At 36.9% G+C, this 56365-nt stretch carries 72 protein-coding genes and 1 pseudogene (2 of these 73 only partly in view); 7 read left to right on the plus strand and 66 right to left on the minus strand.

Annotated elements, in window-relative coordinates; all coding sequences use genetic code 11:
* The 35 genes and pseudogenes from JUJ52_RS03770 to JUJ52_RS03940 form a co-directional block, all read right to left on the minus strand.
* A protein-coding gene (locus tag JUJ52_RS03770) for a head-tail connector protein (protein ID WP_228088802.1) crosses the window boundary here: on the minus strand, window positions 1–53 show its start. 244 nt of this gene lie to the left of the window's left edge; 53 of the gene's 297 nt are visible here — the first part of the coding sequence; its start codon is at window positions 51–53; its stop codon lies off the left edge, out of view.
* Window positions 53–745 (minus strand): Ig-like domain-containing protein, encoded by a 693-nt coding sequence (locus tag JUJ52_RS03775; RefSeq protein WP_228088803.1) that lies wholly within the window; start codon window positions 743–745, stop codon window positions 53–55. Before JUJ52_RS03775 ends, JUJ52_RS03770 begins: the two co-directional genes overlap by 1 nt.
* Window positions 746–846: 101 nt before the next feature.
* Window positions 847–2031, minus strand: a complete 1185-nt coding sequence (locus tag JUJ52_RS03780) for a phage major capsid protein (protein WP_228088804.1) — start codon at window positions 2029–2031, stop codon at window positions 847–849.
* Entirely contained in the window at window positions 2028–2807 is a 780-nt protein-coding gene (locus JUJ52_RS03785) for a head maturation protease, ClpP-related (RefSeq protein WP_228088837.1), read from the minus strand. The genes JUJ52_RS03780 and JUJ52_RS03785 overlap by 4 nt, the downstream gene beginning before the upstream one ends.
* Before the next feature lie 2 nt (window positions 2808–2809).
* The gene (locus JUJ52_RS03790) at window positions 2810–3163 is read right to left on the minus strand and encodes a hypothetical protein (RefSeq protein ID WP_228088805.1); all 354 of its coding nucleotides are present in this window, start codon (window positions 3161–3163) and stop codon (window positions 2810–2812) included.
* A complete protein-coding gene (locus tag JUJ52_RS03795) occupies window positions 3156–4367 on the minus strand; it encodes a phage portal protein (protein WP_228088806.1) in 1212 nt (403 codons plus the stop codon). The genes JUJ52_RS03790 and JUJ52_RS03795 overlap by 8 nt, the downstream gene beginning before the upstream one ends.
* 19 nt (window positions 4368–4386) lie before the next feature.
* Complete coding sequence (locus JUJ52_RS03800; RefSeq protein WP_255637454.1) at window positions 4387–6174, minus strand: terminase large subunit; 1788 nt, start codon at window positions 6172–6174, stop codon at window positions 4387–4389.
* Window positions 6161–6613 (minus strand): phage terminase small subunit P27 family, encoded by a 453-nt coding sequence (locus JUJ52_RS03805; RefSeq protein ID WP_228088808.1) that lies wholly within the window; start codon window positions 6611–6613, stop codon window positions 6161–6163. Before JUJ52_RS03805 ends, JUJ52_RS03800 begins: the two co-directional genes overlap by 14 nt.
* Window positions 6614–6751: 138 nt before the next feature.
* Window positions 6752–7075: an HNH endonuclease gene (locus JUJ52_RS03810; RefSeq protein ID WP_228088809.1), complete on the minus strand. Its 324-nt coding sequence runs from the start codon at window positions 7073–7075 to the stop codon at window positions 6752–6754.
* A 5-nt stretch (window positions 7076–7080) separates the two neighbouring features.
* Entirely contained in the window at window positions 7081–7470 is a 390-nt protein-coding gene (locus JUJ52_RS03815; protein ID WP_228088810.1) for a hypothetical protein, read from the minus strand.
* A gap of 42 nt (window positions 7471–7512) precedes the next feature.
* Complete coding sequence (locus JUJ52_RS03820; RefSeq protein ID WP_228088811.1) at window positions 7513–7827, minus strand: hypothetical protein; 315 nt, start codon at window positions 7825–7827, stop codon at window positions 7513–7515.
* A gap of 4 nt (window positions 7828–7831) precedes the next feature.
* Window positions 7832–8434: a hypothetical protein gene (locus tag JUJ52_RS03825; RefSeq protein WP_228088812.1), complete on the minus strand. Its 603-nt coding sequence runs from the start codon at window positions 8432–8434 to the stop codon at window positions 7832–7834.
* 242 nt (window positions 8435–8676) lie between these two features.
* Entirely contained in the window at window positions 8677–9201 is a 525-nt protein-coding gene (locus JUJ52_RS03830) for a hypothetical protein (protein ID WP_228088813.1), read from the minus strand.
* A complete protein-coding gene (locus JUJ52_RS03835) occupies window positions 9201–9476 on the minus strand; it encodes an IDEAL domain-containing protein (protein ID WP_228088814.1) in 276 nt (91 codons plus the stop codon). The genes JUJ52_RS03830 and JUJ52_RS03835 overlap by 1 nt, the downstream gene beginning before the upstream one ends.
* Complete coding sequence (locus tag JUJ52_RS03840; protein WP_228088815.1) at window positions 9476–9769, minus strand: hypothetical protein; 294 nt, start codon at window positions 9767–9769, stop codon at window positions 9476–9478. Before JUJ52_RS03840 ends, JUJ52_RS03835 begins: the two co-directional genes overlap by 1 nt.
* A gap of 2 nt (window positions 9770–9771) precedes the next feature.
* Window positions 9772–11138, minus strand: a pseudogene (locus tag JUJ52_RS03845) (SNF2-related protein).
* Window positions 11138–11422, minus strand: a complete 285-nt coding sequence (locus tag JUJ52_RS03850; protein ID WP_228088816.1) for a VRR-NUC domain-containing protein — start codon at window positions 11420–11422, stop codon at window positions 11138–11140. The pseudogene JUJ52_RS03845 and the gene JUJ52_RS03850 overlap by 1 nt, the downstream one beginning before the upstream one ends.
* A 536-nt stretch (window positions 11423–11958) precedes the next feature.
* Window positions 11959–14313 (minus strand): virulence-associated E family protein, encoded by a 2355-nt coding sequence (locus tag JUJ52_RS03855; protein ID WP_228088817.1) that lies wholly within the window; start codon window positions 14311–14313, stop codon window positions 11959–11961.
* Window positions 14314–14328: 15 nt separating this feature from the next.
* The gene (locus JUJ52_RS03860) at window positions 14329–15840 is read right to left on the minus strand and encodes a PcfJ domain-containing protein (RefSeq protein WP_228088818.1); all 1512 of its coding nucleotides are present in this window, start codon (window positions 15838–15840) and stop codon (window positions 14329–14331) included.
* 5 nt (window positions 15841–15845) lie between these two features.
* Complete coding sequence (locus JUJ52_RS03865) at window positions 15846–16196, minus strand: hypothetical protein (protein WP_228088819.1); 351 nt, start codon at window positions 16194–16196, stop codon at window positions 15846–15848.
* Window positions 16197–16336: 140 nt separating this feature from the next.
* Entirely contained in the window at window positions 16337–18289 is a 1953-nt protein-coding gene (locus JUJ52_RS03870) for a DNA polymerase (RefSeq protein WP_228088820.1), read from the minus strand.
* 28 nt (window positions 18290–18317) lie between these two features.
* Entirely contained in the window at window positions 18318–18524 is a 207-nt protein-coding gene (locus JUJ52_RS03875; RefSeq protein ID WP_228088821.1) for a helix-turn-helix domain-containing protein, read from the minus strand.
* 56 nt (window positions 18525–18580) lie between these two features.
* On the minus strand, window positions 18581–19147 hold the full coding sequence (locus tag JUJ52_RS03880) for a DUF2815 family protein (protein WP_228088838.1): 567 nt from the start codon (window positions 19145–19147) through the stop codon (window positions 18581–18583).
* Window positions 19148–19514: 367 nt separating this feature from the next.
* A complete protein-coding gene (locus JUJ52_RS03885; RefSeq protein WP_228088822.1) occupies window positions 19515–20693 on the minus strand; it encodes a DUF2800 domain-containing protein in 1179 nt (392 codons plus the stop codon).
* On the minus strand, window positions 20690–21070 hold the full coding sequence (locus JUJ52_RS03890) for a hypothetical protein (protein ID WP_228088823.1): 381 nt from the start codon (window positions 21068–21070) through the stop codon (window positions 20690–20692). The genes JUJ52_RS03885 and JUJ52_RS03890 overlap by 4 nt, the downstream gene beginning before the upstream one ends.
* 47 nt (window positions 21071–21117) lie before the next feature.
* Window positions 21118–21306: a hypothetical protein gene (locus JUJ52_RS03895; protein ID WP_228088824.1), complete on the minus strand. Its 189-nt coding sequence runs from the start codon at window positions 21304–21306 to the stop codon at window positions 21118–21120.
* A gap of 92 nt (window positions 21307–21398) precedes the next feature.
* Window positions 21399–21665 carry a hypothetical protein gene (locus tag JUJ52_RS03900; protein ID WP_228088825.1) on the minus strand — a complete coding sequence of 89 codons (267 nt, stop codon included), beginning with the start codon at window positions 21663–21665 and terminating at the stop codon, window positions 21399–21401.
* Between the two features lie 97 nt (window positions 21666–21762).
* On the minus strand, window positions 21763–22035 hold the full coding sequence (locus JUJ52_RS03905; protein WP_228088826.1) for a hypothetical protein: 273 nt from the start codon (window positions 22033–22035) through the stop codon (window positions 21763–21765).
* A gap of 15 nt (window positions 22036–22050) precedes the next feature.
* Window positions 22051–22248, minus strand: a complete 198-nt coding sequence (locus JUJ52_RS03910; protein WP_228088827.1) for a hypothetical protein — start codon at window positions 22246–22248, stop codon at window positions 22051–22053.
* Window positions 22249–22287: 39 nt separating this feature from the next.
* Window positions 22288–22470, minus strand: coding sequence for a hypothetical protein (locus JUJ52_RS03915; protein WP_228088828.1), 183 nt, complete (start codon window positions 22468–22470; stop codon window positions 22288–22290).
* 7 nt (window positions 22471–22477) lie between these two features.
* Window positions 22478–22702, minus strand: a complete 225-nt coding sequence (locus JUJ52_RS03920; protein WP_228088829.1) for a hypothetical protein — start codon at window positions 22700–22702, stop codon at window positions 22478–22480.
* Window positions 22695–22904 carry a hypothetical protein gene (locus JUJ52_RS03925; protein ID WP_228088830.1) on the minus strand — a complete coding sequence of 70 codons (210 nt, stop codon included), beginning with the start codon at window positions 22902–22904 and terminating at the stop codon, window positions 22695–22697. The genes JUJ52_RS03920 and JUJ52_RS03925 overlap by 8 nt, the downstream gene beginning before the upstream one ends.
* Before the next feature lie 53 nt (window positions 22905–22957).
* A complete protein-coding gene (locus JUJ52_RS03930) occupies window positions 22958–23587 on the minus strand; it encodes a Rha family transcriptional regulator (RefSeq protein ID WP_228088831.1) in 630 nt (209 codons plus the stop codon).
* Complete coding sequence (locus tag JUJ52_RS03935; protein WP_228088839.1) at window positions 23584–23763, minus strand: hypothetical protein; 180 nt, start codon at window positions 23761–23763, stop codon at window positions 23584–23586. The genes JUJ52_RS03930 and JUJ52_RS03935 overlap by 4 nt, the downstream gene beginning before the upstream one ends.
* Before the next feature lie 12 nt (window positions 23764–23775).
* Window positions 23776–24015 (minus strand): helix-turn-helix domain-containing protein, encoded by a 240-nt coding sequence (locus tag JUJ52_RS03940; RefSeq protein ID WP_228088832.1) that lies wholly within the window; start codon window positions 24013–24015, stop codon window positions 23776–23778.
* A 156-nt stretch (window positions 24016–24171) separates the two neighbouring features.
* Here JUJ52_RS03940 and JUJ52_RS03945 point away from each other — a divergent pair, with 156 nt between their 5' ends.
* The gene (locus JUJ52_RS03945) at window positions 24172–24819 is read left to right on the plus strand and encodes a LexA family protein (RefSeq protein WP_228088833.1); all 648 of its coding nucleotides are present in this window, start codon (window positions 24172–24174) and stop codon (window positions 24817–24819) included.
* A 79-nt stretch (window positions 24820–24898) separates the two neighbouring features.
* Window positions 24899–25936, plus strand: a complete 1038-nt coding sequence (locus tag JUJ52_RS03950; RefSeq protein ID WP_228088834.1) for a tyrosine-type recombinase/integrase — start codon at window positions 24899–24901, stop codon at window positions 25934–25936.
* Between the two features lie 148 nt (window positions 25937–26084).
* Here the strand turns inward: JUJ52_RS03950 and JUJ52_RS03955 are convergent, their stop codons facing one another.
* The 3 genes from JUJ52_RS03955 to JUJ52_RS03965 are packed head-to-tail and all read right to left on the minus strand — an operon-like array spanning window position 26085 to window position 28309.
* Entirely contained in the window at window positions 26085–26615 is a 531-nt protein-coding gene (locus JUJ52_RS03955) for a spore maturation protein (protein WP_026681054.1), read from the minus strand.
* Between the two features lie 3 nt (window positions 26616–26618).
* On the minus strand, window positions 26619–27203 hold the full coding sequence (locus JUJ52_RS03960; RefSeq protein ID WP_026681055.1) for a nucleoside recognition domain-containing protein: 585 nt from the start codon (window positions 27201–27203) through the stop codon (window positions 26619–26621).
* On the minus strand, window positions 27197–28309 hold the full coding sequence (locus JUJ52_RS03965; protein WP_026681056.1) for a D-alanyl-D-alanine carboxypeptidase family protein: 1113 nt from the start codon (window positions 28307–28309) through the stop codon (window positions 27197–27199). The genes JUJ52_RS03960 and JUJ52_RS03965 overlap by 7 nt, the downstream gene beginning before the upstream one ends.
* A 366-nt stretch (window positions 28310–28675) precedes the next feature.
* Between JUJ52_RS03965 and JUJ52_RS03970 the strand changes: the two genes are divergently transcribed.
* The gene (locus JUJ52_RS03970; RefSeq protein ID WP_205388517.1) at window positions 28676–28837 is read left to right on the plus strand and encodes a hypothetical protein; all 162 of its coding nucleotides are present in this window, start codon (window positions 28676–28678) and stop codon (window positions 28835–28837) included.
* A gap of 189 nt (window positions 28838–29026) precedes the next feature.
* On the opposite strand, the gene JUJ52_RS03975 is transcribed toward JUJ52_RS03970, so the two are convergent.
* The 4 genes from JUJ52_RS03975 to JUJ52_RS03990 form a co-directional block, all read right to left on the minus strand.
* Window positions 29027–29905 (minus strand): superoxide dismutase, encoded by an 879-nt coding sequence (locus tag JUJ52_RS03975; RefSeq protein ID WP_205388516.1) that lies wholly within the window; start codon window positions 29903–29905, stop codon window positions 29027–29029.
* Between the two features lie 185 nt (window positions 29906–30090).
* Window positions 30091–30306 carry a hypothetical protein gene (locus JUJ52_RS03980; protein WP_121603973.1) on the minus strand — a complete coding sequence of 72 codons (216 nt, stop codon included), beginning with the start codon at window positions 30304–30306 and terminating at the stop codon, window positions 30091–30093.
* Between the two features lie 613 nt (window positions 30307–30919).
* Entirely contained in the window at window positions 30920–31516 is a 597-nt protein-coding gene (gene scpB / locus JUJ52_RS03985) for an SMC-Scp complex subunit ScpB (RefSeq protein ID WP_166530832.1), read from the minus strand.
* A gap of 2 nt (window positions 31517–31518) precedes the next feature.
* The gene (locus tag JUJ52_RS03990) at window positions 31519–32256 is read right to left on the minus strand and encodes a segregation/condensation protein A (protein WP_026681059.1); all 738 of its coding nucleotides are present in this window, start codon (window positions 32254–32256) and stop codon (window positions 31519–31521) included.
* 142 nt (window positions 32257–32398) lie between these two features.
* Between JUJ52_RS03990 and JUJ52_RS03995 the strand changes: the two genes are divergently transcribed.
* The gene (locus JUJ52_RS03995) at window positions 32399–32488 is read left to right on the plus strand and encodes a YjcZ family sporulation protein (RefSeq protein ID WP_021291215.1); all 90 of its coding nucleotides are present in this window, start codon (window positions 32399–32401) and stop codon (window positions 32486–32488) included.
* A 65-nt stretch (window positions 32489–32553) separates the two neighbouring features.
* On the opposite strand, the gene JUJ52_RS04000 is transcribed toward JUJ52_RS03995, so the two are convergent.
* From JUJ52_RS04000 to JUJ52_RS04095, 20 genes are all read right to left on the minus strand, one after another.
* Window positions 32554–32925: a GNAT family N-acetyltransferase gene (locus JUJ52_RS04000; RefSeq protein ID WP_026681060.1), complete on the minus strand. Its 372-nt coding sequence runs from the start codon at window positions 32923–32925 to the stop codon at window positions 32554–32556.
* A gap of 180 nt (window positions 32926–33105) precedes the next feature.
* The gene (locus tag JUJ52_RS04005) at window positions 33106–33570 is read right to left on the minus strand and encodes a M50 family metallopeptidase (RefSeq protein WP_205388515.1); all 465 of its coding nucleotides are present in this window, start codon (window positions 33568–33570) and stop codon (window positions 33106–33108) included.
* A 27-nt stretch (window positions 33571–33597) separates the two neighbouring features.
* The gene (locus JUJ52_RS04010) at window positions 33598–34035 is read right to left on the minus strand and encodes a peptidylprolyl isomerase (protein ID WP_026681062.1); all 438 of its coding nucleotides are present in this window, start codon (window positions 34033–34035) and stop codon (window positions 33598–33600) included.
* An 85-nt stretch (window positions 34036–34120) separates the two neighbouring features.
* Window positions 34121–35428 carry a diaminopimelate decarboxylase gene (gene lysA, locus JUJ52_RS04015; RefSeq protein WP_121605080.1) on the minus strand — a complete coding sequence of 436 codons (1308 nt, stop codon included), beginning with the start codon at window positions 35426–35428 and terminating at the stop codon, window positions 34121–34123.
* Between the two features lie 210 nt (window positions 35429–35638).
* Entirely contained in the window at window positions 35639–37117 is a 1479-nt protein-coding gene (locus tag JUJ52_RS04020) for a spore germination protein (protein ID WP_121605079.1), read from the minus strand.
* A gap of 18 nt (window positions 37118–37135) precedes the next feature.
* On the minus strand, window positions 37136–37564 hold the full coding sequence (locus JUJ52_RS04025; protein WP_121605078.1) for a stage V sporulation protein AB: 429 nt from the start codon (window positions 37562–37564) through the stop codon (window positions 37136–37138).
* On the minus strand, window positions 37545–38162 hold the full coding sequence (locus JUJ52_RS04030; RefSeq protein WP_026681064.1) for a stage V sporulation protein AA: 618 nt from the start codon (window positions 38160–38162) through the stop codon (window positions 37545–37547). The genes JUJ52_RS04025 and JUJ52_RS04030 overlap by 20 nt, the downstream gene beginning before the upstream one ends.
* 365 nt (window positions 38163–38527) lie before the next feature.
* On the minus strand, window positions 38528–39283 hold the full coding sequence (gene sigF / locus JUJ52_RS04035; protein ID WP_026681065.1) for an RNA polymerase sporulation sigma factor SigF: 756 nt from the start codon (window positions 39281–39283) through the stop codon (window positions 38528–38530).
* Between the two features lie 15 nt (window positions 39284–39298).
* Window positions 39299–39739 carry an anti-sigma F factor gene (gene spoIIAB, locus JUJ52_RS04040; RefSeq protein ID WP_026681066.1) on the minus strand — a complete coding sequence of 147 codons (441 nt, stop codon included), beginning with the start codon at window positions 39737–39739 and terminating at the stop codon, window positions 39299–39301.
* On the minus strand, window positions 39736–40089 hold the full coding sequence (spoIIAA, locus tag JUJ52_RS04045) for an anti-sigma F factor antagonist (protein WP_026681067.1): 354 nt from the start codon (window positions 40087–40089) through the stop codon (window positions 39736–39738). The genes spoIIAB and spoIIAA overlap by 4 nt, the downstream gene beginning before the upstream one ends.
* A 110-nt stretch (window positions 40090–40199) precedes the next feature.
* Window positions 40200–41372, minus strand: a complete 1173-nt coding sequence (locus JUJ52_RS04050) for a D-alanyl-D-alanine carboxypeptidase family protein (RefSeq protein ID WP_205388514.1) — start codon at window positions 41370–41372, stop codon at window positions 40200–40202.
* A 611-nt stretch (window positions 41373–41983) separates the two neighbouring features.
* On the minus strand, window positions 41984–43288 hold the full coding sequence (locus JUJ52_RS04055) for a pyrimidine-nucleoside phosphorylase (protein WP_026681069.1): 1305 nt from the start codon (window positions 43286–43288) through the stop codon (window positions 41984–41986).
* A gap of 13 nt (window positions 43289–43301) precedes the next feature.
* On the minus strand, window positions 43302–44129 hold the full coding sequence (locus tag JUJ52_RS04060) for a purine-nucleoside phosphorylase (protein WP_026681070.1): 828 nt from the start codon (window positions 44127–44129) through the stop codon (window positions 43302–43304).
* 1 nt (window position 44130) lies between these two features.
* Window positions 44131–45324, minus strand: coding sequence for a phosphopentomutase (deoB, locus tag JUJ52_RS04065; RefSeq protein ID WP_228088835.1), 1194 nt, complete (start codon window positions 45322–45324; stop codon window positions 44131–44133).
* Between the two features lie 94 nt (window positions 45325–45418).
* Window positions 45419–46312, minus strand: a complete 894-nt coding sequence (xerD, locus tag JUJ52_RS04070; RefSeq protein ID WP_026681072.1) for a site-specific tyrosine recombinase XerD — start codon at window positions 46310–46312, stop codon at window positions 45419–45421.
* A 3-nt stretch (window positions 46313–46315) separates the two neighbouring features.
* Window positions 46316–46522 (minus strand): YqzK family protein, encoded by a 207-nt coding sequence (locus JUJ52_RS04075; RefSeq protein ID WP_026681073.1) that lies wholly within the window; start codon window positions 46520–46522, stop codon window positions 46316–46318.
* A gap of 210 nt (window positions 46523–46732) precedes the next feature.
* On the minus strand, window positions 46733–47191 hold the full coding sequence (gene fur, locus JUJ52_RS04080; protein WP_026681074.1) for a ferric iron uptake transcriptional regulator: 459 nt from the start codon (window positions 47189–47191) through the stop codon (window positions 46733–46735).
* Between the two features lie 111 nt (window positions 47192–47302).
* A complete protein-coding gene (spoIIM, locus tag JUJ52_RS04085; protein WP_026681075.1) occupies window positions 47303–47938 on the minus strand; it encodes a stage II sporulation protein M in 636 nt (211 codons plus the stop codon).
* Between the two features lie 91 nt (window positions 47939–48029).
* A complete protein-coding gene (locus JUJ52_RS04090) occupies window positions 48030–49199 on the minus strand; it encodes an endonuclease Q family protein (RefSeq protein ID WP_121605075.1) in 1170 nt (389 codons plus the stop codon).
* Window positions 49200–49745 (minus strand): NUDIX hydrolase, encoded by a 546-nt coding sequence (locus JUJ52_RS04095; RefSeq protein ID WP_205388513.1) that lies wholly within the window; start codon window positions 49743–49745, stop codon window positions 49200–49202.
* Window positions 49746–49881: 136 nt separating this feature from the next.
* On the opposite strand from JUJ52_RS04095, the gene JUJ52_RS04100 reads away from it, so the two are divergent.
* Window positions 49882–50793 carry an aldo/keto reductase gene (locus JUJ52_RS04100; protein WP_121605074.1) on the plus strand — a complete coding sequence of 304 codons (912 nt, stop codon included), beginning with the start codon at window positions 49882–49884 and terminating at the stop codon, window positions 50791–50793.
* A 736-nt stretch (window positions 50794–51529) separates the two neighbouring features.
* Here JUJ52_RS04100 and JUJ52_RS04105 read toward each other — a convergent pair.
* The 4 genes from JUJ52_RS04105 to JUJ52_RS04120 all read right to left on the minus strand — a co-directional run bounded on the left by JUJ52_RS04105 (window position 51530) and on the right by JUJ52_RS04120 (window position 55402).
* Window positions 51530–51865: an iron-sulfur cluster biosynthesis family protein gene (locus JUJ52_RS04105; RefSeq protein ID WP_226983510.1), complete on the minus strand. Its 336-nt coding sequence runs from the start codon at window positions 51863–51865 to the stop codon at window positions 51530–51532.
* Window positions 51866–51883: 18 nt separating this feature from the next.
* Complete coding sequence (locus JUJ52_RS04110; protein WP_121605890.1) at window positions 51884–52681, minus strand: SDR family NAD(P)-dependent oxidoreductase; 798 nt, start codon at window positions 52679–52681, stop codon at window positions 51884–51886.
* The gene (locus JUJ52_RS04115; protein WP_026681081.1) at window positions 52671–53639 is read right to left on the minus strand and encodes an MBL fold metallo-hydrolase; all 969 of its coding nucleotides are present in this window, start codon (window positions 53637–53639) and stop codon (window positions 52671–52673) included. The genes JUJ52_RS04110 and JUJ52_RS04115 overlap by 11 nt, the downstream gene beginning before the upstream one ends.
* A 140-nt stretch (window positions 53640–53779) precedes the next feature.
* Window positions 53780–55402, minus strand: a complete 1623-nt coding sequence (locus JUJ52_RS04120) for a M20/M25/M40 family metallo-hydrolase (protein ID WP_205388512.1) — start codon at window positions 55400–55402, stop codon at window positions 53780–53782.
* Between the two features lie 160 nt (window positions 55403–55562).
* Between JUJ52_RS04120 and JUJ52_RS04125 the strand changes: the two genes are divergently transcribed.
* A complete protein-coding gene (locus JUJ52_RS04125) occupies window positions 55563–56297 on the plus strand; it encodes a glycerophosphodiester phosphodiesterase (protein ID WP_026681083.1) in 735 nt (244 codons plus the stop codon).
* 19 nt (window positions 56298–56316) lie between these two features.
* Window positions 56317–56365 carry the beginning of an NADPH dehydrogenase NamA gene (namA, locus tag JUJ52_RS04130; RefSeq protein ID WP_205388511.1) on the plus strand. It continues 977 nt past the right edge of the window, so only the first 49 of its 1026 coding nucleotides appear in the window; the start codon lies at window positions 56317–56319; its stop codon lies off the right edge, out of view.

Raw genomic sequence — 56365 nt, forward strand, 5'->3', positions numbered from 1 at the left:
TCTCCATCGATTCGTAAATATTCTTTTGCTAACTCAAGTAAATCCGTGTTCATTATGCCCCGCTCGCTGCAATAACCGTAATTTCACTTGTCGCTGTTTTTCCACCGTCATCTGTTGTTACGGTAATCGTTGCACTGCCTTCCGCTACAGCAGTAACTAATCCAGTACTATCTACAGTGGCAATCGCCTCATCGCTAGACGACCATGTTACGCCTTTGTTTGTAGCATTAGAAGGTGAGACAGTCTCAGTTAGTTGTTGAGTTGCTCCTACCTCTAGTTCAGCTGTTGAAGGATCTACACTAACACCTGTAACTGGTTGTGTTACGTTAACAGTAGCTGTACCTTTAACGGTATTATCATCTGTTGAGGTTGCTGTAATTGTAGCAGTGCCAGTACTAACAGCTGTTACTTCCCCTGTAGAACTAACCGTTGCAATAGCTTCATCCGAACTAGACCAATTGACAGATGGATTAGCTGTATCTGGTGAAACCGTTGCTGTTAAACTTCGAGTACCACTTACTACTAGGTTATTAGTTTTTGGTGACACATCTACAGCCGTAGGATCGCTATAATCTGTTGTTACAGTGATAGGAGCAGACAATTCGCTTTCACCATTCGCATTTACAGCACTTACTTGGTACTCATAAGTTGTATTTGGTGTTAATTCAGAATCTGTAAAACTCTTTTCAGTTAATTCATTAGCAATTTCGTTACCATCACGGTAAACTTTGTAAGTTGTTGCCATCATATACCTCCTCTCAATAATAAAGCCCTATCTACGGCTAGCTCCAAGATAGGGTAATGCTTGTATCAGTTTTTGAACTAGCCGTTAGATTTACGGGCTGTTTAGGGAGTTTCTGTTACTTTTGCGATACGGAATGCAGAAGCTAGTTTGATACGGTGATCAAACCATGCAGTAACAACAAACTGTTCAATACCTGTTTTTACATCTTTATCACGTTCAAATTGAGTAGTTGCAATATCATAATTGTAGTGAGAGTAACTGTAGTCACCCACGATAGGATCGGTTGCTGCATCTACGAATACAACAGGCTTTCCAAGAATTTGTTCTGGCTGAGCTGAATAAAGTGTTGCATTACCGTTTGCAAGTGTTTCGATGATATCGGAATAATCCTGATAACGCATAACGATAGTAGCATTTTCCCGATAATCTTCATGCAAATCAGCAATGGCTGATTTAATAGCTTTATACAGGTTTGCACCATTGACTTTCTTAATTCCATTTTGAGTAGAATAGAAAGACATATGCTCTTCTCCAGATTTAGGTGAAGTTGCAAATGCCACTTTCTTCTCTTTTGCTGCTACACCAGATTGTAGAGATCGTTCAACGTGATTAACTACATTTGCATCCGTTCCTAGCAAAACAGTTTCAGATATACCGGAAAATACTTTAAATTTATTACGAGTAAACGCAACAACGTCACCAGTTGCTTCTAATTCTTTTGCAGTTTCTTTGTCTGCAATAAAATCATCATCATCGAGAGTAAAATTAATCTTAGGGATTTCTAAATTGGTGATCTGCGTAAATGTTGAAATATCTCTCAACTGATTTTTAGTATACGGTTCAGCGATAATATCGTTAGATACTGTTTTAGGTAAGAATTTATCCCCTTTTGTCGTAGTATCATCACCTAATACTTGATATACATCTTCTGAGAGAGGCTCGCTTCTCATTGTTGCACGAATGAGGCTTGCTTTTGCTTTTGTTTTTTGTTCAGCTGGATTGTTAATGTTTTTAATGCTGTCTTTAGCAGCGAACTTTGCCTTTTGTTCAGCTTCCAGTTGATCATGTTGCTCTTTAATCACATCAAAACGAGCTTTCAAATCTTCTTTTGACTTTTGCATTTTCTGAATATCTTCCATTGATGCAGATGGATCCACCGCTTTTTGCGCTAGTTCACTTTCAACCTTTTGTAATTGTTGGCCAATCGTAGCCATATTTTGTTTCATTTCATAAAGCGTCTTGTCACTAAAAGTTTGTAGGTTCATTTTCAAATATTTTTTGTTCATGAATAAATTCCTCCTAAAATTGATTTTGTTATTTCAGATTGCGCTTTAGCTTCATCAGCAATTTTCTGCCTTAATTTCATTTCCTTTTGAGAAATTTTATTTTTAGAGTCATCCACTACTAATTGCAACTGTTTTGGTACGTTTTTATACCTTTGCAGAAACTCTTTACTAATAGATGCGGCCATATCATTTGCTTCTTCTACTACATCACAAAGGCCATACTCAAAAGCTTTTTCAGCTGAAAGCCATGATTCAGCATCTAACAATTCCTGTAGCTTTTCTTCAGATAGCTTTTCTCCAGCTTTGTCTAAGTAAGACTGCATACTTGATTTTCCAATACGGTCAAGGTCGTCTGCCTGTTTTCTTAATTCCGCAGAGTTCCCAATTGCAAATGTCCACGGATTGTGGATCATTAACATACTGTTAGAAGGCATTCTAATTTCATCAGCTGCCATGATAATCACACTAGCAATAGATGCTGCTAAAGCATCCACATGGGCTATGACTTTGGCATCATGACGTTTAAGCATATTATGAATAGTTACACCTTCAAAAACAGAACCCCCGGGCGAATTTACATATAAGTTAATTGTTTCTACATCTCCTAGATCATCAAGTTCTTGTTTGAATGTAGTAGCAGAATGTTCTCCTAGTTCATCCCAAGCATACTTGGTGATTTCGCCATAAATAAAAATATCCGCTGATTTATTATTGTCAGCAGACATCTTCATTTCCCAAAATTTCTTATCTTGTTTATTTGCTTTCTTTCGGTCCATGTTCACTCTTTATCACCACCTTTCAAAAAAGCTAAAGGTGGTATATGCGTTATGGGAAATTCAAATTTTGGCAATCCGCTAAAATGCTGTATAAATGTTATAGCGTTTTTGTTTTGCCACCAGTAACCACACAAGAAAATAATTGAATCGATAAAATTCAGACCATCCATGGAGTACATATTATTAGATATAGACTTAATACTTCTATCTTTCGATACTTCCGCATGCTCTCGTATTCTTTCCTCGTAAAATTTTGCTGCTTTTAAATTTCCTGCAATGATGAATATGTTTGATTTAGGGTAATCTTCTATAACCCTTTTAACTCTATTCAAGTCAAAATACGCTGTTTCATTCATTACTATCACCACTTTTCGAAGTTGATTTCCTTTGTGTAGGATCCATATCAATCGGATAAAGGTCACCAGACACCCACAGTTTTGAAGCATTGCCTCCTTCAGGAGGAAGATCTTCAAATCTTCTAACCTCATCTTGTTTAAACCAACCACCACGGATACCAGCTTGATAGAATTGCGTCCTTGCAGCTGTGTCACCTCTAAGTAACCCACCAAGATTGAATTTAAAATAGTAACCTTTCTTTCTATCTTCTTTTGTAAGTAGTTTCAAATTAAACTCATGTTCGTATTGTCTCACGATAGGTGTTAGGGCCATCTGAACATATTGAATCATCATTTGTTCGTTAGATGAGTAACTCTGCCCTTCAGAGTCATTTAAAAAAGAGACTGGCACGTTAAATACGTTTGCCACCCTCGACCTGGTAATACGCTCTGATTTTAAAGTATCAGAAGCAAAATATTTCTTTTCAATCGGATCAATTTCTACACCTGGCTCTTGAAAGAGCACACCTCCATTTTCGCGATAAAAGTTTCTAAAGTTTTCAGTAACTTGTTTTCTTTTATCTTTATCAACATTCGCATCATATTTCAGAACAAAACTTTCATTTTTCTGCATCTCTGACAAGCTAAATTCTTGGACAGCTTTGTCATATAGTAACGTATTCTTTAATACATCTATAGGACTGACACCTTTCCATCTTGAGGAACCAGTAATATGCTTAACATGTAACATATTCATATTATGAAAATAATACGTTCCTCCTACTCCTATTACTTCATACCACAACGCTTCATCATCCGTATTAATAAATGGAGTAACATAGGATGGATCAATCGGAATTAATGCTTCTGGTTGCATTCTTATATCACGAATAATGACTGCATATGCATTACCATATTCGTTTCTGGACACTTCCATTTTGTTGATAAAATCAAAACTGTGCATATTATCATTAGGAGCATTTGTAAGAACATCGGATGCTTGATTGTGTACTACGTCATAGTTTTGGTACATTTTTAATGGTAGAGATGATAATGTATTAGACAACCTTGTTATCACACTGAATATCGTCTCATTAGTAACTAATTTACTATTGTCTATCCCCCAAAACTTACGCCCAACCCAGGAAGAAAAGTCATAAATTGCCCCTTTCCAACCTGCTGCTGCTCCTTTTACCGCTCCTTTAAATTTACCTACCCATTTCAAACTCTCACCACCTTTCAAATTAACTTAATAGATCATTTACAGAAACAAACTCTACATTCCCTTCTCCTTTAGGCTCTATTAGCATATCAATGACATGTGTATGTGCATTCAAAGCAGCTGCAAAACCATCTATCTTTCTGCTGGAACTCTGCTTGGATGGCATCCAGTTACTATTACGATCCTTAACCAGCTTCACATTGTTAAGATACCAACGGAAAATTTTACTATTGTTAAATATAACTTTTCCATCGAGCATCATTTCTTTAAAGTTCTGCATCGGACCTCCTAAAGTAAGATGTCCCTGCCTAACCTTCTCTGTGTTAAATCCATAGTTTTCCAATGATTTATTTAGATACAATGCTTTAGCTTTGTCATAAGTTATCAATTTGATCATGTATTTTTCAGATTGCTCAATGAACCATTCATAAACGTATTCAAACTTTACATAGTCACCTGGAATAACCGTTAACTCTCCATCTGCTTTCCACTCATCTAATCTACGTTGGTTGCTATCTCTGTCATAACGAGCCTGTGGTATCCACGAATGAGAGAGAACAAATATCGAACCATCATCTAAAGGAAATTCAAGTGCTGCAGCTGTAAAATCTTCTGTTTCAGACAAATCATAACCGCCAACACACTCTTTTCCTTCTAGTTCCTTGATATCAATAATTCGTTTGTTTTTCTTAATAGTAGGTAAATCAACAAACGATAATTGATCTACGTTACTGAACAGATTGAACTGTTTCGTCATCCAATCCGCGCGTTCTTGCGGATTTTTCTTTTCCTTTTTCCAGTCTGTAACAAGGTTTACGAAGTCCATCAAACCGATATTAGGATTGGCCTTTATCCAAAGCTCTGGTTTGTCAGCCTCTTCTGGTTTGTCCAACTTTGCAATGTAGTAAAATGTTCGCTCGTCCAGATTGTCATCCAGATTCTCAAGACAGTCAGTAGCGTTTTCGTAATACTGAACCAGTGGACCATCCAGAACATATCCAGCCGTTGTAATGTAAATGATTAAGGGCTGTTTACGAGCCTGGCGTGATTTCTTAATAACATTAATGAGTTTGAAATCTTTGAATTCGTGTATCTCATCAAAAATCCCAAGGTGTGTGTTCAAACCGTCTAACCGTTTACTGTCGGATGCTCTAGGTTGAATTTCTCCATACATCTTTTTATACTTGATTTTATTTCTTTGTGCCTTATATCGTTTTAGTAAGTACGGTGACTTCTCAACCATCGCCTTCGCCTCATCGAACAGTTCGTGCGCTTGCTGTTCCGCATTGGCTAAAACATAGATTCTGGCTCCATTTTCACCATCAAAACCTAACATATAGTTGGAAAGACCACTAATAAGCGTAGTTTTTCCATTCTTACGACCCACCATATCTAACGCTTCACGAAAACGGCGTATGCCAGTGTCTCGGTGTACCCAACCAAAAAGAGACCCGATCACAAAATGCTGCCATGGTTGCAACACTAATTGACCAAAGTCTCCTTTAGACGGTTTACATTTCTTCTCAATGAATCGAATTGGGCGATGACCTTTTTCCTCATCAAATATCCAAGGAAAGTCATCTGTTCCTTGTCTTTCCAAGTCTCTTATGTGCCGTTTTGCTGCTAAAATGTTTTCTTTACTTGCTGGAATAGACCCATCGATCAATCTTTCAGCATACCAAGTTGTTAAAAGTTCAGGATAGGGTTGTTCGAGTATTCCACCCCAACTTTTCTGCTCTTTTTGATAAGTCTCCCACCATCTTTCAAGCTCGGTGTAGCTCATCTCCAAAAGTGGTTTAGAAGTCTTCATCATCGTCGTTATCGCCTTCTAAATTTATCGCTAATCTCGCTCTTGCAGACGGAGAAAGACCTAAATCAGAAGCAAATGATCGCATTTGAGCAGCCGCATCCTTCATGCGTAAAATAAATGGGTTAGGTTTTCCATCAACCCACATTCCCTTTACTTTTACCTGCCTTTTAAATGAAAGGTACTGAGAGTATGCATCACAATATAAAGCTAAGTGACCAACATCGGCATCGTTAATTAATTCAACACTTAAAAGTAAGTCAGCTAATCGTTTAAATTCCTTTTTAGCTGTATCATTAAGCCAAGAAGGTGGGATAACATGATCCGCACTCATTTTCATCTTTTCTTCTTGTTCAGCTCGGCGCTTTAATTTGTCGACATTCTTCTTAGCTGGGTTTCCTTGTAATAGTTGTAACCTCGCTGGTTTTGCTGGGGTCGGCATAATATCACCACCTCCTTTTAAATGGTATTTTTCTTACATTTTTCACCTACCTAAAAATATTGATGGGCGGTTTTATTGTGAAGAAAGAAGTCATCCGGTCTGGAAAAATTTATTTTTCTTTTTTTCTTTTAAGGGGGGCTACCTTATTTCTTCATTTGCCCCAAACTCAACAACATTTATCTTTCTTTTTTTAGCACTCTTACGCTGTCCACCACCCTTTTCAGGGTGTTCTTTGTTGTGGCATGCATTACATAAGCTAATGAGATTATCTAATGTTAACGAAAGCTCCGGATATTCATCACGCGGTTTAATATGGTGAACCATATCAGCTGGTGTTATCTTCTTTCTTTTAAAACAGCGCTGACAAAGATAATGGTCACGTTTCAATGCAAGTGTTCTACACTTTAGCCAAGCAGCACTATTGAGAAACTTCTTAGATTCTTGTTCTTTCTTAGTTGCCATTTTATTTAATCATCCAAAACATATTTACCTGTTTGTAAATGTATAGTTTCTTTGGCTGGTGCAGACTTGCCTGAGATATAATGGTCTAACTTTAACTCCATTCCACCACTTAAACCTTCCTGTGTTTTAGTTTCCCAATTTAAATGGACATTCTCTTTTCCATTTATCTCTTCACCTTTATAGACTACTTTTGGAACAGCAGTTTCATTTTCTAGTTCGATAACTAATAAACTAGTCTTATCTTTACCTGTAGCCCAATCTACACCTGCATGTATAGATTGATGTTCTTCTTTGGTTACAAACTGTATTTTTTCTTCATTCAAAGTTGATGGTGTATCTCCTATCCTCGGACCATTCCCTTCTACTGGTCTTCTTGTACCTTCCTTGTTTTCCATTGATCTCACTCCTCCTTTTATACATAATAAAAAGACACCCAATTAACTGAGTGTCTTTGCTTGTATTTTATTTTTTAAATCAACCATTTGCGGATCCAATATAGCTTTCTTATCACGAATCTTATTCAGTGTTTTCTTATACTTCGCTTGATCCGTAATAGTTGGCAATGTTTCATATAGCTTTCTAATTTCTCTTTGTTTTCGTCTAATATCTGCATTAGTTACGTAAGAGATATAATGCTCATTACAATGTGGACAGGTGAAATATGTCTCTGTTATCCCTTTACCATGTTTCTTTTCCTGTAATCGAATAACAAATGTATTGCAACACCTTTCGCACATTATTGGTTCATTCATTTGATCACCTACTTGCATCAAAATTTATAAAAAGAGAACCTAATTCTTGCGTATCAAAAAAACTAATTTCATAATCATTATCTTGATAGGTTAACTCACTATCACCTGAATCTAAAAACTCATTAAATTTATTGTTGTACTTTTCGCCTTCCAATTGAAGAGTGTTGATAATAATAACTGCCGAGGCAATTCCTCTACTTAAATATTGATCATTTTCTTTAGTTCCTGTAATTGCTAATTGATAACCATTCAAAGTTTTGTTTTCATTATATTTTGCTAATATAGAATAAGATGAACCATCTTCATCATAAAAATCTGACTCATACAGTTTTTTAGAATACCAGTTCTTTTCTTTTATTAATTTACCAAAATCATGCGGATTCAACATTTCCAATTCATAGTCTTCATCACTGAGGTTTATTGTTTCGATTCCTTCATTGTATTTTTTAACAAAGTCATTTAATTGGTCATCGGAAGCCTTGTTATCTAATCCATTCTCACTATCTACTATCTTTGAATTATCATTTTCTTTTGCATTATTTTGTGAACAACCAATCATCAAAAATATCAATGAACATAAAAACAAAACAGCTAATACCTTCTTCATCCAATCTCCCCCACATAGTTCTTATGACTTAATTATGATGGAGTTGGAAATTATATGCAATACTTATTCACCTAAAAAAAATAGCATCCAAGCCCTTGCAAAACTTGGATGCACCATTTACATATCTACAACATTACAATATATCGTAAACAACGTAACCGTAATACAGGTACCTATATTTTGTTTACAGTATCATAATAACACATTAATACGGACACTTTGTGGACAGTTTTCGGACAGATTCAATTGCTAAACTTAATAGCATCTACCCCAAAAAAGATGACAGGTAAATCGGATATTGCTTTTTCTATATATCTTCTCACCGTTCTTTCCTCAATATGTTCGATCTCTGCAATCTCTCTTGTAGTGTATTTCCTTTTGGATGTATATTTCTTTTCGAGAACCCTGTAGTATTTTAATTCCTCTTTACTGCAAGATTGTTTGTATGCTTCCATCTTCCCTCTGATAAAGTAGACCATTGCTATCGTTTTGGTTTTGCTTTGTTTAATTGATTCGATAGATTCAAGACTAATTGTTTCAATGTCTAAGTCTTGGATTGAAGTGTCCTGAAGTTTTTCTAAATCTGTTTCTAGTTTCTCACAATGCATAACCAATGATCTGTAATTTCGTAAAAGCAGCTTAATATTGTGCAACCTTCTATTTTGTTTTTCCCGTTCCTGCTGCCTTATCTCTTCTTTATATGCTTTGATTGCCTCCTGTGAGGCAGTCTGTGTAATTAGTTTCAACTGCTTTTCGGTTATATGCATTAGGATTCCTCCTTTACTCCTCCATAAAGGGAAGGTTGATTATTTAACTGCTTCGTTAATTCAAAAAATAGCTCTCTATTTCCAGTATCCAAAGCATAATCTATTAAAATGTTAAGAATATCTTCATCGGTAACGGATGTTTTGCAATCATATTCCATCTTTTCGTATGCAGGCTTTGAGCTATATGACACACTTGAAAGATATTTAGCCATTTCAACTTCATAAATTTTATTTAGTATTCTTTTCATGTAATCATCATTTTCGAAGTAGTACATTACGATTCTCCTTTCAGTGCTTCACAAAGCTTTATATACGCATTTGTCGCACACTTATTTCCGTACCGCTCAACATCATCTAAAATATCTGTTGCTTCTTCAATAGCCTGTTTGTAGCGTTCGGCTCTTTTCATCTGGTTAATTCCGTATGAATTATTTTGTCTTGCCATGAATTTAGCTGTGTCTAGTTTTTCCTCTAATTCCTGCACACGTTCTTTAAGGTTTTGCTTTTCATCTAAAAGAACATCATACTCAGACTCTTGAATAATAATTCTTCCTGTATAGTAGTCCATCTCTACCCCTCCTTTACTTTCTCAATTCGTGCTTTTACAGCTTCCAGTAGGGCGTCTTGTCCTGCTGTTTTATCAGCCAGTCTCGATGCAACAGTCTCGTCTAATGTATTTTCAGCTACTAAATGGTGAATGATAACTCGTTCTTTTTGTCCTTGTCGATCTAGCCTAGCATTTGCCTGTTGATATAATTCTAAAGACCAAGTTAATCCAAACCAAACAATGTTATGTCCGCCATCCTGTAAGTTTAATCCGTGACCAGCTGAAGCTGGATGTGTTAAAAGTAAAGGTATTTCTCCTTTATTCCACGCTTCGATATCCTCCGGACCTTCTAACTTTTTTGCTTCCGGGAATCTTTTCATGATTCTAGACAGATCGTGCTTATACGTATAAAAGCAAAGGATTGTTTTCCCGTTTGCGGCTTCGATAAGATCTTCTAAAGCATCAAGTTTTGCATGGTGGACTTCCTGCACATCTTTATTTTCGTCATACACAGCCCCATTGGCTATCTGTAGTAACTTATTAGACAAAACTGCTGCTGTATCAGCTGTTACGTCACTGTCGTCAAATGGCAATAGGAGATCTTTCTCTAGCTTCTCGTATTTTTTCCTAGTATTAGCTGTTAAAGTGACTGGCACCATCCGTTCTATTCTCTCCGGTAAGTCTAGCCAGTCTTTGGCACTCATACTGACACAAATATCTGATATCTTCTCATACACTCGATTCTCAGCTTCATCTTTTTGTTTCCATTCGTAGACAATATGACCGTCACGTCTTCCTGGCGTGAAGTATCGATCTCGGTATCCGGTTATCGTTCTTCCTAAACGCTCTCCTTGGTCTAATAAATACAATTGTGCCCATAAATCATGAAGACCGTTTGGTGTTGGTGTACCAGTTAAACCGATGATACGCTGCATTAGAGGCCTGACTCGACGCAAAGCACGGAAACGTTTGGATTTACTGGATTTAAAACTAGATAACTCGTCAATCACTACCGTATCAAATGGCCATTTACTACCTGTCATACTCACCAGCCAAGGTACATTTTCTCGATTGATTACATACACATCAGCTTCTGCCTTTAGTGCTTTTTCTCGTTGGGTTCTGGATCCAAGAATTTTAGATATCGTAATATGCTGCAGATGATCCCATTTAGCTGTTTCCCTACTCCACGTATCCTGCGCCACTCGTAAAGGAGCTATGACTAAAATTTTCCCTGCGTCAAAATACGTATTTTTCAACTCTTCTAGGGCAGTTAAGGTGATAACGGTTTTTCCTAACCCAAGCCCATATCCAAAAATAGACCAGCTGCTGGCGTGTCAATAATCTTCTGTATAGCAAATTCTTGATATTGATGGGGTATGAACTTCATCAGGCACCACCTCCAATCTCTTTTATAAAATTGTCCACTTGCTGCTTAGATTCTAGTACATAGACCTCATGTTTACGTTTCTCAAGCTCCTGAATCCGTTTCTCCTGTAGCGGACTTAGCTTTCCATCAGGCGCCTTCATTTCTACAAAAAGGGTACGTCCTCGAGGTAAAATGCAAATGCGATCTGGCACACCTCTTCTACCAGGAGACACCCATTTGAAGCACAGACCTCCAAGCTGTTCAATTTTATCTTTTAGTCTTTTTTCTAATTGACTTTCTTTCACGGGGCCCACCTTTTCACATTTGACTTAGTACAGAAATCCCATCGGGTCAAAAGCTCCTTAATGAAAACTTCTGTACTCTGACTCTTTTTGGGATCCATTGAATCATCATAAAACCAAACTTCATAAAACTGGACTTCTTCTCTTACTTTTAAGAAAGGGTTTGATACTCTGATAACCTCGTACTTACGGTTAAATAGTTCCAAGCGCCCGTTCTCAAACACTCTCATTCCATAAGGTAAATCCAAACTAAAATTCACGTGAATGCCTCCTCTGAATTAAGGGTATCAGCAAATCAGCATTATGCGCGTATTCTGCTGAAGTCTATTTAACCCCTATTTTTTATGTCTATGGGCTCTTAGTTTAGTTTAAAGTCTTATATCTAATTTTGCTGTTACTCCTGTTACTTTTCGGCTGACACCTTGCCCCTATTGATTTTGAGAGATAACAGCGAAGGTAACATCAACTTAATTCCGCTGTTACTCCTGTTACCTACTAAGTATCAGCAGGTAACACCAAGGTAACAGTGGGGTGATGCCCTATTGTTTCTCTCTTTCAAATGCAGTTTGCAAACCGTAATCTTTGAATTTCTTCCTCTTTTCTAATTCTTTCCACCCAGGCATGTTTCGCATGATCTGTACAATGTCCTTGGCTTTCCAGTTTTCAAGGTCATTTTTTCGCCCTCCAAGGGCCTCTACCCAAATTTGCACAGCACATACGCGCTGCCTGTATTCTGGTTCGTCCATGAATTCCTCTTGGACTGGGGTGTCTAAGAATTCCTGTATAAGACCAGTTCTTGGATTTTCTTCCATATGGGCATCTTGAATGCGTTTCGCTTCTTCTTCCAGGCGCTTTGGCAACCGCAAACCCTCCCCCTGATCACAATAATGTTTTGCTTCTGCCCAGATTTGACCGACAAGCTCATCTGTTAAGTATGGTATATCCGGGTCCTCTTCATCCCGTAACACTCGCTTGACAGCCTTATTCTTATCAACTGGCACAGGCCAAAACCGCCTGTTACCCGTCTGGTCTTTAAGAAAATTAAAGTTGTTAGTTGTCCCAAAAAATACGCATTTTCGTGGAAACTCAGAAATAACCCGATCATAAGCCACTCTATACATATCTGTAGTTTTAGTGATAAAAGCTTTCACTTCTTCCACATCAGACTTGTTCATGGCTGATAACTCTGCTAGTTCAAATATCCAGGAGTTCTGCAGGTATTCTCCAGCTTCTTTAGAATCGAATTTTTTTAAAGCATCTGAAAACCATGGTCCACCTATCTTAGAAATAATGGCGCTCTTTCCCGAACCCTGACCTCCGGATAACACCAGAACATTGTCAAATTTCGTACCTGGTGCATAGATACGCTTTACTGCAGCGATTAGCATTTTGCGTGTAACGATTTTCGTATACTCCGTATCATTTGCTCCAACGTAGTCAATCAGTAGCCTGTCCAACCGCGCCACCCCATCCCAAGTCAGGGATTCAAGATAGTCTTTAATCGGATGAAAACTGTTTTTTCTTGATACGTAAGTTAATGCATCTGTAATGACGCCCTGACCTTTTAAACCGTAATGTTTCCCTAACCAGTGCCTTAGCTGGGCATCATCGGCACCCAACCAAGGCTCATGGGATTGGATAGGATTTTTCTTGCGCCAAGGAAGGTTTCCGGAAATAACTTCTCTATTTTTAAAATCATCGTAAGCAAGGATTCCTTTAAGCTTGCCATTAGTTAACAGTAATTCTGCGTTTTTAGCGTTACTTATCAAAACCCCCTGTTTTGTATATGACAACTCATCTTTCCAAGCATCCGGATCCTGATCTTCCGTCTCTATATCATCTTGGAAATCTTCTTCTACGCTAGCAATTTTCTTATCGATCAACGCCCGTTTAATCTCAGGTAACTCATAGATAAATTCTTGCATGGCTGTGTAAGACGGATACTTAATGCTTGGCGTATTTTTCTTCACGTTGTCATCCATATCCCCGAATTTATGAAGGCGGACCAGGTCAAATAGATTTTTACTGTGGCCGTCTGCAGCTGGGTCACTATCCTGGTGGCTATATGCTAAAGCCTGATCCGGAAATACCTCGAGACCATTTGCAGAAGAACCGTGTAAATACGTATACCGATTTTCCATAGAACCCTGTTCATACTGATCAGATAGAAATTCTTCGATGCCTTCCTCAATGCTATAAGTCTGACAGAATAAACCTACTACGCCATGCTTTTGCGTTGGGTCTTGCTGTTTCTTTCCGTTTTCCAGCGGCGCCTTACTTTCTGATTCATGTCTTGGCCACTCAGCTATATCTGTCCAATCGATATACTCGTCAAGTATGCCATTAACATCTAGGGGCTCTCCTTCAGCTACTTCAAAGACTGGATCTGCATCCTTAGAACAACTAGGGAAATACATGAGTCTATGCAACTGAAACGTAGTGTGATCGAAATAAGTCATGCCTATGTTTTCTGCCAATTTACGGCTTACTGCTGCATACTCATCAGGAGTCATTTCACGATTAGCTGGAATTACTAAACGAAACTTCTGCCTGTTCGGTCGATGACTATGTGTGCTATAAATCAGATAGCTAGTACCACCAAGAACAAGGTCAACGTCTATCATGAAATCATCAGTGGCATAGTCAGCATCTAATGTAATTAACCATCGGCTCTCAATATTGACTTTTTTCCGTCTACCACTTCGGATGAGCCCGCCTACAAAGGCAGGTCCATCCTTAATGGCTCCTTGCTTTAATTTGGAGAGTTTGTCGTATTCGGCCATCGTCTCATTTGTTCGACGTAGCTTTAACGTATCGATAAATTCTGGCCATTCTAGATAATCCACTGTCCAGTTTTTATCTGATCGATTACGGCCAAAGGATATTTCTAACACAGGCCACCCTCCTTTCTATGCTGATAGATTCCTATTCCTCTTACGACGTTTTAACTTTTCAAGTTCGAATGCTTCTATGAAAGCAGCAACTTCTTTGGTCATGTTACAATTTCTAAAGCCACGGCATTGAATCACCCTATTCCGTTGAATTTCTACAGTAAAATAGGATTTATGAGGCGCATCATTCTTTCGAATAACATAAATGTCTGTATCACCTTCTGCATAGCGTTTCGCATACTGGCCAACACAATGCTTAAGTGCCTTACCCTCGTCAAATAGTTCTATGCTGGATGCTGCAGGTCTTATATGCAATCTGCCTTGCGTAAACGAGTACTTTTCTAAAGATGGAAGGCGCTTCTTAATCTGTTCGTTTACCTTTTCATCCACTTTAATTTTTATCCGCCGAGAGGTATCCTCGTGAGCTTTCTGCAAATTGTTCGGATATTTTATATGATCCTTCGTTACATCAAGACCAAGTTCTTCTGCTTCTTGCCAATAATCACGTAAATCTCTGATTATAGAAGAAGTTGAATGATATGCTAGTAGAGATTTTGAACGCTGCTTTAACGCATATTTCGTTACAAAATCTAGTGGCTCATGTAGCTTTATAGCTTCCTCTATAAACAGATCATCTAGTAAATCTGCTGTTTCAAATGATACGGATAAACCATGCTTTTTTAGAGTTTGGTACACATAGAGTAATTCAGGACGAGGAATAACTCGTTCACGTTTAAGCTGTTTTAGCTCCGATTTGGATAGCCGAATTACTTTTTCAAGCGTCTTCCCATTCCAGTTAATCGTCCCGTAAGTTCTAAGCCCTGTTAACTTCGCCTCAATGAATTTCCGGAAACCGATCTTCGTTAAATACTCAATGCAAGAATACCTTGCAGCTAAAGCAAAGAAATGAACAAGATCTTCTCTGCCATATAGATTTTTATAACTCTCCCACGTACTATATTGAAAAGGCGTATTTTGAACTGTAGTTGCCACATTCTCATGAGAGATGAATGTGCCTTTATATTGCATTAATCCTGTTGACTCAGAACGAATCTTCTTTAACTTAGACCATTCATCTCTCCAGCCGTTATACACCCTCTGTTCGCTGTATCCAGGTTCAAAAAGATACATGGAAACCTCCCTAAACATGGTTTTTACGTTCCTATAATCTCCATAGTCTCTTGTAACATGCAGTCCCATAGCGACAATGGTTTCTGGATCCACTTGTGATTTTTCATACCAAACAACGTAGGCTTCCGTAAACAAATTCTTACGACCCCGGCCAGCACTCTTAACCACAATTGGGGAAGCACAATGTTGACAGGTCCAAGTTTCGTTATGTTTCAATGGTTGAAGTTGGTCAATCATATAATCTTTCTCACAGTGGGAGCAGTATCCATGCTGAATGCCTTTCACGGTTTTAACGAAGACATATCTACTTTCGTAAAAAACAATGTCCCTTACATAGTCAACCAACTCTTGACTAACTTCTTTTGGGAAATGTGCAAGAAATTCAGGATCTAGTGACATCTTTTTCAACCTCCCAACGTCACATTAAATACAAGATCAGTTTCTGTCGTCTCTTGTTTAGCTGGCACAGTTGGCGTGACTGCCTTAGGATTCCCAGCAATTTCAAAGTAATCGAAAACAACTGCAAATCCTTCTTCATCTGTTAACACGGCCATGTTTCCGACTTTTTTCTTTTCTGCTTCTTTGCGCATACTGGCTAGACTGCCCTTAATCGTTTTACTTTTGACTAATATTTTTTCTGCGTCTTCCGGATTATGAGTAAGATGGTCCAATAAAAATTGGCCAATTAATTTTACATATGGGTTGTTATCTTTCTTCATTTCATCCTTTATCTTTGTCTGTGCTTTCTTTAACATGAGATCATCTCCTATGTTTAGTCACACCCAATCAACGTAGGTGAATGTTTCTGGTCTACTAAAATACGTGAAAACTGTTTGAATAAGATCCCCGTCTTCATTTTGTTCATGCACCACTAATACGTATATTTTCATAGGCATTAATCCTTTATATAGTAGTCGGTTTCAAAGGCGTCAGCTGTTAACGGTAACCCTTTCGCCCATTTAATTGGTTGACCCATAATTTCCGTTACTTCATCCAGACTACCTTCGTCATTCGGTACATCCAGTACAACTTCATCATGAACGTGCATGACAGTTTTATATCCGGCTTCTTCTAAGTTGATAATGGAAATGCCCAGACAGTCTCTTGCAATAGCCTGAATGATGTTCTCCACCAGTTTGCCACCGTATGTGCCTATACGTTCCATTCCTCTCCCACCTGGTCCTTCATATGTGAGCTCATCTTTCCCCTCAAATTTCTGGTGTGGCTCGATTTTCGGTCTTACATAAGCTAGTTTTCTTCCAGATGGCAACTGAATGAAAAGCGTCCCAGATTCATAGATGAAGTTGACACCTTTCGGACCTTTCACTGTCGTCTTACCTCTAACCGCCTGCAATGCATTCGCTTCTGTGTCGTACCATAGCTGTTTAATTTTCGGGTTAGCATCACGCCAGGTTCTCACCAGTTCAGGTAGTTCCTCTTCATCAATCCCCATATCCAACGCACCCATTTGAATCAGTGCCCCAGGTCCACCTTGATAGCCAAGAGCCAATTCCGAAACTTTTCCTTTTTGACGTAAAGGGCTGCCTTTATCGATTTCATCAATCGGTACGTTAAACATGGTAGATGCAGAAGCCTCATAGATTTTACCGTGACTGTTAAATACATCTAAACGCCACTGCTCCCCTGCCAACCATGCAATGACTCGTGCTTCGATAGCGGAAAAGTCAGATACAATAAAGCGTCCTCCGGGTGTCGGTGTGAAAGCTGGGCGTAACAGCTGAGACAACGTATCTGGTACATCACCGTAGAGGATTTCCAATAGTTCAAAATCCCCTTGCTTTAATATCTCCCTCGCTAGACTTAAATCTTTCAATTCATTTTTACGAAGATTATGAATTTGTACCAAACGTCCTGCCCACCGACCTGTCCGATTGGCACCATAAAACTGAAGGATACCTCGTATACGGCTATCACTACATACAGAACGTTTCATAGTTGCGTACTTTGTCACAGACGTCCTGGCCAATTCTTGACGAGTCTCCAAAGCTTCTTGTACAGCTGGATTATTCGCCTTTTTGATTAGCCCTGGTACCGTATCTTTGGTTAAGCTTTTTACCTCTTCACCGGTTTGTTCCTTTATCCATTTTTTCAATTGGGGAAGGCTATTCGGATTATCCAACCCCGTTATCTCTGCAGCTCGATTCAGCAGGCGATCTTTATATTGCTTATCACAAGCAATGGCTTGCTTAACTAAATCTTGATCAAGATAAACACCACGATCGTTGATGTGCTGATCAACTTGCCACAATCTATTCTCTTGTTCAGGTATCGGAAACTTTTCTAGCTTTTTGCGAATCTCTCGTTCTACCACCACATCTTGACGACAGTATTCAATGAATTGCTGCCATTTATCTTCATCATGATGTGGATAGTTCCTAGTACGCTTTCCATTTGCCTTTGTTGGTTTACAGGGTACGGAAAAATATTTAATTAGATTCTTACCCTTTTGATCTTTCTCTACATCCAGATTCATCGCTTTGGCCACGCCACCGAGGTGGTTAGGTAAACCTAAAGTTAGGGCATGAACAGAGCTACAGCGCCATTGTGCAGGATCCATTTCAAGGTCAAAGTGCTTTGCAATACAAGTCCGTTCAAAATTGGCGTTGAATGCAGTTTTTATGACATTTGGATTTTCCAATGCTTCCATCACCTTGTCCGGAACATCTTCAAAATCTAGTAAGTCGATGACAGTAACCGGTTCATCTTCAAAAGCGTAAGCGAATAATAGAATTTCAAAGTCTGGATCTTCTACGTATCGATAAACACCCGATTTGATTAAATCCGTGCCTGAATACGTCTCAATATCAATAGAAAGTATGTCGTTCATGCGAGTACCTCCAAATAAGATAGTTAATTTATTCCTGGTACCTAAATAAATCGCCTGGTTGACAATTTAACAATTTACACAGTTGTGAAATCGTGCTAAACCGAACCCCAGCACCTTTATTGTTATACAAATTTGAGATAGTCGTTCTTGATAAAGTAGTTTTATCTTTAATTTGCTGTATATTTAATTGCCGTTCAGCCATAAGTACCCTTAAATTACAATGTACAGAACTCATGAAAATACCTCCGAGCTAGTTTAATAGAAAGAGGGAGTAAAAACTCCCCCTGTTTCTTAGCTTAAAAAGTCGTCATCATCGTCTCCATCATCTTCTAGATCGTCAAAGTCATCTTCTGCACGACTACGGCCACCTAAGAAGTCCCCATCTTCCCATTTCTGAATGTTATTTAAACCTACAGCAACCCCTTTATTTCCGTTCGTATCGAAAGGATAAAAGTTAATGCTAACTCGAACGTAACAACCGCTGTACACTTCAGTCGTATCGATAATTTCTTCACGATGACGGTCCACAATACCTGGCTTGTTTTTACTAGAAGCATTTAGGAAATAGTGGTCTTCGTATGCCTCCCCTTTTTCATCTGCTTCTTCGTCTCCATCACGAACTGGAGTATGGATGTTTTTAGGAATCTTACCTCCCCATTTTTCGTTCTTGCCAAGTTCTTTTGCTGTTTCAACAGCTGCTTTAATTTTTTTCATTGTTGTTTTATCTGACTTTGGAATGAGTATGGAAGTGCTATACTTAGCATCCCCTCCGTTAATGGATTTCGGCTCCCAAATATTCGCAAAGCTTAAACGTACTTTTCCTGTAATCACTTTTGTATCTGTATTTGTAACTGCCATTTTTTCATTTCTCCTTTGTTGTTTAAAATTAGTTCCCCATCTTCCAGAGGAAAATTGATCTACATGATCATCAGCTATATCGCCCATTGATTTCAGACCTTTCGAATTTGGAATTTTTCTAGCCTCAAAGCGATATTTCATCCAGTCACTACCTATCTTCTTACGTAAAACTTTGTAGGCTTTGGTCTTTGACGGTTCAGTAATACCAAAAACAAACTTTTTTGATACGGTACTATATATCCCGTACAATTTTAAAATTCCTCACAATCTTCACAGCTCCTCGGATAACCCGGATCATCGCCGTCTAGTAGCTCACCGCAATGCTGGCAAATGTATCCTTCATGGATTAACTCAACAGTTTCTCCCATTACTTGAAATCCTCAGCCGCACTTGCTGCAGATGATAACGCTGGACGCTTGTCCGACTCTGGAGCAAGTTTTGGTTTTCCTGGCGGTTTGATGATAAAGTCTTTCAATAAGGTATCGAACTGTTTTTTACCTAACGCTTTCTGCATATCTGTGATGCCTTTGATTTCCGTAGGTTTATGAATCTCATCCTCACTGTAGCCTTCTAAGATTAATAGATCTTGGACAGCTTCTTTATCGGCATAGATACGGTTGCTTCTACCTTCAACCACCTTCCAACCAGGATAAGACACCCCATGTTTGTAGGCTTGATCCAGCGCATGTCCCTCGATATCAGACACCCATGATTTCAGCTCATCTGCCTTGGCCAAGACGTCGGCAATTTCAACAGGGCTTAGGAGATCTGGCTCTTTAAATTCATGTTTGGCCAATTCAAGATTAGCCTCCGCCCTCACTCGACATTCAGCTCTTGCTTTACAAAAGCGACAGTGAGAGCCAGCTTCAAAAGTCTCACTACCCTCAGCTGCTTCTTCTGCAGTAGGCTTGACTACTTCTTCCGCCCACTTTAAAAGTTCATCTGCAGCTAACTCCTCCGTAGAAACACTGTCCAATCTTGGTTGAATGATCGTCATACGGACCGTTTCGATATCATAGAGCAAATCATATTCGTTGTACGCACCTAATCCATATAAACGCATTTGACTGTTGTTTTCTGCTGAAACAAGTACACCTTTGCCATACTTTAAATCGATGACCTCCATAACCCCATCAGCTATAACCAACACGTCGCCAGTTCCAAACCCTTCAGGTACCCACTGAGAAAAATCGAGACGTTGTTCTAAAAGCACCAAGGCGTCTTTCGTTTTTGCTTTAGCTTCGTTTACTCTCTCCACTACAAGATCTGTGTAGTTCTCACAGTGGTCAAGCATTTCTTGGCTGAAATACTCACCCTTCTTGTGTTTTTTCAATCGCCCGGAATACTGGCGCTTTGTTATTTCGCCAATCTTATACTGCAGCATGAGTTCGGATAATTCATGCGCTGCAGTTCCCTCTTCAGCAAATGACGTGGTGACATCTGGGTATTGACTTTCTAGCTTCACACTACCTGGACAAGCTAACCATCTACTAGAGCCAGATGCACTTAACTTGGCGTGTGCTCGCTCTGCGTGGTTTTGGCTCATAGATTCTCCAACCTTTCTAAGTACTCGGCACGCTTTTCTTCCGGAATCTTTGAAATTGCATTCACACCTAATTCACTAAGAAGTTCTTTGATTTCAGCCTTTTTACCAGACTTGGAGACTTCTGCCGTCTTAGCACGTATGTCTTCAATAGCAGGGACCTCAGCCTCTTGTTTCTCTTCTTTTTCCGGTTTCGGTTCCTCTTTTTTAGACTTTTTCTCTTCCTTAGGTGTCTCCTTCTTCGTTTCTTTTTTCGAATCAGGCTTGTCCTTCTGTTTGACTGGCTTCGATTCAACTACTGGTGCAGACCCCAACGCATTCGCTAAATTATTCAAAGCACCTACTAATTCTGGTGCGTTTATATTCACTTCTACTTTCATTTATTTGACCTCCTGTGTTATGATAATGTTGACTATTTGGTATGAGCTCACTGATTGCCGTCAGTGAGTTTTTCTTCTAACTCTTCTAACTCTTCTAACTCACCAGAAACGCCATAGAACATTTCTATTAAATTTTCATAGGCAAGCCATTTCAAGTCATCAGATAGATTGATGAACTCTTCCTTTGTTAATTCTTCAGGTGACTTACCAGTTTCATCTTCAAAACAGTTACCCACTTAACTCACCTCTCTTAAATAATTATTGCTATAATCAAAGCTATAGCCAGTGCACCTGCGAAACTTCCTAGCTTCATATCCTCACCTCCTTTCTAAGAAATACATGCTACCCTTACAATCTTTCTTCCTTTAACAAAAACACGATAAAGGTTGTTCGTTTTAATTTCTCGGAATCCGTAATAGCCAACCATTGTTTCCCTTACTGCTTTTTCTTGGTCAGCAGTCATATAAAATTCAGCAACATAATCATAGTAGCTCCCTTTTCTCTGAATAAATTTTTCACCCCATTCGAGAGGAAGGAGGTAGATACTCTTTTCATAAAACGTTTCACTCCCATAGGAGATATGTCTGCTTTTCACTTGAGTCCTCCTCAATAATTAATAAGTAGAAACCAATTACCAAGTGCCACAACTGCAAATAACACTACATATGTCCAATCCGATTCTATGAGTTTGTTCAAAACCAGTGCCTCCTGATGGCATCTTTCTTTTTCTCGTTTCCCTTAATATCCTCCGTTGTTTTATCCCACTGGTCCTTTTCATTACGTAAGATTGCTAGATTGTCCATATAGCTTGCAACATTTCTAAAATGTGTCGCTGCTTTAGAAAACTCAGCTGTCGCTACACTCTCCAAAGCAACCATCAAATCGCTATCAAATAAGTTTAAATTTTTGTTAGCCTTATCCTGATCATCCTTTTTAAACATTTCCAAGTTGGATGGATGAGTCATTGTTATTCCCCTCCTTCATCTAGCAGTTTCTTTAACTTTTTCATATAAGTTAGCTATTCCTGAATGTACTTTTTCATTTGGTAATGAAAAGAGCATTTCCATGTCTTTCTGTAATAACTCAGCACGTTGTTTACGTATTTCTGGATAGTTACTTAAAATGTCGTCGAATCTTTTTTGTAACAGCTGTAAATGTAATTGATTAGGATCTGTCATTTTGGTTCACCATTTGATTTGTCATTATTAATTCCCTCTCTACAATTGAATTGTTGTTAATTCATCCTTTGTAAATGCTTCTAATTCACCATTATCTAAACTAACTGTAATTGGATATCTTGACTCATCATCAACATGAACAATTATCCCTTTCACTCCAATGTGTCTACCGTTAGTAGTCTCATACTTATCAGTTACAATAATTCGATCGTTAACATGCACCTTCACCTCACCCCCAAGTCCCGTTGATATAATATTTAAACCATTCACCGTTTTCGTAATGCACTTCAAAGCAACGTTCAGGAAAATTACGCTTTACTTTCTTAATGTTATCTAGGCTATAATGTTTGCGTTCTTCAGTACCCATAGCTTGGTTGTGTGCTTCATGCGTATTTTTCAACATTTTCAGTTCATGCTCTTGTAAATGTTTAGCGGCTGGTATTTTTTCAGACATTTTGGTTCACCTTAGAAGAACACTCTAAACAATAAATAGCCGTACCAGCTAAGTCGCGACCATCTTTTACAAGGTCAGCAACTTCTTCAATGCTGATGTCAAATTCTTTTGCACACTTTGGACAGAAAGATCGAAATTCATCGCCATATAAATCAACTTTTATTTCTACGTCCCTATTTAATTTAGCTTTGATATAAATCATTTAATTAGCCTCCTTTTCTTCTCGTTCTATCAATGGCAGGACCCCTTCACGTTTCAAAATTTCATAAATGAACAACCGTCCTTTTTGCGTTCACTTTGTACTGATTCTAGAATTATCGGCATCAATGACATGTGTGCTTGTTTGAACTGAATGCCTAACTCATGTAGTTTTTTATTTAACTTGATAGCACTCATACCATAATCTTTAGCTATTTTGCTGACAGATAATAGCAACTTATTCTGAAGCACCGTGTCATAGTAAGACGCTTTTGGCTGTAATTCACTGTTTTGTTGCGTCAGAACTAAGTTCTTGGTTTGAAGTTTTTCGTTTTCCTCTACTTGCCCTACCAGTTGAATCAAGGCTTCTTTATAAGTGCCAGGTAACATGAAGTTTTGTTGGCTGTTTTCCAATTCCTCAATTCTCTTAATTACTTTGAAACGAGTTTTAGCATCATACTTTAAAGCTAGTTGCATTGCTCCGTCTTTGCCGAAGGTGTAACATGGTCTTTTTTCGCCTTTTTTATCTTTATAAGTAACGAGTCCAAAAATGGACTGGTTGATTTCTTCCTCTAATTCTTTAATCTCCTTCCGATAATCTCGCATAACATGTTGATGTTTCTTCCCTACAATTTCTGCAATATCTAAGCTGGTCATTTTGATATCACTTTTTATTAACTCGTTCATGAGTTCTCCCCTCCTATATATTCATTCAACAACTTTGGAGAAATATGATATGTCCACTTTGACGACATTTTAACTGCTACTCCTATAGGCAAAATGTTTTGTTGTAGGCCTATCCTTATAAACTGTTCTGACTTCCCTAATTTTTTGGCAGCATCTTGAACCGACACAGTGTTCAATTCCTTCCCTCCTTATGAAATCTTTTCGGTTTCCATTACGGAAACTTTTTTCGTAAAAAAAATTTCCATTCTGTCTTTAGATACTTCCAACTTATTTGCTATCAAAGAAAAGTCCTCCACAGTTAGGGCAATTTTCCCATTTTCTTTTTTAGAATAAGCACTTTTGGAAATACCAAGAACATCAGCCATTTCTTGAACAGTTAATCCTTGAGCGATTCTTTCTGCCTTTAGACGGTTATAATTGAATCTCACTTTATCACCCTCTTTCGTCTCTTTGTTGAGTCAATAATAAAACATAGTTTCCATTGTGTCAACGAATTTTCTTTAAATACTTGGAAATAATATTTTTTATTAATTATTGTTTCCTAACAGGAAACATGATATAATTTGTTTTAGGAGGTGATACACATGAGAAACTCAATCGAAATCGCTCAGTATATTAAAAAATTAAGGAAAATAAAAGGGCTATCAGCAGTTGAACTTGCCAATAGAGTTGGTGTTACAAAAGGGACAATCTCAAGATATGAAAATGGAACAAGAAAAATACCAATGGATGATATACCTAAATTCGCAAGTGTCTTGGACGTCTCACCAGTTGACATCATGATTGAATCAGAAGACGAAGCAACAATTAATTATATTGAATTTCCTTTTATCCCAGCTACTGTATCTGCGGGTCTTCCATTAGAAATAAAAAGTCTTGATGAAAATGACTTGGAGTACCTTTCTATACCTGACAACATCATGGGTAAGTGGGCAGTTCATTCCGACATCTTTTTAATGAGAGTCAATGGAGATTCAATGAACAGAGTTATAACTCATGGATCATTAATTGCGATTAAGCCGGTGTCTTTTTCGGGATTGAAGGATGGAGACATTGTAGTCTATAGTGATGGAGGTGATTATGCAGTCAAAAGGTATTATCGCCGTGGTGACGAAATACTTTTTAAACCAGATTCGACTGATGTTATGTTTGGGGAGTACAGAACGAATATAGATAATGCTGATTTGATGATCCATGGAAAAGTTGTTGTCTACATTGTGGAACTAGATTAAATTACCAACGTTGATAATTTAACAGGCAGACTAGCTACCTGCCTCTTTTTTTTATAAAACTCGAAGGAGTTGAAAAAATATGAAAAACCCAAATGGGTATGGATCTGTATTTAAGTTATCTGGTAAACGAAGAAAACCTTTTTGCGCAAGAATTACAGTTGGTTGGGAGGTAGACAACAAAACAGAAAAAGCGAAGCAAAAATACAAAACAATTGGATACTTTGAAACAAGACCTGAAGCCATGATTGCTCTTGCAGAATATAATAAAAACCCTTATGACATCGATAATAAAAAGGTAACGTTTGAAGAAGTATTCCAGCTGTGGAAAAAAGAAAAATACTCTTCTTTTTCTGATAGTAATATAAGAGGATATAATGCTGCCTATGCTTTATCAGATACGTTACATGCAATACCTTTTAAAGATATTAAAAAGGCACATATGCAGGCGGTTATTAGTGGATTAGATAAGTCCTACAGCATGAAGAAAAGAATCAAGACTCTATACAATCAACTTTTTAAATTTGCTTTGCAAAACGATATTGTAGAAAAAGATTACTCAAAATTTATAGAACTAGGTAAAGATGAAACAAATAGTGACAGAGAGCCGTTTTCTGATGTTGAAATTAAAAAACTATGGGATAACATAGAAAAAGCAGAAAACGCTGATATGGCTCTTATAATGATTTATACAGGCATGCGACCAAGTGAACTATTAGAGGTAGAGAGCAATAACATTAACCTTAATGAAAGATATTTAGTTGGTGGAATAAAAACAGAAGCAGGTAAAGATCGCATCATACCAATAAATAAAAAAATCCTTCCGCTAATTGAAAAACGGATGGACTCAAACAAAAAGTATTTAGTTAGAAACAGTCTTGGAGATAAAATGACCTATAATAGTTTTCGAAAAGACTACTGGGTACCGCTTACGACATCTTTAAAATTGAACCATAAAGCCCACGATTGTAGACATACATTTGCTACACTAATGGATAATGCGGGAGCTAACAAAGTAGCTGTTAAGAAAATAATGGGACATGCTTCTCGGGACATCACGGAAAAAGTATACACCCATAAAAACATCGAGGAACTGATAAAAGCTATTGACTTGATTTAGAAATTTTGTCTATTACTTGTATATTACGTGTAAAATTTTATAGAATTTTACACGAATGAAAAAAATCTATAAACCCTTATAAATCAAGTGTTTTAATGGTTGTTAATCAACCTGAAAGTTATCAAGAAGTTAACGCCACTCTTAAGTCTTATCCAAATAATATGGATACAATAACGATTGATGCTATTATACCAATTAAATCAGCTAATAGTCCAACTTTCAACGCATATCGCATCTTTTTAATTCCAATAGCACCAAAATATATTGTTAAAATATATAGTGTTGTATCCGTACTGCCCTGCATCGTTGATGCTAACCTACCAATAAATGAATCGGGGCCGTGTGTATCAATTAATTCTGTTGTCATTCCCAGTGCAGCAGTACCTGATATGGGTCTTACTAAAGCTAGGGGAATGATATCGGGTGGTATCCCAACCATCGTTAACAAGGGGGATATCAACTGAATAAAAGCTTCTAGTGCACCAGAGCTACGAAGTATGGATATTGACACAATCATACCAACTAAAAAAGGAAGTAAGGAAAATGCCATTTTGACTCCTTCCTTTCCTCCTTCAACAAATAATTCATATGAGGGAACTTTCTTAAACGTAGCTGTAACCAAAACAATTGCGATAAAACAAGGGATTAACCAGGCGCTCACTGTCGTTATTAATTCCATCACTTATGTCCTCCACTTGCTCTTATAATGAAAAATACGATCAATTACTATGGCACTTAAAGAAGAAACCAATGTAGCTAATATCGTTGCCCCTACAATTTCTGTAGGAGAAACGGAATTGTACTGCATTCGAATAGCAATTACCGTAGTTGGTATTAACGTGAGGCTAGATGTATTTAAGGCCAGAAATGTAATCATCGATCGTGAAGCAGTATCATCTCCACTTAATTGTTTCATTTGCTCCATTGCTTTTATTCCCATAGGAGTAGCTGCATTTCCTAAACCAAATATATTGGCAGTAAAATTAGAAAGTATATAACCAATAGCTGGATGATCTTTGGGGATATCCGGAAATAACCGGACGACTATTGGACGAAAGAGCCTTGCAAGGATACTTAGAATACCTGCTTCTTCAGCAATTTTCATAATACCTAACCAAAATACAAGCACACTTATTAGCCCAATGGACAATGTTACGGCTTCATTTGCACTTTCGAAAATTGCCTCGTTAACCTTGTCCATTGTTCCATTTAGCATGGCGTAGAAAATTCCAACTAGTGCCATAGCAGCCCAAATCACATTTACCATTTGACACCAACACCAACTACTTGTTGAAGCAACGATATAAATGACTCAAAAATAGTTTTCCGCTGTTCTAATTTTTGTTCATTTCGTAATACATCCGTTTCGGCAATTTCTTTGCCATCTAAGTAGAATACATTTTTACCGATTCGTTCACTGGTTATTTCCGATGCATCCTTTACTATATACAATTGATTTGTTACTTTCGCTTTTTCTTTATCGGTTAGGGGGTACGCAATATCATCCTGCATATAGCCGGACATTACTTTGGAGCTTTCATTTAACTTAAAGGATATAGATTTCTCCTCTGCAATTTTTTCCATATCATAATTCGTAAACCCCCATTCAAACATCTGGATATGATCACGCCAATCATCTGGAGCATCTAATGTTACAGCTATAAGGCTCATTCCATCCTTTTCAGCGGAAGATACGAGTGTTCTTCCCGTTTTTTTGGTATAGCCTGTTTTTCCACCAGTGCAATAATCATAATATTGCGTTAATAATTTATTTTTATTTTGCCAGCTGTATGTTCGATTTTCTGACAAATACGATTGGGCACCTGTAATTTTTCTAAACGTTTTATTTTTCATTGCGTAGCTCATTAAGATTGCCATATCGTATGCAGAAGAATAATGGCTATCCGAATCAAGACCATGAGGGTTATCGAAGTGTGTATGATTCATCCCAAGCCATTTCGCTTTTTCGTTCATGAGATAAACAAACCCCTCTTCACTCCCGCCAATATGCTCACTTATAGCAACAGCTGCATCATTCCCTGATCGAAGCATAAGCCCATAAACCAGATCGTTAATTGTCATTTTTTCTCCCTGCTCTAAATAAATCGAGGAGCCCTCCGTGTATATTGCTTTTCGGCTTGTCTTTGCCTTCTCTTGCATTTTCCCCGATTCAATTGCAATAATCGCGGTCATAATTTTCGTAATACTCGCAATCGATTCTGGATCATGAGCATTCTTTTCAAATAATACTCTACCAGTAGATTGCTCCATTAATATCGCATTTTGACCAGATATTTCCGGCTTTGCTTGTCCAATGGAAGGGAAAAATAGCAAGATAATAAGTACTATTATACCAACTGTTACAATGCGCATAAGCAGGTTTCCTCCTACGGTGGTGTTGTCTATACAGTTTATGCATGTACAATTGAGATATGATTAAAAGAAACAGTTTCGCGTTAGATATTCTATTATGATTGACTTACATTATTGTTCTTTACTGGTTTTTAGGATTTATCCCTCATATAACTGGCAGTAAGACCCCTACTTCAAGTAATAAAGGAAAAGCAATATGGGAAAGTGTGGAGTCCACTGCCAGTAAATGTCCGATTGGTTCAAGGACCTTTAGGTCATACTCTTGTGGTACTAACCATCCGTAGGCGATAAACAAATCCCCCACGGATGGAAGTTTCTCTTTATTGAATATGCGATGTGAATTTATAGAGCGTGGGAAGGATTTACATGAGTGAAGAATTAGATATATATAGAAAAGCAAATGAGACGTCTGTATGCATGAAAGCTAATGGAAGCATTTCATATCGAACCTTTAGTAATGGAGATCCTTTAACAGTTCAAAAAAAGCCTAACACGTTGAGGCATGGACAAAAGTACTTTATTTTTTAATCTGTTTACTTCAAAGAAGTTCTATCATCACTCCATCCAAAATACTTCACTTTCCGCGGGCATGGCTTCAACTTCCTCGCACAGCTAAGAACGCCCTCAAATGCATTAACAAAATACCTATGCCAATTGTTCATTAAAGGAACAGCAGTTTATAACCTACTTTTGTAATTTATAGATACTGCACATCAATTAGAATAAGTTCCACATTAGACTTTTGGCTTTTTTATACCTATTATTTACATTATTCCAATTGACAACATTCCACCAATTCTCGATATATGCTTTTTTGTCGGTTTTATATTGCAAGTAATAAGCATGTTCCCACATATCTAATACTAATAAGGGGATGATATCAGCAATTTGAAAGAATTGATGTTTTTCAAAGGACTGAACCCCTAGCTTTCCGTTCCTCGGGTTCCAATATAGAAGAGCCCAACCATCTCCTTCAACGGAGGTTGCAGTTTTGGTAAACAACGATTTAAATTGCTCCCATGTGCCAAAATCGTTGTTCAATTTTTGCGATAATTCACCTTCTGGCTGCTTTGTTGAATTGGGAGTCATATTGAACCAAAAAATGGTATGCAGTTGGTGTCCTGATCCATGAAAAGCTTGTTCCCTAAGCCAATATTTCATAAATTTAGCATCTGGCTTTTTAATATATAGTTCTTTCTCCGCTTTATTTAATCCATCGACATAACCTTGATGATGCTTGTCATGATGTAATCGCATTATTTCTTCACTAATGTAAGGTTCGAGCGCATTGTATGCATATGGCAGAGCCGGAAGTTTCCGTTGTCCATATGGAATTCCCTTATTTCTATTGTTTATTTGTTTCGAATGTTTGATATCAAACAAAATTCGCTCTCCTTCTGCATTTATTGCTGTTAAGTCATGTTGACTGATGAATTGTTCCGATTCCTTTAAGTGAAGAATGGTAGATTGCCAACTTCTTAAGCGTTCCAATATTTGTTCATTTTTGTCTTGCGATAGAGATTCATCTAACCCCCGACTTATGTCATTTCCCCAATCCATAAGATCATTTAAATATTGATGTACTGTATTATCCATATTAACCACCTCTATGTACCATATGCCCATTTGCTCTGTCTGTGCATATAGGTAAAGAGGACAGATTACTTATTAGAATGGTTTTTAATCGTTCGACATTCTGCTTCACCGCATAAGAAAAACGGAGCAAAATTCGCTCAGTCCTTATCACTAAATGCTCAGATTTACGCTTCCTCTAGTAGCTATTATGGAATAATAGCTACTGCTTGCTTGACCACCACTCCGGCTGCCCACTTCCCTTTCCGTGGGGTTTGTCCTTCAGCTAACTTTTTTAGCAAAACCCGCTCAAAAAAGTGGATCTTCAGGTCAAACATTTCCCACAGGAGTTGAAGTGGCCGGCCTTCGCTATTATCAGGCTCTACAACGCTAGCATGAAGTAACACAGCTGCTTTTATACTCACGGATAGCGATTTTCACTTTACCCATTGTAAAAAAAGTCAACCTATTTACTTATGACAAGAATTGTTGCACCTTCTCATAGCGGAGACGAATTACGTAGACTCCTGCGGGATTAGCGCGAGCCGAAAATCCACTTTGCAACGTGTTCTTCTTTGCAAAGTTAGTTGAGGCCCGTGCCCGCGGAAAGCGAAGCAATTCGTCGGAGCATTGCCAATATACATCAAACATTTCAAAATAACTACTTGGCTTAACGCAGTCATTGCACTGATTTTATACTTTCTTAACTTAGAACAAAAGCGCTAGCGCCCGATTAGAAACGTAATTACTGGAGTGAGCCAATGGAGATAAAGGAAATACGGTGAGCTTGTGAGCCAATGAGGACTTAGATTAGGGCGATTCATGGAGTCGCTACGTTTCTGGGTGCTGGAGCTGGACACGGCTCAACACGCCCATATTTATCTACATAGGCAATTTTTATAATTTCCTAGACTACAAAAAAACGCTTGCCGCTTCTTCAAGGAACTTGCACTTCCAGTTGAAGGTATATTGCAACGCGCTTTTTATTTAAATGAATCAGTACATTCGTTACTTTAAAGCAACATATAGCATATTAAATTAGTCTGTATTTCTATTCGATAGGTTTTCGCTGAATCGTTCAAAAAACAAATCCGCCTCCGATTCCAGCTCATCTGACCCTGTATTTTCTGGAAGTGGTGGTAACTCCTCAAGTGATGTCAAACCAAAATAAGTTAAAAACTCTTTAGAGGTAGCAAATAATATGGGTTTTCCTACGCTATCCTTTCTCCCCACCTCTTCAATTAAAAGCCGAGAAAGAAGCGTTTGAACTGGTCGATCACTCTTTACTCCTCTAATTTCTTCTATTTCTGTTCTTGTAATTGGCTGCTGATAGGCAATAATTGCAAGAGTTTCTAACGCGGCTTGAGACATCCTTGTCGTTTGAGGAGTTTCTAACAGCTTTTTATAATAAGGACTATGCTCTGGTTTTGTTGTTAAATGATATACTTCATGAGCCTGCATGATCATAATGCCCCGATCGGTATTGTCATAGTCATACTTAAGCTCTTCAATTAAGTGTTCGACTGTTGCTTCCGTAATTTCTAATACTTTAGACAACTGTTTAATCGTTATTCCTTCATTTCCTGAAGCAAACAACAGACCTTCAACAATTGCCTTTAATTTCGTAATTTCCACCTTTATTCCTCCATGTTATACACATATAAAGCTTCCAACTGTTCCGTTTGTTCACAATATACTTGATTCTCTTTCATTAATTCTAAAAGAGCAATAAATGTTACAACGATGTGTGATCGTGATTGATATGTAAATAGATCATCAAATAATATTCCATCCTTTGCTTCATTTACAACACGTAAAACCTCTTCCATTCTTTGCTCAATAGATATTTCTGCTCGCTTAATTTTTGTATCTAGTGGTTGATTCCATTTCTTTCGCTCTAACATTTTATTCAATGCATTTAACATATCATATACGGAGGTATCACCTTGAACGACTGCAGGGACTTCCTGTACATAATTATCAAATTCGATAGGTGGCCTTGTGAAAATCTGATTTGCTTCTATTTCCTTCTCCTGTAGCTGGACAGCTGCTTCCTTATACTTTCTATATTCTATTAATCGCTGCATCAATTCTTCCCGTGGGTCTTCCATATATTCCTCCGATTCTTCCTCTAACTCGGGCTTTGGTAGTAGCATTTGACTTTTAATCTCAACAAGCGTCGCTGCCATAACTAAATATTCACTTGCAATATTTAATTCAAGGCGTTGCATTGTATGAATATAAGTCATATACTGCTCTGTAATTGTTGCAACCGGAATATCATAAATATCAATCTCGTATTGATTAATCAAATGCAGTAATAAATCAAGCGGGCCTTCAAATGTATCTAATTTAACCTGGTAAGCTTGATTCAACTTATTCCGTCCCTTCATTCAAAAATTATATCATTAATTATAAACGCCCATACACGAATTGATCTACCGTCATACGTTATTAATGTAAGATAAATGTTATCACAAAACATTTATGCTAAGAAGAAAAAGGAGGTATTTCATCATGAGTGGTGGATATGGATACGGCGGAGGATTCGCGTTAATCGTTGTATTGTTCATTTTATTAATTATTGTCGGTGCTGCTTGGCTCTAAGTAAATAACTTACATGTTAACCAGCACACGAAAATAAAAGCCGGCCCCAATATAGGGCTGGCTTTTTATTCCTTATCCTTCTCTTCCTTAAATGCATCGCATTTTGAATAAAAATGCTGTATCTCCTCTTCAGCACAAACAGCATATTTATCCTGATAAAGGCGAGTTACTTCGTTCATCATCTTTTTGCCAATCCCGAGATTACGATGTGAAGGGTTCACAGAAACATGCTGAATAACAGCGTTAATTTCGCCTTCAACCCTAACCCCTATAGCACCTAAAATATCTTCTTCTTTCCACAAATAAAGATGCCAATCTGGATTTGTTTCATATTCTTTTATCGTTTGTTGCAATTTTTTTACATCTTTTTCTTCTGGCATAAAAGATAATAAACCCATTGCAATTTTTTCTAAGTTCTTCTTAAAGCGTATTAACATAGATACCCCTCATTAACGTTATAACTTATGAAAACTTTGGGAAGTTAATTATATTCCGCGTAGTTAGACGTTGTAAATTTCTGTAGTATTATTCCATAAGCTACAGTTGGAGTTTGTAATTATATTTATGCATGTAAAAACGTATTTGTCAAATTTAGAATTACTATTTATATGTGAATGTTATTTGTTAATCCATTTTTTCTTTCGTACAAGCTGTAACATTTTATACCCATCTGTCTGTTTCCCTTTGTATGCAAAAGGTAACAAATTCATTAAAGCTATCCAACCGTTAAATAACATCGATAGATGAATAAAGGGGTTAGGATGGCTCTGATGAATAGCCCAAAGTATAACAGATACACATCCACTCATAACTGGGCCAAACAGCGAAATAAGAATCTTTTCACGTGGTCGATAACTAGGAGTCCGCTCACTTAATGCGATCCCACCCAAGAAAAATAGTGGAAACAGCGTAATATAAAATTTATTGAAATTAAAGGATATTCCTTTTTTGCCTGTCCCAATAGATATATAGATTCGGTCTGCACCAACCAACCATGCAGCTATAGCATGGCCAAATTCATGTATAAATATACTAATTGGAGCAATTATTGCTAGTAAATAAACAAGCATTATCAATTCCATCTATTCCATCCTTTAGGAAAAACAAACCTATTCGCTGTACACTTTTACTTCCTTCATCACATCGCCATTTTGCATTGATTTAGCAAATTCAATACCAGATGTCACTTGTCCAAAAACGGTATGAACCCCGTTAAGATGTGGTTGTGGCTCATGTACAATGAAAAATTGACAGCTTCCTGTATCTTTGCCAGCATGAGCCATTGATAGTGATCCTTCTAAATGTTTATGTGGATTACCTTCTGTTTCACACTTAATCGTATATCCTGCTGAACCAGTTCCGTTACCATTTGGGCAGCCTCCTTGACTTACGAAACCTGGAATTACACGATGAAATGTTAAACCATTATAAAATCCATCATTCACCAATTTTTCAAAGTTAGCAACTGTATTTGGTGCTGCGTCTTCATATAAATCAAATTCAATTTTATTATTATTTTCCATTACAATATATCCTTTTTTAGCCATGTTTAAGTCTCCTTTTCTATTTTCAACTATCGTACATTTTATCACTTAATTTAACGAAAGAAAAGAATTGTTGTTGACATCAGTACTATTCGTAACTTAAATCGTGACTAATAATATCTTGATAGCTCTCACGTTTAACAACTAATTTATCTTGGCTATCCTCTACAAAAACGACAGCTGGTTTAGCAAAACGATTATAGTGATTTGCCATCGAATATCCATACGCACCAGTTGAAAAAACAGCGAGAATATCGCCATGATCTACTTTCGGAAGAGGAAGATCCCAAATTAACATGTCGCCTGATTCACAACATTTACCAGCGATTGATACTTCGCTGATTGGAGGAGCACTGGCTTTATTTGCTATTACAGCCTCGTATTTAGCTTGGTATAACGCTGGCCTTAAGTTATCTGTCATACCGCCATCGACAGATACATAATTTCTAATACCAGGGATATGTTTAATAGCACCTACTGTATATAGTGTTAGTCCTGCATTTCCAGCAATAGCTCTTCCTGGCTCTAACCATATTTCAGGCATTGGTATTGCTAGCATTTGTACATGTTTTTTGACTTCTGTCACCAGTTCTTTAACATAGATATCATAAGAAATTGGCGATTCTTCTGAAGTATAGCGAATTCCATAACCTCCACCTAGATTTAATACTTCAGGTATGAATCCATACGTATTCTTCCAGTTTTTAAGTTCTTGGAATAATACCTCTGTAGCGATCAAGAAACGATCTGTTTCGAAGATTTGTGATCCTATGTGGCAATGTAATCCTTTAAACTTAATAAATTCATGATTCCACAATAATTTAAAGGCTTCTTCAGCTTGGCCGTTATTCAGATTAAAGCCGAATTTTGAATCTTCATTACCAGTCATTATGTATTGATGCGTCTTCGACTCTATTCCAGGTGTAACACGCATTAAAACATCCATTTGCTTGTTATATTCCTTTAATAATCTTCCAATAAGCTCAATTTCTCGAAAATTATCAACCACTATACAACCAATATCGTTTTCAATTGCCATGCGCAGCTCATTCAAACTTTTATTATTTCCATGGAGATGGATTTTTTCAGTTGGAAATTCTGCTTGCAGCGCTGTGTACAATTCGCCCTCAGAAACCACATCTAAACACATGTTCTCCTGTTTCATTATTTGTAACATAGCAATACTTGAAAAAGCTTTACTTGCATAGGCAACTTTAGCTGTAACCTCCATTTTATCAAAGGTCTCGATAAATGCTTTGCAATTGTTACGTATTATATTTACATCATAGACATATAGTGGTGTGCCATACTTTTGTGCAAGTTCGACAGCATCTGCCCCACCTATAACTAGATGCCCTTTGTCGTTTACCTCAAATGGATGGTTATCAATAATCATTGTGAAAGTCCTCCATAATGGTTTTCTGAATTTATAATTAAAAACTTTATCATAATAAAATATAAATGAAAAGAGGATGGCTCAAAAGTATATTATTCACATCATAATTCGAACGATTAAAACTAGTCTCACTATAACTCTAAAAGAAAAATAATGGGTGAAATCATTGGTTGATGACTTTACCCACTACCATTAGTATGTTTATTTGTTCTATTTTTTTGAGGGTTGACGGTAATTATTTTTCGGGTGGACAATACTAGGTCGACTATTTGTAAACGGCATAGGGATTCGCACAATCGTATGTAGCATGGCTTTTGCATTAAATGGCATAAACGGCCATAAATAAGGTGTTTTTAAGGATTTTAAGCTTGCTAATACGATGAGGTGAACCAAGAATAACCCAATAAACCCATAAAGTCCAAACATGCCGGTAATAATAACAAACAGGATGTTAACAATTTTATTCGAGATACTAAGCTCATAACTTGGTGTTACATAAGATCCAATTGCGCTTATAGAGACATAGAGGATTACTTCCGGACTAAACATTCCCACATCAATAGCAATTTGTCCAATCAATACAGCAGCAATCAATCCCATCGAGGTTGAAAGCGGATTTGGCGTATGGATTGCTGCCATTCGTAAAAATTCAATTCCGACCATCGCCATTACAATTTGAACCGGAATAGATATATTACCGTCTTCATTTGGCCCGATAAAAGCCAACTCTTTTGGTAATAGCTCCGGCTCCATTACAAATAATAACCATAATGGTAACAAGTACATGGAAGCAAAAACTGCAAAAAATCGAATCCAACGCACAAACGTTCCGATGGCTGGTGTTTGTCGATATTCTTCAGCATGCTGTAAATGATGAAAAAAAGTCGTTGGTAATATGATCACACTGGGCGATGTATCAACCGTAATTAATACATGACCTTCCAGTAGGTGATTAGCTGCTACGTCCGGTCTTTCTGTATAACGAACGAGTGGGTATGGTATCCATTTACGATTTATGATAAATTCATCAATTGTTTTATCTGCCATCGAGATACCATCAATTTCAATTGCCTCAATTCGTTCTTTTATAAGATGTATTAATCCTTCATCCGCAACATCCTGAATATAACTAAGACATACGTCTGTTTTTGATCGCTCACCCACTTTTAACATTTCATTCCGTAGTCTAGCATCTCGAATCCTTCTTCTAGTCAAAGCAGTATTTTCAATAATGTTTTCCGTGTATCCATCACGTGAACCACGAACAACACGTTCTGTATCAGGTTCTTCTGGGGTTCTTCCCGGATAATTCCTAACGTCAACAATAAATGCGTAATCCTCACCATCTACAAACACAACAATGAGTCCTGATAGCATTTGATCCACTGCTTCATCCATTGTTTTTGCTTGATTCACCTGTTGATGGAGTAAACGATTTTCTATAATCTCTGGTAGCTTTTTGCTATTTGACTCATGATCATTTAAATTCACTAATTCTTTTATTAAATCTTGAATGATGATGGAATCACATAAACCAGTTACATAATATATTTGTACCTTTCTTTTCAAAAGTACAATTTCACGAAACCCAAGATCAAACGATACACCGATACCAAGTCGTTTTTTTAAATAGTTTTCTGTATCCTTTATTTTTGGAGAGATTGGTATTTTCTTATCTTTATTATTCATCATGTATCGCCTCGATTCTTATTGTTTTACAAAATAAACCCATTGAAATATCGATCCAGCTATTTTACCAAACACAATTGCCATTAATAGCCACATTGTGTGCTTTTCAATACCTATTCGTTTATATAGTATTGGGAATACATTTAAAACCTCGGTTAATGCTGCAGCAAGCATTCCGTTAAATATTCCTTGTAATATACCCCAGATCATAATAAATACAAAGGAGTAATTCCAGGTAATATTAGTGAATGACAAAAACGTACCAAAAAGTGACCCAAGCAAAATACATGCCGCATAAATATTAAGAAATGGTTCTGTTTTACTCAGTTGAATAAGCCGAGGAACAATACCTAAGACAGTAATAAATGCTACATAACCACCCCCAACAGCAAGACCACCAGCAAAGCCAATAATTAATTCGATGAGGCTATTTAGGAGGGGGGGCATCGTTTAATTTATTCTCATAATGAATCACATAATTATCGAGATCCTGCTGATAGTTATAAATTTCTACTTCTAAGGGGCTGGGCTCTTCATTAAACCGTTTATTAAACCAATGGTTAAAGAACAATAACATGCCAATACCTAATCCAAACGAATAGGGAATTTGAAGCCATAATGGAAATTCTTTTTCTTGACCTGTTAGTAAGTAATGAATTTTTTGGTGAACTTCCTGCATACTCACATCATAATGGAAATTCATAATCGTCATCGCTGTCCCAACGAATAAAAGAATCCAAACACCAATTGCAATCATTACGGATGGTGACTTCTTTTTCTCTTGGATACGTATTATGGTTTGCGGTGGTCCGATTAGTTGGAATTCCAGGTTGGTGAAATCATGATTTAAATGCTCTATAATTAAAAAGCTGTCAAGGATTACAATGTTTTTATCTTTTTTTGTTATTCGATAAATAGGTAAATTTTCCAGCTTTTCTTTCTCTGACGCATTAGTCGAAAGATATGCAATATCTTTAAGCTTTAATTCTTGATAACCTATTATCTCCATATTTTTTTTCATTCGTAAATATACCTGTTCTGCCATAAAATCATCCCTTATTGCGTTAATCTATAGCTAGTATTTGTCATTATTGCAATAATTATCACGAAGAATTACTAATACAGGTTTGGACATCGCTAAATCGAATATATGTAAAAACGAATAATAATTCTAAGCTAATTATACTTACGGGAAAGGTTTCAGGAAGAACATAATCAGCTATGATTAACTGACCAATATACATTCCTCTTTTAATAAAATAAACGATAAAAACCGAACTAATATCCGGATATTAACTTCGTATAATCGGATTATCGTTCGGTTTTTACATATATTAATTTCTTTTGAACTTGTAGAGATAAACAGCATTATTTTTTCTGTATTTTCGTACTTACGAATGTTTTTCCATTTTATGAATCAATATTTACTTTCATCTCATGTAAAATCTTTTTCTCCAGCCTAGATACTTGAACTTGCGATATCCCAAGTCGATCTGCTACTTCTGATTGTGTCTGATCTTTATAATATCTCAAGTAAACAATTAATCTTTCTCTTTCACTCAACCCCCTAATAGCTTCTTGCAGGGTTAGTTTTTCGAACCATTTTGAATCCTGATCTGATATTTGATCTAGTAGAGTAATTGGATCTCCATCATTTTCAAATACTGTTTCATGAATAGACTGTGGTGATTTTCCAGCTTCTTGAGCGTGAACAACATCTTCAGAAGAAATTTCTAACGCATCTGCAATCTCGTTCACGGTTGGTGATCTGCCTAGTTGTTTTGTTAATTCATCTTTCTTTTTACGGATTCTATTACCTGTCTCTTTAAGAGAACGACTAACTTTGACAGTACCGTCATCTCGAATAAACCGTTGGATTTCACCGATTATCATTGGTACTGCATAAGTTGAAAAGCGTACATCATACGAAAGATCAAACTTATCTATTGATTTTATTAAACCAATACTTCCAATTTGAAATAAATCATCGGGGTCATATCCTCTATTTATAAATCGTTGTACAACGGACCATACGAGACGGATATTTTTTTCTACTAATATATCTCGTGCTGCTTTATCTCCCTTTTGACTTTTGTCGATTAGTCCTTTTACTTCTTCATCCGTCAAGGTCTCGTTTCTGTTATCACCTTTTACGTTAACATTCATAGGCAGAACCTTTCACTATGAACACACCGTTTTGCTTTTCGTAAGCTGCTTAGTCATGTGTACGGTTGTTCCTTTATCAGGTATGGATATGACCTCAACAGTATCCATAAAATTCTCAATAATCGTAAAGCCCATCCCCGATCTTTCTAATTCTGGCTTGGAAGTATAAAGCGGCTGGCGCGCCTCGTCCACATCGCTAATTCCAATTCCCTCGTCCTTTATCGTTAATTCCACTTCACCATCTATTAATGCACAGGTAATATATACTTGATGATGTGCTTCATTATTATAACCATGAATGATGCAGTTTGTGACAGCTTCAGAAACTACAGTTTTTATTTCTGTTAGCTCGTCCATTGTTGGGTCAACCTGACTGACAAAAGCAGCGACGGTAACTCTAGCAAATGATTCATTTTCGCTAATACTAGCAAATTGCACTGCCATTTCATTTTTCATGATGCCACCCCCAAAGTCTCTAATGCAAATGCTTCATTCTCCTCAAGACGAACAATTTTAAATAATCCTGACATTTCAAATAAACGTTTAACCGGCGGAGAAATAGAACATACGACCATTTCTCCACCAAGTTGTAATACTTCCTTATATCTGCCTAACACAACACCTAACCCTGAGCTATCCATAAAAGTCATTGCTTCAAGATTTAATAACACATGCTTTACATCATTTTTGTACATAATCTCTTTCCACTCATTTCGTAATAACTCTGCTTCATGATGATCTAATTCACCAGAGAGTCTGACGATCAAGACATCTTCTTTAATAGCAAATGTTGAACTAAGACCCATAGTCTTTCCTCCTTTTTATACAAAAACTGTATTTATTTCATTTCTTGATTTGATGGGTCGATTCCTGCTACATGACAAAAGAAGAACTTATTCGGTTAAAATAGTATGTTTTATTCATTTTTCGCTATTCTTTGCAAGGTTCTCTTTAACAAAGTAAAGTACGATGCTTCATCTATTGTTTCTTTGATCGTTAAATCTGTTCGAGAGATAATTTCATCTCCATTTTTAACTATTAACTCGCCTACTTTATCCCCTCTAAAAATCGGCAGAGATAATGCATGGTGAACGTTAACTTCGGTTGCTATATCGTCCATTGATTCACCTTTTTTATGAAGTGTACTAATAGATTCGGATGCCACAACATCTGTTATTGTTTTATCAGCCTTCAACAGCTTAAGATCGGTTATTTTATCGCCCTTCTCAAATAATTTATTGGTTTGATAATGATTAAATGCAAAATCCAACATTCCTGAAACAGCAGCGTTCCGTTCTTTTGTTGTTTTTGCCCCCATAACAACGGCAATGACTCGCATTTCCTCTTTTTCAGCTGTAGCCGTCAGACAATACTTCGCTTCATTTGTATAACCAGTTTTTAGGCCATCAACACCTGGATAGAATTTCACTAGTTTATTTGTATTAACAAGCCAAAATTCATTATCCTGCCCCTTACGTAAATAATCTTCATAAATGGATGTATAGTCTGTAATGGATTCATACTTTAATAATTCCTTTGCCATTATTGACATATCATAAGATGTACTATAATGATCCTCGGCAGGTAAACCAGTTGCATTTTGAAATTTCGTGTCCTTTAAATCTAATTCCTTGACCTTATCATTCATCTTTTTGACAAATGCTTTTTCGCTACCAGCAATTCTTTCAGCTAGTGCTACACTAGCATCATTTCCAGATGCTACAGCTACGCCCTTAAGTAAATCCTGCACACTCATTTCTTCTCCTGATTCTAAGAAAATTTGAGAACCTCCCATAGACGCAGCGCGATCACTAACGCGTACCGTTTCATCCAGTTTTAATTTTCCCTCATCCAGAGCCTCCATAATTAAAAGCAATGTCATTATTTTCGTCATACTTGCAGGTGGTAATTTCTCATGTGCATTTTTATCGAATAAAACCTCACCTGTGTCTCTCTCCATTAGAATTGCCGATTTAGTATTCTCTGCAAGCTTTTCCGTGTCAGAACCCGTTTCCTCTGCAAAAACAGGTGAGCTTAGATGAATTAACAACGTGATAACCATACTAACAACCAAAAGACCTCTTTTCATCCTTATACCCTCCAATAAAGTGAATCCTTTTTCAGAAGGAAGTTATCTTATTTTCACTTCTGAAATCATGCGAACAAAGGTAGCAAACGCTAAGTCTTGAACATGAAAAGATCGATGTTCAGAAACCTTTATGCCAAACGTCTATTTACAGATATTCTGTAAACAAACAATTCGTTTTTTACAGGCTGTCCTTTCTCGGTAAGTGTATTGTTAATTCGAGCGTTAGGATCCTGTCTACCTAAAATAAACTATATACATTCAGCATAACCAATTGCAGTTCCCAATATACGTTTATTCATGAGTAAAGATCGTTAAAAATGATCACTGTAACAAGAACAAAAGCGGAAGCGCCCGTCTAGAAGCGTAGCGACTGGAGCGAGTCAATGGAGATAAAGGAATAACGGTGTGCTTGCGAGCCGATGATGACTTAGATTAGGGCGATTCGTGAAGTCGCCTCGTTTCTGAAGGCTGGTGCTGAACGCAGCTCGTCCATATTGATCCACATGCGCTAATTTTATAATTTCCTATACTCAAATAAAATCTCTCTGTTCGTCACATTTACAAACAGAGAGATTACATGTTTAGATCTATTAATTTAGCGGCAAATTATTTTATTTAGTAACTGTGTCATATATTAACGTAGGTGCATCTATTATCTCTTCAGAAATGGTTATGCTTGCATATAGTTTTTCTTTCACTTCATCTACATTTTCAGAATTGGAATGAATGGTTAATAAAGACTCACCAGCTTCAACCTTGTCTCCAATTTTTTTATGCAATACTAGTCCAACAGCAAGGTCAATTTCTGATTCTTTTGTAGCTCTTCCAGCACCTAACATCATTGCTGCAGTACCAATATCATCAGCAATGATTTCGGCAACTGTTCCTCCCTTTTTGGCCGGCAGGTCTACTTTAAAGGAAGCTTGAGGCAGCAAATGTGGCTGATCTACAACTGTTGCATCTCCACCTTGTGAAGATAGAAATGTTTTGAATTGATTTAATGCCTTGCCATTATGCAGATTTTCTTGAAGTTTTGCTCTGGCTTCTTCTAGGGTTTCGGCTTTCTCAGCTAAAACAACCATTTGACTTCCTAATGTTAAACAAAGCTCCGTAAGATCTTTTGGCCCTTTGCCTTGTAATGTGTCAATAGCCTCATTAATTTCTAGTGCATTACCAATTGCATTTCCTAACGGCTGGCTCATGTCAGAAATTACTGCCATCGTATTTCTTCCAACTTTATTTCCAATGGTTACCATTGCTTTTGCTAATGCCTTGGCATCATTTAGTTCTTTCATAAAGGCACCTGCGCCAGTTTTTACATCTAGAACGATGGCATCAGCGCCTGAAGCAATTTTCTTACTCATGATGGAGCTAGCAATTAGTGGTATTGAATTGACTGTTGCAGTAACGTCTCTTAATCCATATAATTTTTTGTCAGCAGGAGTTAAGTTCCCAGATTGGCCCACTACAGCTACCTTGTTTTTATTGACAAGCTCAATAAATTCATCGTTAGTTATTTCTACATGAAATCCAGGAACGGCTTCTAGTTTATCAATTGTTCCACCAGTGTGACCTAAGCCCCTTCCACTCATTTTAGCAACTGGGACGCCTAAAGAGGCCACCAATGGTGCTAAAATTAATGTAGTCGTATCACCAACACCACCAGTTGAATGCTTATCTACTTTAATCCCATCAATTTCAGATAAATCGATTTGATCGCCAGATTCTACCATCGCTTTGGTAATTTGCGCACGTTCATCATCCGTCATATCTTGAAAATAAATAGCCATTAACAATGCACTAGCCTGATAATCTGGAATGTTACCATTGGTATAGCCATCTATAAAATAGTTAATTTCTTCTGTTGTTAAGGCTTGACCATTGCGTTTTTTCTCAATAATGTCATACATTCTCATTTTTTATCACCTTTTAATCATTTTGGGGTAATGTTTCTATTACTTTTTTCACAAATGTTAAGAAGGATTCTCTTACTTGCTCTGTTGTTTCTATTACTTCATGATGCGTTAAAGGCTGATCTAAGATTCCCGCAGCCATGTTAGAAATACAAGAGATTCCTAACACACGAATACCTGCATGTCCAGCTACAGTCACTTCAGGAACCGTAGACATACCGACTGCATCCCCACCTAACGTACGAAGCATACGTACTTCTGCTGGTGTTTCATAAGCTGGGCCAGTATTTCCTACATATACACCTTTTTGTACATGTAATTGAATGTCTTTTGCGCATGCCTCCGCGTGTGCAATTAGCGATTTATCATAGACATTGGACATATCTGGAAAACGGACTCCTAAATGTTCATCATTCTTACCAATGAGCGGACTATCTCCCATATTATTGATATGATCGGAAATTAACATCAAATCACCAGGCTTGAAATCTTCATTTATACCGCCAGCTGCGTTTGTAACAATAATAGATTCAATACCTAGTTCTTTCATTACCCGAACTGGAAAAGTTACTTGTTGCATTGTGTAACCCTCATAATAGTGAAAACGTCCTTGCATGGCAATAACTTGCTTTCCTTTTAATGTTCCCGCAACTAGCTGTCCCTTATGACCAGCAACAGTGGATTCTGGAAAATCAGGAATATCCTTATATGGAATAGTAATTGGGCTTTCTATTTCCTCTGCCAGTACTCCTAGTCCAGAGCCAAGAATCAAACCAATCTCTGGTTTCTTATCTAGCTTCTGCTGCAAAAATTCACTTGCTTCTCGAACTGCGCTATAATTCATTTTATAAATCCCCCTTAGGTTTAATATCCTTTAGAAAGCTTATTCCATACGTAGGCATGTTCACCTCAAAATTATCAGCAATTGTAGCTCCTATATCTGCAAATGTCTGACGTAATGGTAATTCTTTTCCTTCGACAATACCTTTATGATGTACCAACAAAGGAACAAATTCCCGAGTATGGTCCGTACCGTGATGTATAGGGTCATTTCCATGATCAGCTGTAATAATTAATAAATCATCATCCTTCATTTCTGCAAGAACTTCAGGCAGTCTAGCATCGTAGGCCTCCAACGCTTCTCCATAACCTTGAGGATCTCTACGATGACCATATTTTGCATCAAAGTCAACTAAATTTAAGAAGCTAATTCCAGTAAAATCCTTCTTCATTGATGCAACTAACTGTGTCATCCCATCATCGTTATCCTCCGTTCGAATCGCTTCAGTGACTCCCTCACCATCATAAATATCTGAAATCTTCCCTAGAGCAATAACATCATAATTATTTTCTTCTAATTCATTCATGACAGTTTTCCCAAAAGGTTTGAGTGCATAATCATGTCGATTAGAGGTCCTCTCAAACGCCCCTGGTTTCCCAATAAATGGGCGAGCAATCACCCGACCGACCATATACTTCTCATCTAACGTTAGTTCTCTCGCAATTTCGCATATACGATATTGCTCTTCAATGGGAATAACATCCTCATGGGCAGCTATTTGCAATACAGAGTCAGCAGAGGTATATACAATTAAGGAGCCTGTTTCCATATGCTCAGCGCCTAATTCTTTAATGATTTCTGTACCTGAAGCTGGTTTATTACCAATAACTTTCCGCCCAGCCTTTTCCTCTAGCTCTTCAATTAATTCTTCAGGGAATCCTTCAGGGAACGTTCTGAAAGGCTGTTCGATATGCAAGCCCATAATTTCCCAATGACCAGTCATCGTATCTTTTCCGTTGGAGGCTTCCTGCATCTTTGTATAATGTGCTTTCGGTGAATCCGCTTTATCAATTCCTGCAATTGGTCGAATATTGCTTAAACCCAACCTTCCCATATTTGGCATATGTAGACCTTTCATATGCGACGCAATATGGCCAAGTGTATCAGCGCCTTTATCATTAAATTTATTAGCATCAGATGCTTCTCCAATTCCCACTGAGTCCAATACAATTAAAAATACACGCTTGAAATTTTTCATGGTATATCCCTCCTAAATATTATATTCCCACGATAGCCATGAAGTATGTCTATAATTCGTTGTAGGATGTCAGACGACTTAAAAAAATAAAAAGCTATGCTCTTGGATGATAGTTCATATATATATCTTTTAATCTAGCTTTCGTAACATGTGTATAAATTTGGGTTGTAGATATATCAACATGTCCAAGCATTTCTTGAACTAAACGCAAATCTGCACCATTCTCAAGTAAATGAGTTGCAAATGAATGCCTTAATGTATGCGGTGTAATTTTCTTATGAATTCCTGCTTCAAGCGCTGCTTTTTTTAATATTTTCCAAAATCCTTGGCGTGTCAACGGTTTACCGTGCTGATTGACAAATAAAATATTACTATCTCCTTGGCGTTTAATTAACTTACCGCGGGCTTGCTGCAAATAGTTTTCCACTGCCTGGATAGCAACATTACCTAGAGGAACGATCCGTTCCTTCGCTCCTTTTCCAAAGCACTGTACAAACCCCATGGTTAAATGAAGATCAGATATTTTTAAATGGATCATTTCACTTACTCGAAGACCTGTAGCATATAGTAGTTCTAACATTGCTTTATTACGTATATGTAATGCAGTATCTGAAGGTAAACTTAATAATGCTTCTATTTCTTGGATCGATAATACATCTGGAAGCTTTCGTTCCTTCTTAGGTGTTTCAATATGTAAGCTAGCATCATGTGTTACGACTTGCTCCCGAATTAAAAATTGATGAAATGCACGAATAGATGAAATATGACGCGCAATTGTCGCAGAGGATTTCCCATCGTCTTTTAACACATAAAGAAAATTGGTAATATCATTTCTTGTAACTTGTTCCCAGTTAGCTTTGTTTACAGAGGTTTTAATAAAATCTATATATGCTGTTAAGTCACGTCGATAAGAAGTTAATGTATTATCTGATAATCCTCTTTCAATTAATAAATAGTGATAAAAATCCTCTGCAATATCTGAAATCATCTTTTACTCTCCTAGCCGGAAAAATAAGTTCAATCGATCAAAAAAAGTTGGTTCTTCATTAAATACTTTTACTGCTGGTCCCTCTGGTGGATCATATCGATGATATTGTTCATATTCTGCATGCATTATTCGTAAACCAAAATAAAATAAAAATGTACACGCAATAAAGATGACGAACACCTTTACCATATCCCACAGTATTCTTTTCATTTATTGTGCTCCTCTAATCATAATATATCCTATTAAAAGATATGCCAGAAAAGAAGAACAATATACATAATACTATCATTCAAATGGGAAAAAATCTGTAATTACAATGTACCGCTTTTAACTTGGTTTGTAAATTATTTTCTTTTAAATAAAAAAAGGCTGCTAGTAAGTATTGGAAACGCTAACTAGCAAAACTTGCATGGTAACTAGCTAACTAGAAGCGTTCATAGTAACAGCCTGACATTGTTTACAGATGCCATGAAAAGTTAAACGATGGTCTTTTACTTGAAATCCCCATTCATTTTGAACAATTTTCTCCACATCTTCGAGTAAATCATCTTCGATTTCTTCTACTGAACCACATTCCGTACATACCAAATGATGATGAAAATGTTTAGCTCCTTCTTTACGAAGATCATAGCGTGATACACCATCACCAAAATTTATTTTATCCACAATCTTTAGTTCTGATAATAATTCTAATGTACGATATACTGTAGCTAAACCAATTTCTGGAGCTTTTTCCTTAACAAGCAGGTATACATCTTCTGCACTTAAATGATCGTCTTCCCTTTCCAGCAAGACTCTAACAGTCGCTTCTCGTTGAGGAGTAAGCTTATAGCTTTGCGAATGCAGTTGTTTTTTTATCCGATCAATTCGATGTTCCATGACAGGTTCCCTCCCTCATATCCCACCTTTATTATATGCACCGATTAAAAGTGTGTCAAAATAAAATATTATTATTTTATATTTATAATAATTATAGTTTAAGTTTGATTATTAGTAAAATGATCGGATTAACATTTGCATTGCTTCATTGGAAACAAAAGATTCTAGTAAAGCAGCTATACAAGAGAAGGCGACTAGAAATGAAAATAATGTTACATATTTACCAAATGGCTGGAATACAGGTTGTGCCATTTTTCTTGTAAATAATTTACTCAATAAGGTCAATGAGAAAATCATGGATAAACTTCCGGCGGTAATATAAATAGGAATAATTAACATATTTTGTGGTGCAATCGACAGTGCCGCCAATAATAATCCATCAAAACCAAGCTGATTGACAATAAACCCTACAGAAAATCCCACTACAAGCCCTTTAATAAAAATTAACACCCAAACCAATGGCAAGCCAATTACTGAAAGTCCTAATATAAATAATAGTAGCAAATATTTAGTATGGTACAAGAAGCTACTTTTAAAAATATCCATGCGTTCCATTTCTTGATTATCAGCAATTTGTCCAAAAAATCGTTCTAAATAAAAGAATAGATCCTGTTTTTGAATAAAATTCATACTATTAACGAGGATAGCTCCAAATATAATCCCTGTTAGAAATAAAATAACCATAAAAAGATAAATCGTGGCATGTTCTTTTACATGAGTCGTTAGAAGTGTTTTATTTTTGTACATTGGAATCCTCCATTCAATATACTGCTATACTAAAAACTATGAAGAATTCCAATTAAAAATACCAAGTTTTCTATTATCCTACTAGATGAATTTAGGTTAATTTAATCGTACCGTATCTACCTCCACCGCCTTCGATAATCTTTAGCTTGCCTTGACGCATCTGAATAATTGCATGAGCTAAATCGCTTGGAATCACCGAGGTTAATTCCTCGAAAGTTGCGTGATGAATCACTTGCATTTCCGTATCAAACGCAGTTAACAGTTTTTCATACGTTCTCTTTCCCAATTTAGGAAGATACTCTAATGGAGCTTGGTACGTATATGGTGGCCTATCATTAGTAGGAGCACTTATGTCTTTTAATTCTAAGATTCTATCCGACACACCTTTAATAAGTTTGTTCGAAAAACAATGAGGACAGTTTTGAACATTTAACGAAACGACCGAAAAGCATTGATTACACACCGTTTTATGATATTTACCTAGTCGCGGATTCATACCGTAGTTATGGGCAATTTTTCTGTTCTGCTGTTGGTGCAGTGCCAAATACAATTCGTTAAATGAAGGCTCCATCATACATATTATTTGATATTCTCTTGCTATTTTTGCTAAGGAGTGTGCATCAGAGTTAGAAAGAAACGTATAATCATGTAGTTCTTGAATTTGATCTGCCATATGAGTATCCGAACTTAGACCTAATTCTATTCCATCAATCAAATCACGATCAAATACCTCTGATAATGTTTGCTCCACACCTTTCCCATACAAGCTTTTAAATGGCGTAAACACATGAGCTGGAATAAATATTCCTTTTAGCTGCTTTACTTTATATTGCAGCTCTTTTCCTGTACCGTAATACCTCTGAGAACTTAGACCAATGTTCTTCATTCGCTGACGTAGCCATGCAGAAAATTGTTGCATGTATTGCAAGGTTGGAAAATAACAAAGTACATGAATCGGGCCCTGACAAGCTTCATCATAGACTTCGATTTCTGAACCGAGAATTAAAGTAACTTTTTCAAACCGAATGCCTCCATCAACCAATTCATATGCTTTGCCTTCTTCAATTAATTCCATAATCTCCTGTTGTACAGCGGGCGCCTGACAATCTATAACACCTATTAAATCCATACCTTTATTACGACTGGATTCCTCTAACACACTCGTTAGCGTTAAATTTTTTGAAGCGGTAATTTTGACGGGATGATCGTACTTATCTCGGCCAATATGAATGTGTAAATCAGAAAAATACGGCTTAAGCAATTATTTCATCCCCAGTGCATGTAAATATAAGATTGCGTAATTTGTTTTGGCATCATGAATCTCTTCCTGTTCCACTAGTTGCTTTGCTTCTTCAAGTGTTAACTTTCTAATACTAATAAATTCATCTTCATCGCCCGCTATTGGTTGATCAACTAACTCTAACGTATCTGTGATATAAATATACATTCGTTCATTCGCAAACCCTGGCGAAGTATAAAAGGAAGTAACAAAAGAAAGATCTTTCGTTGTGTAGCCTGTCTCTTCTTCTAATTCTCTAATCGCTGTTTCTTCGGGATCTTCTCCAACTTCTAACTTTCCTGCTGGTATCTCAATTAACGATTTTTCTAGTGGCTTACGATATTGTTCAACAACTACAATTTTATTATCCTTCGTTATTGGTATTATTGCCACAGCACCAGGATGATCTATGATTTCACGTTTTGCCGTCTTACCGTCAGGCAATACAACATCATCCACTTTTAAATGTACAACTTTCCCATCATAAATAACTTCCGAACTAATTGTCTTTTCTTCAAATTTCTTCATTACTATCACCCTTCAACCAAATTTCTGTTTCTATTCTAGCATAATTATACTGCGGTCATTTCAATTAATTGTTTTACCAATTACTTCAATTTACAATAAACATATACCATAAACATTGGAATGGAGGCTAGCTAAAATGAAAAAAAATCAGATTGGAAGTTCAGACATATATATTTCTCAACTTACGCTGGGGTGTATGTCACTTGGAAAAGACACTGCTAAAGCAAAAAGCATGATTGATATGGCATTAGAGCATGGAATCAATCATTTAGATACAGCTGATTTATATGATTTTGGAGATAATGAAGAAATTGTTGGATCGGCTATTAAACACAGACGAGAAGATGTAGTGCTTACAACAAAAGTCGGAAATCATTTTAATAGAGAGACGAGAAAATGGTATTGGGACCCTTCGAAAGAACACATCCAACAAGGTGTTAAAGCCAGTCTAAAACGCTTGAATACGGACTATATCGATTTTTATATGCTACATGGTGGGACAATTGACGATCCAATTGATGAAACAATAGAAGCTTTTGAAATACTTAAAAAAGAAGGTTTAATCCGAGCATACGGTATATCTTCTATTCGCCCAAACGTTATTCGAGAATATGTAAAACGCTCTGCAATGGATGGTATAATGATGCAATACAATTTATTGGATCGCCGACCAGAAGAAGAAATACTTGACCTTTTAGATGAAAATAACATTAGCGTTCTAGCTCGTGGTCCATTAGCAAAAGGAATATTAAGTAATCAAGCAGCGAAGCAAATCGCCGCTAAAGGAGAAACAGGATATTTAGATTATTCCTATAAAGAATTACAATCTATAAATGACGAGCTAACCAAACTTAGCTCTAATAAAAATGAGCTATCTTTCCGCTATATACTAAAGCATCCGGCTGTTGCTAGTGTAGTTTTCGGAGCTAGCTCAATTGATCAATTAAAAGAAAATATCAACGGCGACTTTAACAAAGAATTACAGGATGATACGTATCATAACCTAAAAAAAATCACTAAACCAGTTACTTATCAAGCACATAGATAAGAGGTTTCCTTGGTTCGTGTTAGCAAATAGAGTTAAAAACACTCGTACTAGTTACGTAGACGTGACCACCCACCTGTCATCTGTTAGGATTCATGGACCCATTGGATGTCTTCCTTTCGATAGGGAGCCTCACCATTTCAAATAAAGTGAAACTTCAATCTGTAGGGTCTTACTGCTTGTTGTATGTGGATCAATAGAAACAAAAGCGCAAGCACCTGAATAGAAACGTAGCGACTGGAGCGAGTCAACGGAGATAAAGGAATTCACGGTGTGCTGGCGAGCCGATGATGACTTAGATTAGGGCGGTCGCCTTCCTGGGCGCTGGAGCTGGAATCGGCTCAACACGCCCATAATTATCCGTATGGGCAAACTCTATAATTTCTTAGAGTATGATAAAAGAAGCTGAGACAAAAGAATGAAGAAATAATTGAAAACGAACGATAATTAGGTTTAACTTAATTATCGTTCGTTTATTGATCAGAACAATTCATTTAGCACCTGAAATAAGCGAGACTCTGGCGGGAACTGCACGAGTCTGAAGATTCACGTGGTAACGTGTTTTTCTTTACCAAGTTAGCTGAGGCCTTGCCCGCGGAAAACGATTATAGTTTCACGGTGCGGCGATGATAACATGATTATTCGTATTTTGAGTAAAGAAGTTGTGTTTTGTCCCAACCTCTTTCTTTATCTAAAATTCCTTTGTATCGACCTTTGAAAAGGTGAATAAAGCTTTCCTTTATTTAATAATGTCCTCTGGGGAAATAAACAGATTAAGAATTCCTTCAGGACTCGATAGACGAAACATTCCTTTGTTATAATCTAACCTCATCTTTTTCGCAAAAAATATGGCTTGTTGGTTTTCAACATATACCGTAAAATCTTTGTTTTTTATTTGTTGATAGTTGGTTTTCTGTTGATCTGTAAAGCGTAACGTCGGAATTCCGTTCACACCACAGCCACAGCCTTCTATATCATACCAAAATAACAAATAAGGATCGTGTTGCTTCTCTAACTCTGCTAATTTGTCTTTTGCTTTTTGCGATATATTAAGCTCAATTTCATTGTTCTTCATCTTTACGTCAACCCTCAATTATTTTTTGGCAAACTGCTTTTTTAATACTCGTTCCATAGGTCCAGGAAGCACCTGATATAATCTGCTTCCTGCATCCATCCACCATGGTAAATTGATTTCTCGTTTCTTTACAAACAAATAACGAATGATTTTTTGTGCCACCTGATCTGGATCAAGCATATATTTTTGAACGTTCTTTTGATAGGTTCCATCTGGATCTGCAGAAAGAAAAAAATTAGTTTGAACAGGTCCTAAATTTACGGCAGTTACTTCTATTTTACTATCCGTTAATTCTTGTCGAAGCCCATTAGTAAAACCCAATACTGCATGCTTGGTTGCACTATAGATCGCTGCCTTTGGCGTAGCAAGCTTTCCAGCTTGTGAAGCGATATTAATGATGTGTGCTTCTCCTTCAAGTGTAGCAAAATAAGGAAGTATCTGCTTCGTTATTTGGATTAGCGCATGAACATTTAATTGAAACATTCGCTCAATATCTTCTTCATTCATGTGCATGACATCTTCAAAAATTCCTATTCCCGCATTATTTATTAGACCTTGGATTTTTTGATGTTCAGTTAAGATATTGGCTATCACTTGTGTACGGTCTTTACGATGCCCTAAGTCCACCTTATAAACATAGCATTCTACAGAAAATTGTTTCTCTATCTGCTCCTTGATCTTTTCTAATTTATTTATAGAACGAGCCAATATAATTGGTATACCACCATTTTTCGCAATGTGCCATGTTAGCCTCTCTCCAATGCCACTTGAAGCTCCAGTAATGATAATCTTTTTACCTGATATCTTAGTTTGCATAATAAATAAGCTTTCCATCCTCCGTTTTTTTAGTAATACGTCCCTCGTTCTCTAAATAATCTAATTGGCCAATTGTTTCAGACATCGTGAGATCGATTTGATTTTTGAATTGCCTTGGAAATATTTGTGTGCATAATTGAAACGGTGTTTGCGGCTGAGTTATTAATAAATCAAAGACCTTATCTGCTCTTTCCTGCTGTTTTTTTAGTCTGTTTTCGATTAAGCTCTTAGGTTTTTGTACCACCTGACCATGTCCTGGTAACACACAGTCCACTCGCAAATCAATACATTTTTGTAAATTACGGCGATATTGAAGCATAGGCTTTGGTCTAAATTCGATCGACTCGCCCGGTGATGGTGGTTCCATAAGTGGATTAGAAGAAATATGCTCTAATATATGATCTCCCCCAACTAGTAGCCGATCGGTTTTACGTAAAAAAGAAAGATGACTTTGCGCATGACCTTTCGTATCAATCACTTGCCAACCTGGATGACCAGGAAGTTCATCTCCTTCATCTATAAAACGGGTTAGTTCACCTTTTCCTACATAATTTAATGGCGCACTCAATTTATTTAAATACGGAAGAAATGTTTCTGGTATGCCAGAAAGCGAAAAATACTTCTCAAAAAATTGCTTATAATGCTGAAGATATAATTCATCACGTTGGATCCATGGATCCACATTAGCATGTGCAATTATACGCTCTGCTCTGGGAAACTGATCAATTAATCCTATATGATCAGGATGATGGTGCGTTAAAATCACTTGTTCAATGTCTTTTGGAAAATAACCCATTCGCTTTAGTTGTTCTTTGAGTGTCTCCCAAGCTTCCTTTGTCTTTACACCTGCATCTATGATAGAAAGCAAATCGCCTTTTAACAGATAGATATGAACATCACCTACTGCAAAAGGGGTGGGTACCGTTATTTGACTAATCGTTTTATCCATTACTTTCATACTTACATTCCTCCAAAATGAATGATCATTCATTTTTAATCTATTTTACCTTGTCACACTCACATTGTCGATTAATTACTATCATTTTGGATAAACTCTTTCGGTACCTCGACGGATTGATCATACGCATCTCAATTTATTCAGTTACAAAACAAACGATGTATTGCTCTTTCTACTATTTTCGGCAAATACTCAAAACTATACGTGATCTCTAGTCGCTCTGTCCATTGATGAGGATCTTTTCCTAACGGACCTATATTTAAAACAGGCATCGTTAATTGTTCCATGACATCTTCCGGAATTTCAAAACCATTATTTTGTAATGGCATATTAGACGTATAGTTTTTTAAACTTCCTAGCGTTGAAGGAGGTCCAACGAAGCTTAAATCTGACAGACCAGTAAAAAACTCCGATACAGTTAAGTTAATTTGATTTTTCTCTTTCGTATACGTCGTAATTTCCTTCATCACTTGCTGAATGTATGGATCTGTTCCTGAAGAAACTGCTGGGTAAAACGGTGGACAATAGAATAAAATGATCATTGGAGCTAAATCTTTACACATAGATGCTAAATCCTGGACAAGTAATGTAGAAAAATCCCTATCTTCCTCTGTGCGTTGACTAACCAATAAATTCTGCCTACGATTAATCTCTGCTTGTCCATAACGTTTGACAGCTTCCTGATATAATTCTTCATACATCATTACATTAACTTTAATTAGCGGCATGGTAAAATCGGTGGCAATTTCAGAGAAATGATCCGCTTTTTCCTGGATATAGTGCTCTATATTTTGGGCAGCGTCCATCGCACCTTGAAGCAATTTTAAATTTATATCATGTAAGGATTGTTTCATATATAAGACATTATACATGGCAATTGCTGATTGAGGGGTCTTTACGGAATAATTCTCTTTTAAATCCCGTTGCATCAGACTAACTGGTGGAGGCGTTACTTCATCACCAATTCTTTCTATAAAAGCTTCATCAAGCTCTAGCTGTTGTGACAAGAAACTAATCATTAAATTAGGATTAACGCCTGAAAAAGGTTCTCCCACATGCGACTCTTTACCGTAACAATAAAATCCCGGTAATATTTTTCCAATTGAACCAGTATATACATAATAAGCTTCATCGCCAGGATATTTGCTAAACATTGGCTCACCGTTTAAACATGCCAGATATGTTAGCTTCTGCTTTTCCTTCCATTCATGGAGTATAGGTAAAGCTGTTAACATTCCTTTTGAATTGACTTCTTCATCCGGAACAGTAAGTAATAGTATATTACCATCAAACTCACCGTCAATTGCTTTCTCGAGCATAGAAAGGTGTACTGTTAAACCTGCCTTCATATCCATTGTGCCTCTTCCAAACAACCAGTCTCCAGTCTCCATATCTTGCTGAACCGCTTTAGATAATCGTTCCTTTTGTTTATACAATTCTTTTGTCAATGCTTTTGGATGAAATGCAAGGTTTTGTAGTGATCCAAAATCTTCAACATCCACAACATCAAAGTGACTTAACAAGATTATCGTTTTGTCAGTTTCATTTTTACTCTTAACAAAGGCCGTCAGTAACCTTCTGCCATCATCCAAACCATGAAGCTTTAAATACGAAGGATTTGTTTGAAAATATTGGTTTTGTTCTAACAAATGATACATATACTCTGCTAAAGCAATCTCTGCTGAAGATCCAGTTACACTTTGATAATTGACGAGTGAGCATAACAGATTCGTAAGTTCTTCCTTTGTTTGCCATGTTTTCAAGCGTATCCCTCCAGTATTTAGTATAAATTACAAACTTTATAAGACATTGACTTTTACATGAAAATCAAACACAATGATTAAAAGTAAAGCACGATCGAATGAGAGCATTGCTCAACAGGACTTTGTGTGATGTCAAATGCAACTAAAGAGGTGGATAAGATTGAAAACCAACATATTTGCACATCGTGGTGCTAGCAAATATGCACCTGAGAATACAATGCCTGCTTTTCAGAAAGCGTATCATATGAATGCAGATGGGATTGAAACTGATGTACAGTTAACAAAAGATAATATCCCTGTACTTATACATGATGAAAATGTAAAACGTACAACCAATTCGGTAGGTCTTGTAAGTAAATTATCCTATCAAGAATTAAAAGAATTGGATGCAGGTAGCTGGTTTTCACCTGAATTTAAGGGAATTAAGATACCTACACTTGATGAGTTTCTCAATTGGATTAAAGATAAGCCTTTATATTTAAATATTGAACTAAAAAATAATAAAATAGATTATACAGATATAGAATCTATTGTTTATCAAGCAATCTCTAACTATCAGTTATTAAATCGTACCACAATTTCGACTTTTAATCCAAATAGCGTTAAGAGGTTGAAAGAATATTCTAATTCTCTTGAGGTCGCTTTTCTAACGTCCAAACGATATAAAAGTCCTATCCGTGTAGCTAAAGAGCTTGGAGCTAATGCACTCCATCTGAAATATCGACTCTTACACCGTGAATTAGTCGAAAATATTCATAAAGAAAATATGAAATTAAGAATCTATACCGTAAATAAACCAGTAAGAATTATGCGATCGTTCAACCATCAGGTTGATGGAATTTTCACAGATGTACCTGATCTGGCATTTCATTATCGAGAATCAGTAACCGATTAATTAATATAGGAGGCCAAAAATGAGCAAGTCATCACAATTATTTTCATCAATTGAACTAAAAGATGTAT

Source organism: Virgibacillus sp. AGTR, assembly GCF_016919725.2.
GTDB classification, from domain to species: Bacteria; Bacillota; Bacilli; order Bacillales; family Amphibacillaceae; genus Virgibacillus; species Virgibacillus salarius.

Bases quoted from the DNA above. Each gene is read 5' to 3' on its own strand.
- JUJ52_RS03775 (WP_228088803.1), bottom strand. From the start codon at position 745: ATGGCAACAACTTACAAAGTTTACCGTGATGGTAACGAAATTGCTAAT.
- JUJ52_RS03780 (WP_228088804.1), bottom strand. From the start codon at position 2,031: ATGAACAAAAAATATTTGAAAATGAACCTACAAACTTTTAGTGACAAG.
- JUJ52_RS03785 (WP_228088837.1), bottom strand. From the start codon at position 2,807: ATGGACCGAAAGAAAGCAAATAAACAAGATAAGAAATTTTGGGAAATG.
- JUJ52_RS03790 (WP_228088805.1), bottom strand. From the start codon at position 3,163: ATGAATGAAACAGCGTATTTTGACTTGAATAGAGTTAAAAGGGTTATA.
- JUJ52_RS03800 (WP_255637454.1), bottom strand. From the start codon at position 6,174: ATGAAGACTTCTAAACCACTTTTGGAGATGAGCTACACCGAGCTTGAA.
- JUJ52_RS03805 (WP_228088808.1), bottom strand. From the start codon at position 6,613: ATGCCGACCCCAGCAAAACCAGCGAGGTTACAACTATTACAAGGAAAC.
- JUJ52_RS03810 (WP_228088809.1), bottom strand. From the start codon at position 7,075: ATGGCAACTAAGAAAGAACAAGAATCTAAGAAGTTTCTCAATAGTGCT.
- JUJ52_RS03815 (WP_228088810.1), bottom strand. From the start codon at position 7,470: ATGGAAAACAAGGAAGGTACAAGAAGACCAGTAGAAGGGAATGGTCCG.
- JUJ52_RS03820 (WP_228088811.1), bottom strand. From the start codon at position 7,827: ATGAATGAACCAATAATGTGCGAAAGGTGTTGCAATACATTTGTTATT.
- JUJ52_RS03825 (WP_228088812.1), bottom strand. From the start codon at position 8,434: ATGAAGAAGGTATTAGCTGTTTTGTTTTTATGTTCATTGATATTTTTG.
- JUJ52_RS03830 (WP_228088813.1), bottom strand. From the start codon at position 9,201: ATGCATATAACCGAAAAGCAGTTGAAACTAATTACACAGACTGCCTCA.
- JUJ52_RS03835 (WP_228088814.1), bottom strand. From the start codon at position 9,476: ATGTACTACTTCGAAAATGATGATTACATGAAAAGAATACTAAATAAA.
- JUJ52_RS03840 (WP_228088815.1), bottom strand. From the start codon at position 9,769: ATGGACTACTATACAGGAAGAATTATTATTCAAGAGTCTGAGTATGAT.
- JUJ52_RS03860 (WP_228088818.1), bottom strand. From the start codon at position 15,840: ATGTCACTAGATCCTGAATTTCTTGCACATTTCCCAAAAGAAGTTAGT.
- JUJ52_RS03865 (WP_228088819.1), bottom strand. From the start codon at position 16,196: ATGTTAAAGAAAGCACAGACAAAGATAAAGGATGAAATGAAGAAAGAT.
- JUJ52_RS03870 (WP_228088820.1), bottom strand. From the start codon at position 18,289: ATGAACGACATACTTTCTATTGATATTGAGACGTATTCAGGCACGGAT.
- JUJ52_RS03875 (WP_228088821.1), bottom strand. From the start codon at position 18,524: ATGAGTTCTGTACATTGTAATTTAAGGGTACTTATGGCTGAACGGCAA.
- JUJ52_RS03880 (WP_228088838.1), bottom strand. From the start codon at position 19,147: ATGGCAGTTACAAATACAGATACAAAAGTGATTACAGGAAAAGTACGT.
- JUJ52_RS03885 (WP_228088822.1), bottom strand. From the start codon at position 20,693: ATGAGCCAAAACCACGCAGAGCGAGCACACGCCAAGTTAAGTGCATCT.
- JUJ52_RS03890 (WP_228088823.1), bottom strand. From the start codon at position 21,070: ATGAAAGTAGAAGTGAATATAAACGCACCAGAATTAGTAGGTGCTTTG.
- JUJ52_RS03905 (WP_228088826.1), bottom strand. From the start codon at position 22,035: ATGACTCATCCATCCAACTTGGAAATGTTTAAAAAGGATGATCAGGAT.
- JUJ52_RS03910 (WP_228088827.1), bottom strand. From the start codon at position 22,248: ATGACAGATCCTAATCAATTACATTTACAGCTGTTACAAAAAAGATTC.
- JUJ52_RS03920 (WP_228088829.1), bottom strand. From the start codon at position 22,702: ATGTCTGAAAAAATACCAGCCGCTAAACATTTACAAGAGCATGAACTG.
- JUJ52_RS03925 (WP_228088830.1), bottom strand. From the start codon at position 22,904: ATGATTTATATCAAAGCTAAATTAAATAGGGACGTAGAAATAAAAGTT.
- JUJ52_RS03930 (WP_228088831.1), bottom strand. From the start codon at position 23,587: ATGAACGAGTTAATAAAAAGTGATATCAAAATGACCAGCTTAGATATT.
- JUJ52_RS03945 (WP_228088833.1), top strand. From the start codon at position 24,172: ATGAGAAACTCAATCGAAATCGCTCAGTATATTAAAAAATTAAGGAAA.
- JUJ52_RS03950 (WP_228088834.1), top strand. From the start codon at position 24,899: ATGAAAAACCCAAATGGGTATGGATCTGTATTTAAGTTATCTGGTAAA.
- JUJ52_RS03955 (WP_026681054.1), bottom strand. From the start codon at position 26,615: ATGGAATTAATAACGACAGTGAGCGCCTGGTTAATCCCTTGTTTTATC.
- JUJ52_RS03960 (WP_026681055.1), bottom strand. From the start codon at position 27,203: ATGGTAAATGTGATTTGGGCTGCTATGGCACTAGTTGGAATTTTCTAC.
- JUJ52_RS03965 (WP_026681056.1), bottom strand. From the start codon at position 28,309: ATGCGCATTGTAACAGTTGGTATAATAGTACTTATTATCTTGCTATTT.
- JUJ52_RS03970 (WP_205388517.1), top strand. From the start codon at position 28,676: ATGAGTGAAGAATTAGATATATATAGAAAAGCAAATGAGACGTCTGTA.
- JUJ52_RS03975 (WP_205388516.1), bottom strand. From the start codon at position 29,905: ATGGATAATACAGTACATCAATATTTAAATGATCTTATGGATTGGGGA.
- JUJ52_RS03995 (WP_021291215.1), top strand. From the start codon at position 32,399: ATGAGTGGTGGATATGGATACGGCGGAGGATTCGCGTTAATCGTTGTA.
- JUJ52_RS04000 (WP_026681060.1), bottom strand. From the start codon at position 32,925: ATGTTAATACGCTTTAAGAAGAACTTAGAAAAAATTGCAATGGGTTTA.
- JUJ52_RS04005 (WP_205388515.1), bottom strand. From the start codon at position 33,570: ATGGAATTGATAATGCTTGTTTATTTACTAGCAATAATTGCTCCAATT.
- JUJ52_RS04010 (WP_026681062.1), bottom strand. From the start codon at position 34,035: ATGGCTAAAAAAGGATATATTGTAATGGAAAATAATAATAAAATTGAA.
- lysA (WP_121605080.1), bottom strand. From the start codon at position 35,428: ATGATTATTGATAACCATCCATTTGAGGTAAACGACAAAGGGCATCTA.
- JUJ52_RS04020 (WP_121605079.1), bottom strand. From the start codon at position 37,117: ATGAATAATAAAGATAAGAAAATACCAATCTCTCCAAAAATAAAGGAT.
- JUJ52_RS04025 (WP_121605078.1), bottom strand. From the start codon at position 37,564: ATGCCCCCCCTCCTAAATAGCCTCATCGAATTAATTATTGGCTTTGCT.
- JUJ52_RS04030 (WP_026681064.1), bottom strand. From the start codon at position 38,162: ATGGCAGAACAGGTATATTTACGAATGAAAAAAAATATGGAGATAATA.
- sigF (WP_026681065.1), bottom strand. From the start codon at position 39,283: ATGAATGTTAACGTAAAAGGTGATAACAGAAACGAGACCTTGACGGAT.
- spoIIAB (WP_026681066.1), bottom strand. From the start codon at position 39,739: ATGAAAAATGAAATGGCAGTGCAATTTGCTAGTATTAGCGAAAATGAA.
- spoIIAA (WP_026681067.1), bottom strand. From the start codon at position 40,089: ATGGGTCTTAGTTCAACATTTGCTATTAAAGAAGATGTCTTGATCGTC.
- JUJ52_RS04050 (WP_205388514.1), bottom strand. From the start codon at position 41,372: ATGAAAAGAGGTCTTTTGGTTGTTAGTATGGTTATCACGTTGTTAATT.
- JUJ52_RS04055 (WP_026681069.1), bottom strand. From the start codon at position 43,288: ATGAGAATGTATGACATTATTGAGAAAAAACGCAATGGTCAAGCCTTA.
- JUJ52_RS04060 (WP_026681070.1), bottom strand. From the start codon at position 44,129: ATGAATTATAGCGCAGTTCGAGAAGCAAGTGAATTTTTGCAGCAGAAG.
- deoB (WP_228088835.1), bottom strand. From the start codon at position 45,324: ATGAAAAATTTCAAGCGTGTATTTTTAATTGTATTGGACTCAGTGGGA.
- xerD (WP_026681072.1), bottom strand. From the start codon at position 46,312: ATGATTTCAGATATTGCAGAGGATTTTTATCACTATTTATTAATTGAA.
- JUJ52_RS04075 (WP_026681073.1), bottom strand. From the start codon at position 46,522: ATGAAAAGAATACTGTGGGATATGGTAAAGGTGTTCGTCATCTTTATT.
- fur (WP_026681074.1), bottom strand. From the start codon at position 47,191: ATGGAACATCGAATTGATCGGATAAAAAAACAACTGCATTCGCAAAGC.
- spoIIM (WP_026681075.1), bottom strand. From the start codon at position 47,938: ATGTACAAAAATAAAACACTTCTAACGACTCATGTAAAAGAACATGCC.
- JUJ52_RS04095 (WP_205388513.1), bottom strand. From the start codon at position 49,745: ATGAAGAAATTTGAAGAAAAGACAATTAGTTCGGAAGTTATTTATGAT.
- JUJ52_RS04100 (WP_121605074.1), top strand. From the start codon at position 49,882: ATGAAAAAAAATCAGATTGGAAGTTCAGACATATATATTTCTCAACTT.
- JUJ52_RS04105 (WP_226983510.1), bottom strand. From the start codon at position 51,865: ATGAAGAACAATGAAATTGAGCTTAATATATCGCAAAAAGCAAAAGAC.
- JUJ52_RS04110 (WP_121605890.1), bottom strand. From the start codon at position 52,681: ATGCAAACTAAGATATCAGGTAAAAAGATTATCATTACTGGAGCTTCA.
- JUJ52_RS04115 (WP_026681081.1), bottom strand. From the start codon at position 53,639: ATGAAAGTAATGGATAAAACGATTAGTCAAATAACGGTACCCACCCCT.